Annotated in this window: 35 protein-coding genes (2 of these 35 cut by a window edge); 21 read left to right on the top strand and 14 right to left on the bottom strand. The window is 71.8% G+C overall.

Going from position 1 to position 57,671, the window contains the following annotated elements:
* From ACFWRT_RS22180 to ACFWRT_RS22195, 4 genes are all read left to right on the top strand, one after another.
* On the top strand, positions 1–4,083 hold the 3' end of the coding sequence (locus ACFWRT_RS22180) for a type I polyketide synthase (RefSeq protein WP_380949324.1). The gene continues 4,404 nt to the left of window position 1, outside the view; only the last 4,083 of its 8,487 coding nucleotides appear in the window; its start codon lies beyond the left edge, outside the window; its stop codon occupies positions 4,081–4,083.
* Positions 4,080–5,144, top strand: a complete 1,065-nt coding sequence (locus ACFWRT_RS22185) for a ketoacyl-ACP synthase III family protein (RefSeq protein WP_380949325.1) — start codon at positions 4,080–4,082, stop codon at positions 5,142–5,144. The genes ACFWRT_RS22180 and ACFWRT_RS22185 overlap by 4 nt, the downstream gene beginning before the upstream one ends.
* Positions 5,144–6,475, top strand: coding sequence for an ACP S-malonyltransferase (gene fabD / locus ACFWRT_RS22190; protein WP_380949326.1), 1,332 nt, complete (start codon positions 5,144–5,146; stop codon positions 6,473–6,475). The genes ACFWRT_RS22185 and fabD overlap by 1 nt, the downstream gene beginning before the upstream one ends.
* A 217-nt stretch (positions 6,476–6,692) precedes the next feature.
* The gene (locus tag ACFWRT_RS22195) at positions 6,693–9,572 is read left to right on the top strand and encodes a tetratricopeptide repeat protein (protein ID WP_380949327.1); all 2,880 of its coding nucleotides are present in this window, start codon (positions 6,693–6,695) and stop codon (positions 9,570–9,572) included.
* A 20-nt stretch (positions 9,573–9,592) separates the two neighbouring features.
* Here ACFWRT_RS22195 and ACFWRT_RS22200 read toward each other — a convergent pair whose 3' ends face one another.
* On the bottom strand, positions 9,593–10,531 hold the full coding sequence (locus ACFWRT_RS22200; protein ID WP_380949328.1) for a TIR domain-containing protein: 939 nt from the start codon (positions 10,529–10,531) through the stop codon (positions 9,593–9,595).
* Positions 10,532–10,666: 135 nt separating this feature from the next.
* On the opposite strand from ACFWRT_RS22200, the gene ACFWRT_RS22205 reads away from it, so the two are divergent.
* Positions 10,667–12,781 carry a tetratricopeptide repeat protein gene (locus ACFWRT_RS22205; protein WP_380949329.1) on the top strand — a complete coding sequence of 705 codons (2,115 nt, stop codon included), beginning with the start codon at positions 10,667–10,669 and terminating at the stop codon, positions 12,779–12,781.
* A gap of 57 nt (positions 12,782–12,838) precedes the next feature.
* On the opposite strand, the gene ACFWRT_RS22210 is transcribed toward ACFWRT_RS22205, so the two are convergent.
* On the bottom strand, positions 12,839–17,458 hold the full coding sequence (locus ACFWRT_RS22210; protein ID WP_380949330.1) for an SEFIR domain-containing protein: 4,620 nt from the start codon (positions 17,456–17,458) through the stop codon (positions 12,839–12,841).
* Positions 17,455–18,648 (bottom strand): hypothetical protein, encoded by a 1,194-nt coding sequence (locus ACFWRT_RS22215; RefSeq protein ID WP_380949331.1) that lies wholly within the window; start codon positions 18,646–18,648, stop codon positions 17,455–17,457. Before ACFWRT_RS22215 ends, ACFWRT_RS22210 begins: the two co-directional genes overlap by 4 nt.
* Before the next feature lie 167 nt (positions 18,649–18,815).
* Between ACFWRT_RS22215 and ACFWRT_RS22220 the strand changes: the two genes are divergently transcribed.
* The 3 genes from ACFWRT_RS22220 (at position 18,816) to ACFWRT_RS22230 (ending at position 22,197) form a co-directional block, all read left to right on the top strand.
* Positions 18,816–19,235: a helix-turn-helix transcriptional regulator gene (locus tag ACFWRT_RS22220; RefSeq protein ID WP_380949332.1), complete on the top strand. Its 420-nt coding sequence runs from the start codon at positions 18,816–18,818 to the stop codon at positions 19,233–19,235.
* Positions 19,236–19,245: 10 nt separating this feature from the next.
* A complete protein-coding gene (locus ACFWRT_RS22225) occupies positions 19,246–19,662 on the top strand; it encodes a VOC family protein (RefSeq protein ID WP_073881150.1) in 417 nt (138 codons plus the stop codon).
* Positions 19,663–19,803: 141 nt separating this feature from the next.
* A complete protein-coding gene (locus ACFWRT_RS22230; RefSeq protein ID WP_380949333.1) occupies positions 19,804–22,197 on the top strand; it encodes an ATP-binding cassette domain-containing protein in 2,394 nt (797 codons plus the stop codon).
* A gap of 57 nt (positions 22,198–22,254) precedes the next feature.
* Here the strand turns inward: ACFWRT_RS22230 and ACFWRT_RS22235 are convergent, their stop codons facing one another.
* Positions 22,255–22,716, bottom strand: coding sequence for a hypothetical protein (locus ACFWRT_RS22235; protein WP_380949334.1), 462 nt, complete (start codon positions 22,714–22,716; stop codon positions 22,255–22,257).
* A gap of 236 nt (positions 22,717–22,952) precedes the next feature.
* Here ACFWRT_RS22235 and ACFWRT_RS22240 point away from each other — a divergent pair, with 236 nt between their 5' ends.
* Both ACFWRT_RS22240 and ACFWRT_RS22245 read left to right on the top strand, forming a co-directional pair.
* A complete protein-coding gene (locus ACFWRT_RS22240; RefSeq protein ID WP_380949335.1) occupies positions 22,953–25,232 on the top strand; it encodes a serine/threonine-protein kinase in 2,280 nt (759 codons plus the stop codon).
* Positions 25,233–25,448: 216 nt separating this feature from the next.
* The gene (locus ACFWRT_RS22245; protein WP_380949336.1) at positions 25,449–27,047 is read left to right on the top strand and encodes a phytoene desaturase family protein; all 1,599 of its coding nucleotides are present in this window, start codon (positions 25,449–25,451) and stop codon (positions 27,045–27,047) included.
* Between the two features lie 41 nt (positions 27,048–27,088).
* Here ACFWRT_RS22245 and ACFWRT_RS22250 read toward each other — a convergent pair whose 3' ends face one another.
* Both ACFWRT_RS22250 and ACFWRT_RS22255 read right to left on the bottom strand, forming a co-directional pair.
* Positions 27,089–28,255, bottom strand: coding sequence for an SGNH/GDSL hydrolase family protein (locus ACFWRT_RS22250; protein WP_380949337.1), 1,167 nt, complete (start codon positions 28,253–28,255; stop codon positions 27,089–27,091).
* Positions 28,256–28,535: 280 nt separating this feature from the next.
* Entirely contained in the window at positions 28,536–30,467 is a 1,932-nt protein-coding gene (locus ACFWRT_RS22255) for a serine hydrolase (protein ID WP_380949338.1), read from the bottom strand.
* Positions 30,468–30,691: 224 nt separating this feature from the next.
* On the opposite strand from ACFWRT_RS22255, the gene ACFWRT_RS22260 reads away from it, so the two are divergent.
* Positions 30,692–31,801 (top strand): NAD(P)H-dependent flavin oxidoreductase, encoded by a 1,110-nt coding sequence (locus ACFWRT_RS22260; protein ID WP_380949339.1) that lies wholly within the window; start codon positions 30,692–30,694, stop codon positions 31,799–31,801.
* Positions 31,798–33,348 (top strand): acyl-CoA synthetase, encoded by a 1,551-nt coding sequence (locus tag ACFWRT_RS22265; protein ID WP_380949340.1) that lies wholly within the window; start codon positions 31,798–31,800, stop codon positions 33,346–33,348. Before ACFWRT_RS22260 ends, ACFWRT_RS22265 begins: the two co-directional genes overlap by 4 nt.
* Positions 33,349–33,398: 50 nt before the next feature.
* Here ACFWRT_RS22265 and ACFWRT_RS22270 read toward each other — a convergent pair whose 3' ends face one another.
* The gene (locus ACFWRT_RS22270) at positions 33,399–35,825 is read right to left on the bottom strand and encodes an acylase (protein ID WP_380949341.1); all 2,427 of its coding nucleotides are present in this window, start codon (positions 35,823–35,825) and stop codon (positions 33,399–33,401) included.
* Between the two features lie 251 nt (positions 35,826–36,076).
* On the opposite strand from ACFWRT_RS22270, the gene ACFWRT_RS22275 reads away from it, so the two are divergent.
* On the top strand, positions 36,077–37,576 hold the full coding sequence (locus tag ACFWRT_RS22275) for an acyl-CoA synthetase (RefSeq protein ID WP_380949342.1): 1,500 nt from the start codon (positions 36,077–36,079) through the stop codon (positions 37,574–37,576).
* 105 nt (positions 37,577–37,681) lie between these two features.
* On the opposite strand, the gene ACFWRT_RS22280 is transcribed toward ACFWRT_RS22275, so the two are convergent.
* The 6 genes from ACFWRT_RS22280 to paaK form a co-directional block, all read right to left on the bottom strand.
* Positions 37,682–39,541: a glycosyl hydrolase family 18 protein gene (locus ACFWRT_RS22280; RefSeq protein WP_380949343.1), complete on the bottom strand. Its 1,860-nt coding sequence runs from the start codon at positions 39,539–39,541 to the stop codon at positions 37,682–37,684.
* A 219-nt stretch (positions 39,542–39,760) separates the two neighbouring features.
* Entirely contained in the window at positions 39,761–40,081 is a 321-nt protein-coding gene (locus ACFWRT_RS22285) for an STAS domain-containing protein (RefSeq protein ID WP_380949344.1), read from the bottom strand.
* A 67-nt stretch (positions 40,082–40,148) separates the two neighbouring features.
* Positions 40,149–40,901, bottom strand: coding sequence for an amino acid ABC transporter ATP-binding protein (locus ACFWRT_RS22290; RefSeq protein WP_380949345.1), 753 nt, complete (start codon positions 40,899–40,901; stop codon positions 40,149–40,151).
* On the bottom strand, positions 40,898–41,776 hold the full coding sequence (locus ACFWRT_RS22295) for an amino acid ABC transporter permease (protein ID WP_380949346.1): 879 nt from the start codon (positions 41,774–41,776) through the stop codon (positions 40,898–40,900). The genes ACFWRT_RS22290 and ACFWRT_RS22295 overlap by 4 nt, the downstream gene beginning before the upstream one ends.
* Positions 41,773–42,669: an ABC transporter substrate-binding protein gene (locus tag ACFWRT_RS22300; RefSeq protein WP_380949347.1), complete on the bottom strand. Its 897-nt coding sequence runs from the start codon at positions 42,667–42,669 to the stop codon at positions 41,773–41,775. The genes ACFWRT_RS22295 and ACFWRT_RS22300 overlap by 4 nt, the downstream gene beginning before the upstream one ends.
* A gap of 173 nt (positions 42,670–42,842) precedes the next feature.
* Complete coding sequence (paaK, locus tag ACFWRT_RS22305) at positions 42,843–44,138, bottom strand: phenylacetate--CoA ligase PaaK (RefSeq protein WP_380949348.1); 1,296 nt, start codon at positions 44,136–44,138, stop codon at positions 42,843–42,845.
* 234 nt (positions 44,139–44,372) lie between these two features.
* Here paaK and ACFWRT_RS22310 point away from each other — a divergent pair, with 234 nt between their 5' ends.
* From ACFWRT_RS22310 to sbnA, 6 genes are all read left to right on the top strand, one after another.
* Complete coding sequence (locus tag ACFWRT_RS22310; protein WP_380949349.1) at positions 44,373–45,896, top strand: alpha/beta fold hydrolase; 1,524 nt, start codon at positions 44,373–44,375, stop codon at positions 45,894–45,896.
* Positions 45,897–46,145: 249 nt separating this feature from the next.
* Positions 46,146–48,806, top strand: a complete 2,661-nt coding sequence (locus ACFWRT_RS22315) for a Pls/PosA family non-ribosomal peptide synthetase (RefSeq protein WP_380949350.1) — start codon at positions 46,146–46,148, stop codon at positions 48,804–48,806.
* The gene (locus ACFWRT_RS22320; RefSeq protein ID WP_380949351.1) at positions 48,793–51,306 is read left to right on the top strand and encodes a non-ribosomal peptide synthetase; all 2,514 of its coding nucleotides are present in this window, start codon (positions 48,793–48,795) and stop codon (positions 51,304–51,306) included. Before ACFWRT_RS22315 ends, ACFWRT_RS22320 begins: the two co-directional genes overlap by 14 nt.
* A 24-nt stretch (positions 51,307–51,330) precedes the next feature.
* Complete coding sequence (locus tag ACFWRT_RS22325; RefSeq protein WP_380949352.1) at positions 51,331–52,335, top strand: TauD/TfdA family dioxygenase; 1,005 nt, start codon at positions 51,331–51,333, stop codon at positions 52,333–52,335.
* Entirely contained in the window at positions 52,332–53,411 is a 1,080-nt protein-coding gene (gene sbnB / locus ACFWRT_RS22330) for a 2,3-diaminopropionate biosynthesis protein SbnB (RefSeq protein ID WP_380949353.1), read from the top strand. Before ACFWRT_RS22325 ends, sbnB begins: the two co-directional genes overlap by 4 nt.
* A 56-nt stretch (positions 53,412–53,467) precedes the next feature.
* On the top strand, positions 53,468–54,565 hold the full coding sequence (sbnA, locus tag ACFWRT_RS22335; RefSeq protein WP_380949354.1) for a 2,3-diaminopropionate biosynthesis protein SbnA: 1,098 nt from the start codon (positions 53,468–53,470) through the stop codon (positions 54,563–54,565).
* Positions 54,566–54,577: 12 nt separating this feature from the next.
* On the opposite strand, the gene ACFWRT_RS22340 is transcribed toward sbnA, so the two are convergent.
* Positions 54,578–56,197 (bottom strand): acyl-CoA synthetase, encoded by a 1,620-nt coding sequence (locus ACFWRT_RS22340; protein WP_380949355.1) that lies wholly within the window; start codon positions 56,195–56,197, stop codon positions 54,578–54,580.
* 166 nt (positions 56,198–56,363) lie between these two features.
* Here ACFWRT_RS22340 and ACFWRT_RS22345 point away from each other — a divergent pair, with 166 nt between their 5' ends.
* Positions 56,364–57,209 (top strand): crotonase/enoyl-CoA hydratase family protein, encoded by an 846-nt coding sequence (locus ACFWRT_RS22345; protein ID WP_380949356.1) that lies wholly within the window; start codon positions 56,364–56,366, stop codon positions 57,207–57,209.
* Between the two features lie 23 nt (positions 57,210–57,232).
* Positions 57,233–57,671: the start of a Zn-ribbon domain-containing OB-fold protein gene (locus tag ACFWRT_RS22350; protein WP_380949357.1), read on the top strand. It continues 527 nt past the right edge of the window; 439 of the gene's 966 nt are visible here — the first part of the coding sequence; the start codon lies at positions 57,233–57,235; its stop codon lies off the right edge, out of view.

Raw genomic sequence — 57,671 nt, forward strand, 5'->3', positions numbered from 1 at the left:
GACGATCTCGTCCACCCGCTGGTGATCTCTGGCACCGACGCGGCCGCCCTGCGTGCGCAGGCCCTGCACTGGGCCGAGTGGCTCGACGCGCGGCCCGCCGCGGCGATGCGGGACATCGCCTACACCTCCGCCGTCGGCCGTACGCACTTCGACGCGCGGGCCGTGGTCTTCGCGGGCAACGCCACGGATGGAGCCGAAGCCCTGCGGGCGGTCGAGCCCGGCTCCGGCGGCACGGCGCTGGGGGAGATCGCCTTCGTGTTCCGCGGCCAGGACGCGCAGCCGCCAGGGATGAGCCGTCAACTGTTGCAGCAGAGCGCGGTGTTCCGCGACACCGTGGCGGCGTGCGACGCGGCCCTTACGCCGTTGACCGGCTGGTCCCTGCTGAAGCTGCTGCGCGGCGAGGAGGACGAGAGCGGTCCGGATGTACTGCCGTGCACGCTGTTCGCGACGTACCTCGGACGTGCGGCGCTGTGGCGCAGTTGGGGCGTGGAGCCGACGGCGCTGGTGGTGGGCGACGTGGAGGGCGAGGTCGCCGCCGCCGTGGTGAGCGGGGCGTTGAGCATGGCGGACGGCGCCCGCGTCATCGCCTTTCGGGCTCGCGCGCGCTCGGGGGAGGCGGTCGGCGATGCGATGGCCGGGATCGTCCCTGCCCGGACCTCCCTCCCCGTCTATTCGGGCCTGACGGGCGAGGTCGTGCCGGGCCCGGAGCTCGGCGGCGACTCCTGGCTCCGCGACCTGCACGAGCAAGAGCAAGAGCACGAGCAAGAGCCGGAGCCGGAGCCCTTGGGGCTCGACCGCGCCCTGGAGCGGCTGCGCGGCGCGGGGATCGGAGCGTTCTTCGAGGTCGGCCCATCCTCCGAAGGCGGCTCGGGCGGCGTGGAGCAACTCTGGCGAGCGGCCGCCACGTTGTTCGAGCGGGGCTTCCCTCTGGACTGGGAGCGAATCCTCGGGTCCCGTGGCGCCGGCAAGGTCGACGTCCCGACGTACGCCTTCCAACGCCAACGCTTCTGGCTCGGCGAGGCTCCGGCCGGGCCCGCTGCGGTCACGGGTGGCCGGTCTGCGGCCGGCCACCCGTGGTTCGATGCGGTCACGACGCTCGCCGGCAGCGGCGGATACCTGTTCACCGGCCGCCTGTCGCTCGACGACGGCCCATGGCTGGCCGATCACGTCGTCGGCGGGCAGGTCTACGTGCCGGGCGCGGGGTTGATCGACGCCGCTCTGTTCGCCGCCCGGACCGCAGGTGCCGACGCCGTGGCGGACCTGACGCTCCTGGAGCCGGTCGTCCTCGTTCCGGGACATGCCCTGCGGGTCCAGGCCACCGTCGGCGATCCGGACGCGCACGGACGGCGCCCCTTCGCGTTCCACAGCCAACCCGAGGACACGGATGAGCCGCTGATCTGGCAGCAGCACGTGACCGGAGAGTGCGTGACCCGCACGTCCGCCGACGCCACCGTGCCGCCGGACCTCGACAACTGGCCGGTGCCCGATTCCCGAGCCCTGGACATCGAAGCGTTCTACGGACGCGCCCTCGCGAACGGGCTCGACTACGGCCCGGCTTTCCGGGGACTGCGCGAACTCGCCTGCCGCGACGGCGTCCTCTACGCGCGGGTATCCCTTCCGAGCGCGCTGGATCCGGGCGGCCACGGCCTGCATCCGGCGCTGTTCGACGCGGCACTGCAGGTCGTCGTCGCCGGTCTGATGGAGGCGGATGCGGCTCCCGGGCCGCTCGTCCCGTTCATCTGGTCGGACGTCGAACTGTTCCGTACCGCAGGCAGGGAACTGACCGTGCGCGTGTCGTTCGCGTCCGGCGGGGGCGAGAACCTCGCGCCGGCCACCGTATGGCTGGCCGACCCGGCGGGCCACCCCGTGGCCCGGATCGGCGGGCTGAAGTTCCAGCCCGGTCGACGCCGCGGACACCCGTTCGCCGAGCACCTCTACCGCGTCGGCTTCGAACCCGTACACCCCGAGGCCGCAACCCTCGACCCCGCGGGCACCCTCGTGGTCGGTGACGCGGAGGTGGGCGCGGGGCTCGGCGCCGATGCCGTACCCGACCTGGACGCCCTCGTGAAGCGGCTCGACGGCCGGCCGGATACGCCTCGACGACTGCTGTTCGCGCTGCCTGACTCCGCGTCCGCTCCGTTGTACGACGCCGAACGGAGCGCCGCCGACGTGCTGCGGGCGCTTCAGGTGTGCTTCGGCGACGCCCGGCTCCAGGGCGCGGAGCTCGTCTGGATCACCCGTGACGCGGTGGCGTCGCGCCCTGAGGATCAGGTGGGGAACTGGGCCCATGCCGCCGTGTGGGGCATGGTGCGCACAGCCCGCACGGAACAGCCTGAGCGCGTCCTGCGCCTGATCGATCTCGATCCCGGCACCCCGGACTTCCGGGTCCTGGCGCGCGTGATCGGGACCGGCGGCGAGCCGGAGTGTGTGCTGCGTGGCGCGACCGTCCACGTGCCACGAGCACGGCCGACCGTCGAGGAGGTCGACGCGCTCGTTCTGCCGGACGAAGGCGGCTGGCACCTGCATCAGCGGGAAGACGGCCGGCTGGATTTCATCGCCGCCGCGCACGAGGGCGCGCCGGAGCCGGTCGCGCCGGGGGAGGTCCGCGTCGAGGTGCGCGCCGCCGGGATGAGCCCGGAACAGGCACAGGCCCTGGAGTTCGCAGGGATCGCCGTGGAGATCGGCAGCGGCGTCACCTCCGTACGCGCGGGTGAACGGGTCGTGGTCAGTACGGCAGCCGCGCTCGGCAACCAGCTCCGCGTGGACGGTGCCACCCTCAGGCCGATCCCCGCCGGCCTCACCTTCGCCCAGGCCGCCGCCGGTCCGTCCGCCTCCGCCTCCGCCTCCGATCCGAGGCAGAACAAGGGGTCGTTCACCGCCTTTGACGTACGCGACGCGCCGTACGCCCTGCGCCCCGCGCAGCGGAACGCCGCGCACACGACCGTGCTGACCCTGCCACGCGCCCTCGACCCGGACGGCACGGTGCTGATCACCGGCGGTCTCGGCGAGCTCGGCAGCGCGCTCGCCCTGCACCTGGTCCGCGCGCACGGAGCACGGCGGCTCGTGCTGCTGTCGCGGCGCGGTGGCAACGCCCCCGAAGCCGACGCGTTCGTGCGGGAGCTCGAAGCGGCGGGCGCCGAGCGGGTGGACCTGGTCGCGGGCGACGTCGCGGACCGGGCCGCCGTGGCCGCGGTACTGGACGGGATCCACCCGGGCCATCCCCTGACGGCCGTGTTCCACCTCGCCGGAGTGCTCGACGACGGCCTGGTGGAGGGCTTCACCGCGGAACGGCTGCACAGGGTGATGGCACCCAAGGTCCAAGGCGCGCGCCTGCTGGACGAGTTGACCGAGCGGCTGGACCTGGCCGCGTTCGTCCTCTTCTCCTCGGCGGCGGGAACGCTGGGCACAGCCGGGCAGAGCGGGTACGCCGCGGCGAACGCGACGCTGGACGCCCTGGCGGCGAACCGGCGCAAGCGGGGCCTGGCAGGACTCAGCCTCGTCTTCGGGCTCTGGGAACAGGCCGGAGTGGGCATGACCGCCCACCTCGGCAAGGCCGAGCTGGGACGCCTGCGGCGTCAGGGGATCGGTGCCCTGACCTTGGCCGAGGGCCTGAACGCCCTGGACGTCGCCCTCGCGCGGCCCGAGACCCAGCTGATGTGCGTACGCCTGGAACTGGCATCGCTGCGCCACGCGCTCGGCGACGCGGAAGCGCCTCCCCTGCTGCGCAACCTGATGCGGCGCACAACGGAAGGACGCCGAGCCGAAGTTGCCGGGACCGCCGCATCGCTCGATACGCGGATGGCGGACGCCTCCGAGGCCGAACGGCCGGCCTTGCTGCTGGACCTCGTCCGCAGCGAGGTCGCCGACGTGCTCGGCCTGCCCGGACCCGACAGCGTGCCGGCCGACCGAGCACTGCGTTCTCTCGGGATCGACTCGCTCACCATGGTCCAGTTGCGCAAGCGCCTCGCCAAGCGGCTGGACACCACGCTGCCCGCCACCCTGGTGTTCGACTACCCGACCGCCGAGGCCATCGCCGGGCTCCTGCTCCACGAGGCCACCACCCTGAGAAGGAACGAGAAGTGAAGACAGAGGCCCTGTTCATCGCGGGTACCGCGACCTGCCTGCCCCCGGCGACCAAGGTCGAACAAGCCGTGGCCGACGGCCGGTTCGACGCCCAGGACGCCGAGGACACGCAGCTCGAATCGGTCTGCGAGGCCACGGACGAAGCTCCGCCCGAGATGGCGGTGGCCGCTGCCAGAGATGCCCTGGAACGGTCGGGTCACCGGGCCGAGGACATCGCGCTGCTGCTGCACGCCTGCGTTTACTTCCAGGGCCTTGAGCTCTACCCGACGGCTTCCTACATCCATCGCGAGGTCCTCGGAGACCATTCGGCGCTCGCCTTCGAGGTCAAGAACGCCTCCAACGGCTGCATGACCGCGCTGGACATCGCGGCGCGCTCCCTCAAGGCCACCGACGACGTGGCGGCGCTGGTGACCACCGCCGACAAGGTCAGCCGGCCGGCGATCGACCGCTGGAACAGCGACATCGGCATCGTCCCCGGCGACGGCGCGTCGGCGATGGTGCTCAGCAAGAGGTCCGGGTTCGCCCAGGTGCTGAGCACCTCCACGGTGTCGGATCCCACCCTGGAGCGCCTGCACCGCGGCGACGCGCCCTTCACACCTCACCACGACCCCACGCTCCCCATCGACCTGCGGCTGCGCAAACTGCAGTACCTGGGGGACGTGGAGCTGGACGAGTTCACCCGCCGGTTCCGGGCCGGCCTCAGCGACTGCGTCGACGGAGCCCTGCACGACGCGGACGTACGCCTGGGCGACATCGCCCGGTTCGTCGTCCCGCACTTCGGACGCACCGTCCTCCAGCGCGAGGTCCTCGCCGCACTCGACATCGACCTCGATCTCACGACCTGGTCCTGGGGCCGCACCGTCGGCCACCTCGGCGCGGGCGACCAGATCGCCGGACTCGACCACCTCGTGCGCGAGCGCGCCGTGGCCGTCGGCGACCTCTGCGTGCTGCTCGGCGTCGGCGCCGGCTTCACCTGGACGTGCGCCGTGGTCCGGATCACCGAGCTTCCCGCGTGGCCGACGCGGCCGGCCGGATCCGACCTCGGAGGCGGGCGGAGCTGATGCGCTGCTACGTGTTCCCGGGACAGGGCATCCAGAAGAAGGGGATGGGCCGCAACCTGTTCGGAAGGTTCCCCGACCTCCGTAGCCGCGCCGACGACCTGCTCGGCTACTCGATCGAGGAGCTCTGTCTGGAGAACCCGGACCGACGGCTGTCCGAGACCGTGTACGCGCAGCCCGCGATCTACGTCGTCAACGCGCTGCACTGGTCGGCGGCGCAGGAGTACGAGGATTTGCCACCCGCGGACTTCCTCGCGGGCCACAGTCTCGGGGAGTACAGCGCACTGTTCGCCGCCGGCGCCTTCGACTTCGAAGGCGGCCTGACGCTGGTGCGACGCCGTGCGGAACTGATGAGCCAGGTCGGCGGAGGCGGGATGGCCGCGGTCGTCGGCGCCTCCGAGCAGCTCGTCGAGGAGACCCTGAAGCAGCACGGTGCCACCGGCGTCGTCATCGCCAACTACAACGCGCCCGAACAGATCGTGCTCTCCGGCAGCCACGAGGAACTGGCGCGGATCAAACCGGTCTTCGAGAAGGTGCAGGGTGTCCGGGGCTTCATCCCGGTCCGCGTCAGCGGCCCCTTCCACTCGCCGGCGATGGCCCCGGCCGCCGCGCGCTTCCGCTCCCTGCTGGCCTCGGTCGACCTGGGCGAACTGCGGACACCGGTGATCTCCAACGTGACCGGCCGGCCGTTCGGCCCCGATGCGCAGGAGGTCCGCGAACTGCTCGCCGAGCAGATCGCCCAGCCCGTCCGCTGGACCGACTGCATCCGGTATCTGCGGGACGCGGGGGTGTCGGTCTTCACGGAGCTGAGCGAATCGAAGGTACTCACCTCGCTCATCGAACGGATCACCACCGCGCAGGAGCCCGCGCCCAAGCCCGCGCCCGCGCCCAAGCCCGCGCCCGATCCCCGCCGAGACCTGATCGAGCGCATCAGGCGCGAGATCCTCCAGCCGGAGATCGGCGACGAGGCGCTGAGCTTCGACGAGGACGCCTCGTTCCGGCAGCTCGGCCTGAACTCCATCATCTACGTGCGCCTGGCCCGCCGGGCCGGGACGGTCCTCGGCGTTCCGGTCAAGCCGGACGTCATCTTCCAGCACCGTTCCTGCGCGGCCCTGGCGGACCACCTCCTGACCCGCGACGACATCGCCCCAGCCACCGCCCCGGCCACCGCCTCAGCTACCGGCCAAGCCATCGCCCCAGCCGCAGCGCCCGAGACCCCACCCGCGCCGTTGCGGGAATACCAGGACGAACGGGTGACGGCCCTGCTGCACGACTGCGCGAACGGGACCCTCAGCGTGGACCGGACCATCGAGGCGATCCGCGCCCTGGCCTGACGAGCGCCGGATGGGACCTCCGATGCCGTGAACCCTGCTCGTGCCGCCGTTGCGCCGGATCCGAGGACCGGATGGGTCACATCCCCCTGTGGGGCTAGTGTGTTGAAGGACATCACATGGGGGGGGCGGACCGGCCGCGCCACGGCCGCCACCGGCCGGGTCCGTGCTCCGAGACCCTGTTCGGCTCCGGTCGGGGCGTGATCGAGGTGGGTGGACGATGAGCACGTACGATGTATTCCTCTCGTTCGGCGGCCACGACAGGGCCAGGGCCGAGCGCATCGCCAAGGCTCTGCGGGACAGGAAACTGACCGTCTTCCTCGACGAGGACATCGGCATCGGCCAGGGCGTCACCCAGACCATCCAACAGGCACTGGCCTCGTCCCGGACGCTTCTCGTCCACTACTCGGCGGGCTACCCCAGCCGCTACGCGTGCCAGTACGAGCTGACAGCCGCGCTCCTGGCAGGCCAGCGGGATGCCGACCCGGCCGGTCGTATCGTCGTGATGAACCCGGAGCCGACGGAGGAGCACCTGTTCCCCGTGGAACTGGCCGACGCCTCGTTCGCGCGCCCACCCGGATACGGGGACAAGGCCGCCCTCGCCGATCTGGAAGCCGCGATCCGACAGCGTCTCAGCTCCGTGAGGGGCACCATGGGCGACGCGGGGTTCAGCGAACGGCCGCGCTGGATCGCTGATCGGATGGCCGGCGCATACGGTTTCGTCGGCCGGTACCGCGAACAGTGGCAACTTCATACGCAACTGCGTCAGGGTGCCTACCCGTTGATCCGAGAGAGCACGGCCGGTCCTGTGACGGCGCTGCTCGGCGTGGCCGGTGCCGGCAAGTCCGCTCTCGCCGCCGCTTATGCCTGGCAGTTCGGCGCCGCCTACCCGGGGGGCATTCACTGGCTGAATCTGAGCGGCACCACCCCGTCCGACCTCTCCACCCGGTACGTCCAAGAGCTGCGCAAGGTCGCCCGCACCCTCCGACTCGGACCTGCCGCCGACCGGGCCGGCGCGGCGGAGCTGATCGCGGCCGTGTCCGATCATCTCTGCACCACCGCCCGGCCCGCCCTGTGGGTGGCCGACGATCTCCCGCCCGGTCTCGGCCGCGAGGAGATCGAAAGTCTGCTGCTCCCCGCCGCCCCGCTCGTGCACACCGTCCTGATCAGCCGTCAAGGCCCTTTCGCCGAGTCGATGCCCGTCGTGGAACTCGGCCCGATGAGTGGCGAGGACGCGCACCTCCTGCTGCGCGCACATCGCCCGGTGGGTGACGACGACGAGCGGCGGGCCCTCGACAGCCTGGTCGAGAGACTGGGCGGACACCCTCTGAGCCTGCGATTGGCCGGCCGCCGACTTCGGGACCGCCAGGGACTGAGCTCCCTGATCGACGACGTACGTCGGCTCATCGAGGACCCGACGGTCCTCGATGCCGCCACCAGCCTGGTACGCGGCAGTCTCGATCCGCTCACCGATCAGCAGCGGCTCATTCTGCAGATTGCCACGATGGGCGCGGGGGCACCCCTGCCCGCGCGGCTCGTCGCCGACGCGCTGACCGTCCTGGATCCCGGCGAGGGCGACCCCGGTGACGCGTTGGTGGACTTGCGCGAGCGCATGCTGGCCATCCGGATCGAGGATCGCTGGGAGGTCCACGCCATCGTCCGGGAAGCCGCGCAGCGCTACCTTCCACACGTCGTTCCGGAATCCGATCTCGTGCGGCTCATGGCGTCGGTGCTGCTGCGACGTGCCGATGACGGCATCGAGCCCGACCGGCTCATGCCCTACGCCGCCGGACTCGTCCGCCACCCGGACGTCACGCCGGACGACGGCCGCGCGCTCCACCGCATGCTGAGCGTCTTCCACCAGGACCGCGGCGAGCCGGTCGAAGCAGCCCGGCACTGGGACCAGGCTCTCGCGTCCGGCACCCCGGCGCTCCCTGATCTCCTGGCGGCCGCTCGGGCTCACCTGGACGCGGGCCATTGCGAGCAGGCCGAGGAGTACGCCGACCGCGCGCGGAGAGCGGCAGCCCCCGGCGGCCCGAGCGAGTTGTCCGCCGTGGGTTTGTCGGCCCAGGCCCTTGACGCACTCGGTCGCCCCGAGGCGGCGAACCCCCACTGGGAGACGGTACGGGCCACCTTCGCCTCGTCCGGCGGTACCGCGCGCCCCGGCATGCGCACGGCGGAGAATGCCCCCGGCTTCGACCAGGCCCGGGTCGAACTGCAACTCGGCTACGTGAAGAGCCGTCGGCTCCGCGGCGACATGGGCGTGGCCCTGAAGCATGCCGAGGACCTCGTGGACCTCCTCGGCCGTCGGCCTCCGGAACTCGCGGGGCACCACCTGCAGGCCGCCCGGATCGAGCTGGCCATCCTCCAACTGTCCACGAATGCCCAGCGCGAGGCCCGGCAGACGGCCGAGGCCGTCCAGCGCTGGTATCACGAGCGAGGGCCGCACACCCACATGAACGCCGTGCTGGCCCAAACCGTCCTGGCACAGGCCTGGTTGACCCTGCATCTGCTGGAGCTCCACCCGGATCCGGCGAACTGGCGGGAGGCCGCGGAGACCCTGGGCCGGCTGGCGCATCAGCTGAGCCGAAGTCACGGGCCGCTGAACGAACGCACGCTGAGCACCAGCGTGGAGTACGGCAACGCACTCCTGTGCCTCGGCCGCTCCCGAGAGGCGCAGGAGCACCTGACGGACACGGTCTCCCGGCTCGACCGGCGTCACGGCGACCGGCATCCGCTGGCCCTGCGTGCCCGACTCCTGCTGGCCCGGTCATACGGTCAGCAGGGCGACTACGCCACGGCGAAGGGGCTGAGCGAGCACGCCTACACCGGGCTCGTGGCCACGCTGGGGCCCTGCCACCCCGACACGCTCCACGCTCAGTACGACCTCGGTCTGGCGTTGGTGCTCACCGGGTCACAGGGCCAGGGGCTTCGCCTGCTGTCCGCCGTGCGCCGTACCTCGCCGTCGAGTATGGGACGTAAGAACGACCTGTACGCACAGAGCGTGGTGGCCACGGCCCTGGGGGTGCTGCCCAGCAAGGTGTGGCGGCTCGCCGAGCGCCTGGTTCACGGCCGGTCCCGTTCCGGAGGAACGCCGTAGCGGAGCGGATCGGTGAACATTCAGGAATCGTGCGCGAGTTGTTCCACCTGATCAACGACACGGTCCCACAACGCCTCGAACAGTTCCTCCTTGGAGAAGGACCTGCTGCCAGGGCCGCGTCCGAACACCGACAAGTCGTTCATCTCCAGCCTGGAGGTACCGGTGGTGCGGTCGAAGACCGGTGAGGCGGTGCCGTTGCTCGCGTTGCGGCCCAGCGGCAGGCGGGTGCCGACGACGAAGTTGAGCACGTCGTCCCGCCCCATTCCTCCGAGCTGGATGTCCATCGCGTACAGGATCCTGCCACGCTGCTCGACGCGCACCCGAAGCTCCGATTCGGAGTTGCGAACCGTGCAGACATACCCCGCCTCCGACATTCTCGGGGCCGCCCTCTTGAACCGCTCGGTGAGATGACGAAACGCGGACTCGAGCTGCGCGTAGGTGCTGAAGGACTGAGGGGGCGTCGCGGGAATCCGCAGAACCCCTGCCGCCCCGCCGTTCCGCGACGACGTCCCCGCCTGAGGCATGGGGGCCGTACCGGTGACTCTTTGGTGGAAGGCACCCGCCAGCTCACGCGGGGTGAAGTCCTCCAGCCGGAGAGTTCCGACGGCGGGGGAGAGGAACTCCGGCGGCACGGCCACATCCCCGACCAGCACCGGCAGGATGTAGTCGTCCGGCTTGGCCAGGGCAGGCACCAGCATGGTTCTGAACTCGTCCATCGGATAGGGCTTCGCCAGGTACTCGCGCGACAGGAAAGGCGCGACGTACCGTGCCCGCTCCCCGCCGTAGGCCCTGCGCAATCCCGTGATGAGATTGCGGCCCCACAACTCGATGGAGAGATCGCGGTCGTACAGCACCGACAGGCCCAACTCCGCACAGTGCGCGACGACCTGTTCGACGTAGTCGCGCTGTTCGCCGGCGAACGAGACGGCGAGATCGTAGACATCGTTCGGCTCTCCCATGCGGTGAGTTTATGATGCCCGCGACCGAGGTGTGGTGTGCGTCCGGGAAGGGGAGAAACACTCCGCCGGACGGTGTCCCGGTCTCGCGTTCGACGTCTGATCCCTGTCTGTCGAAGGAGAGAGAAGAACTCATCGATGTCCCGCACCGACAACAGCATCAGCGAGGGGACGTTCCTGGGGCCGGTGATCCAGGCCGGCAGCGTCACCGTGCACCTGCCGCCGGGGCCCGCGCCTCATCTCGGGATCCCTTCCGTGCCGTCGGCCGTCTTCGTCGGCCGCGACCACGAGCTGCGGGTCCTGTCCGACACGCTCGGTCCGGACGGTACGGACCGTTCACGCCCCCGCGTCGCGCTGGTGACCGGCCCCGCGGGGGTCGGCAAGAGCGAACTCCTGCTCCAGGCCGCTGACGTGGCCGTCGGCCGTGGCTGGTATCCCGGCGGCGTGCTCTCGATCGATCTGCAGGGGTATGCGTCGGGTCTGGCGCCGCTCACGGCCGGGGCGGCGCTGGGCCGCCTGCTGCACCGGCTGGGCCTGCCGCTCGACGCGATACCCGAGCATGTGGAGGACCGCGCGGCGGTCTACCGCGAGTGTCTCAGGAACCGCGAGGTGCTCGTCATCCTCGACAACACCCGCGACAGCGCGCAGGTCCACCCGCTTCTGCCGCCCCAGGGCAGCTCGGCCCTGGTCTCCAGTCGCCACCGGCTGCCCGCCCTGGACGACGCCCGTCGGCTGCTGCTCTCCCCCCTGTCGTCGGAAGCCTCCTGCGAGCTTTTCCAGCTGGCGGCTCGACCCCATACCGAGACGGACACCGACAGAACCGCCGCCCGGTCGTACGCGCAGCGGATCGCGGCTCACTGCGGAGGGCTGCCCCTCGCCCTGCGGGTCGCGGCCGCGCGAGTACGGGGAGAAGCGCCCGAACTCCTCGCGGAGCTCGCGGCATGGCTTGACGACGACCGGAAGAGGCTGGTGGAACTGGATGATGGTGAGCGCACCGTCGTCGCCTCGTTCCGGGCCTCGTACGACACTTTGGACGAGGAACAACGGCTGCTGTTCGCCCTGTGCGGTCTGCACCCCGGGCCCCGGGTCAGCTCCCACGCCGTCGCGGCGCTGGCGGACCTGCCCCTGAGCGCCGTCCGGCGCCTGATGCGGTTCCTGTGCAACGCTCACCTGGTCGAGACGGACGGTGCCGGCCATTACAAGCTGCACGATCTCATCCATGTCTACGCCCGCGAACGGGCGCACGAGGACCTGCCCGCGGAGGTCACCCGCGCGGCCCTGGACAGGCTGATCGACTGCTACCTGTACACCGCAGACCACGCGGATCAAGCCGTGGCACCAGGGCGCTACCGCCTGCCCCACACGGTGGACCGGTCACCGCACAGCATCGCCGATGTCGCCGACCAAGCCGCCGCACTCGCCTGGTTCGCCGACGAACTGCCCCAACTCACCGCTCTGCTCCGGACGGCGGCCACCACCTCGAATCCCTCGCGATGCTGGATCATGGCCGATGCGATGCGGGGCTTCTTCTTCCACGTGAAGGCATGGGAGAGCTGGCTGGAGACGCTCCAGGTCTCGCTCGACGCGGCGACGGACGCCGGTGAACTCCGGGTGCAGAGCATCCTCCACAACAGCATGGGGGTCGCGCTCCTCGAACAGGGCCGCTCGCAGGAGGCGGCGCACCACTACGAAGCGGCGAGGTCCGGGTTCGAGTCGGTCGGAGACCCGCACGGTGTGGCCACGGCGGTGGAGAACCGCGCCTGGATTCACCAGTACGCCGGGGACCATCTGGCGGCCCTGGCCGATCACCAGCAGGCACTGGAGGCCTACCTCGGGCTAGGAGCCCGGCGCAACACGGCGATCGTCCAACGGGGCATGGCGACGGCCGAGAGAGAGCTCGGACGGTACGAGGACGCCGCGGCACATCTGACGCAGGCACTCGACGCGTTCATGGAACTCCGCCTGGACCTCGACACCGTCATGGCTCTGAACGGCTTGGGCGAGGTCTATGCCAAGGCCGGGCGGGCCGAGCCGGCCAGGCGTCACTTCCTGGTGGCGTTGAGACGGAGCCGAGCATGCGGCAGCCTCTTCGAGGAGGCCCGAGCGCGCGACGGACTCGCGGGTCTGCTCGCGGCCGACGACCCCCGGCGCGCCGCGCACCACTGGAGGCGTGCGCTGTCGCATTACCAGACCCTGTCTTCTCCGAAAGCCGAGAAGGTCCGCTCCCGGCTCTCAGCACTGGAGCGGTCGTAGCCCGAGGCCGGGCCCCCGTGCCGCGTGGTGTCTCGGTCACCGGTCTGCGCCGACCGCTCAGCCGGCCGGATGCCTGTGGGCGACGATGCTTTCGGTGACGGCGGGCGAACAACCGCGCCCCAACAGGGTGTCGAGGTGCGGGGACGCCGCTCGCCGCACATCGTGACTGATGATCAGTTCGACCATGATCAACTGGTTGTCCGGTATCCACCCGGCACAGTCGTCCATCACCTGGTCGAGCCTGACCGCATCCGCCTCGACCAGGTGCCCGAGCGCTTCCCGCGCCCAGGCCCCCTCGTCCCGGTGCGGATTCACATCGACATGCCGCAAGGTATGGAAGAGCCAACCCGCCGCGCGTGGCCGGAGTCCGTGGCCGCGCAGCGCGCACAGGGTCTTGAGCAGGGCGATCAGTTGACGGACGACCGACTTCCCCACCGACTCGACGTCCTGGGTCGTCCGGTCCAGGAGAGCACTGATCGTGTCTTCCTGCGCCGCTACGGAACCGCCCTCCCCACGGCAGAAGTTGTGCACCAGGTGCAACAGGAGTCCGAGCTCCTCGGGGTTCTTGATCCCTTCGGCAGCCCGTCCGGCAGCCTCCTCGAGCCAGGTGTGCACCACGGCGGAAGCCTGTCGCCGATGCGTGCGGACGAGCGGAGCGACGATGTTCAGCACCCGGTGCCGGATCCATGGATCACGGTGTGAGGCCAGGGGGGTCAGCAACTCCGCGTAGAGCCAGTCCCCGCCTCCGGCCGCCACCCCGTCCAACTGGTGCAGCGCCTGCTCGGCGGCGTTGTGCGAGTCGGCTGTGACGAGCTCCACCAGGCGCTCGCGGGCGGAAGGTACACGGTCGGCGACCAGGCCGCACAAGCGGGCTTCGACCGCGGGCGACAACTGCGGCGTGGCGTCCCCGGCACCGCTTCGCACACCGTCGAGCATGGTCAGGACGATCTCTTCGGCGACCCCGTCGCCCTCCCGCGCCAGATTGGCGATGACCCTCTCCTGCTCCCGTACCGACAGCTCGGCCAGCTTGCCGAGCGCTCCGGGCAGCAGCCCGGGTTCGTCGTGGACCAGCCGGAGGTAGGCGTCCGCGGACTGTTTGGACCAGTCGGTCGTCCGTTTCTCGAACCAGGCGGCCAACGGAATACGGATCGATTTCGGCGACTTCGCGAACGCGGTGAGCACGGCGCAGACCTGTCGGGTTCCAGCTGAACGCCGTGGCAGCGAGGGCGCCGCCCGCAGCGCTTCCGCTACCCATGTGTCGCCGCCCGTATGCACAGCCTGCTGAAGGCAGTGCAGCAGGTGGTGAGCGGCGGCATTGTCGTCCGAGGTGAGGAACGCGCCGGTCAGCAGGGCCGCGATGTGCGGCTTCTCGTTGGCGACCCTGGCGAAGGCGCTGTATCGCACGGGACTGATCTGTCTGCCGCCCGCGGTCAGGAACGCCAGAGGGTCGTCGAGTTCCCGCTTTCCCGTGGTGGAGCCGTAGGCCCACGGGACAACACGCAGTACCAGTTCCTCGTCCACCGGATGCAGATCCCGGTAGGAGCCGCGGCTCAGGACGGCGGTGAGCGCCTGTACCCGCTCGGTGTGGGCCGTACCCGGAAGCAGAAAGGTCCGGGCCAGTTCCCGTACGGCGGGAGCACCGATCCTGCGCGGATGGAGCAAGTGCCGTACCGCGCTGAGAGCCTCGGCGGGCAGCGTGCGGCCGCGCTCGACGTACGGCGCCAGGAGGAACCTCACCACATCGCCGACGAGCGGGAATTCCAGAGCGGAGAACGGGTCGGACATACGGCCCTGCAACTGCTCCAGCAGGGAGACGAGCCAGGGGCCCGCCCTCTCACCGCCGCGCGTCACGAGTCTGGCCGCCGACCGCGCGACGGCACACACCTGACCCGGGGGTACTTCCCTCAGGAGCCGGACCGCGGCCCGCGCCGCCTCCTCCAGCCCGCTGTCCGGGACCGACGGCAGTGCCTCGATCAGTTGCTTGCCGAAGACCTCTCCGGAGTGTCGTACGCGAGCGGTCAGGGACAGGAGCAGGCCTTCGCGATGTTCCTCGACGGCGCCGAACACGACTGCCCGGAAGGCGACGATCTCGTCCAGGTCCAGCCGGTCGAGGAGAGCGCGGACCTCCTCGGCGTCCGCCATCGCGACCAGATGACGGACCATCTGCCAGGCGAACCAGCGATCATGCGGCCGCTCCCGCAGCTCTTCGAGCAGATCGTCGCGTTCGGTGCGGGTCCGATGCAGATGCATCGCGATGAAGTACTCGGTCAGGGCCTGATGGCGGAAACCGACCTGCTCGCCGGAGAGGCTCTCGCGCTGTACGAGGACCGTCTCGCTGAGCAGGTCCTGATAGGCCCGCAATCCGACCCCGTCCAGCGGGAGGGCGATCTCCGGAGTCCAGAGGGAGAGCGTGTCGCGCGAGGCCTTCCACAGCGCGTGGGAGAGGCTGGAGACCAGCCGCTGCTTGGTCAGGGACTCCTCTGTGGTGCGCGGATAGCGCCGACTTGCGGTGACCTTCTCCCGGAAGTACCGGCGCATCAGGCGCGTTGCACTGAGATCCGGCGGAAAACTGTCGGCCCCGGCGAAGAGTTCACAGAACATGAACAGATGGAGGGGGTTCGCGATCAATTCGGTCAGGGCCCTGCGCTCCGGGTCCTCATGAGCCGCGAGGACACGTGCGATGAAGTCGGGCCGGGCGTCCTGGAGATGGTGGCGTTCGAGGTAGCCCTGAACGACGAGGATGACCTCGTCCTTGGTGAGCGGCGGTACGCCGTTGTCCTCCATGGGCACCGCCAGGCGCGAGTAGCCCGGTGCCAGCCAGTTGTCGAAGTCGTGCTGCCGGCAGGTGAAGACCACCAGGATGTTCTGGGCGCGCAGGGTGTGGAGCAGGCCCAGGACCGAGGGGGCGGCCTCGGCGTTCAGCAGGTAGTCGACGGTGTCCAGGACCAGCACGACCTGGCGGCCCCATCGGTCGGCGCAGGCCGCGGTGACCGCGGTCAGCGGGACCGGCCCGCTGACGGCGGGGGCGAGCAGTGCACCGAGGGCCCGGTCGAGATCGGTCTGATCATGTACGGCCGCCACCACGTACTCGCAGTTGACCAGCAGGGCGGTGACATCCTGCTGCTCGTCGAGTGCTCGGAAGATCTGGGCGCTCATCACCGACTTGCCGATGCCCGCCTCGCCGAGCAGGGGAACCGGAAGGACACCGGAGGAGGTGACGCGCCGCCGGATGCGCGGCAGGTGGCGGCTTCTGAGGGCGGCACGGGGAACGATGACCGTGTCGGCCTTGCGCCCGACGTCTTCGTACATCTGCCGGGAGGCCCTGATCGCGGACAGGGGCACGGTCGAGAGGGAAGGGCCTTGCGTGCCCTGTCCGTCCGGCGCGCCGGAGGCCCGTGTGGTGGATGCCACGGGCGAGTGGGGCGGCAGGTCCGGGAGCGGCCCCAGCACGGGGCGTACGTAAGGAGGTTGCCCGGTCAGTGTTCGCAGGAGGTCTTGCGCACCCCGGATGCTGAAGCCGGTGACCAGGTAATGATCGTCGTTTCCGGCCGTGAGGAACAGCGGGATGTCGTTGACGGAGCCGCCGGGGAGTACCACCGGCAGTACTCGGGGCGTCCAGTCTCCGTTGGCGCGGTTGTACAGTTCGCGCAGCAAGCGCAACTCGGACTGCAGACCGCGACGTTCGTGCTGGCCGACCTCACCGTCGCCCACCCGGCGGCACTCCGGTGATGCCACGACGATGACGAAGTCGGTCGTCCGCATCTCGCGGATGGACCACAGGTGCCAGTCGCGTCGCTGGTGCAGTTCCCATTGATCCATCCGCACGTCGATGCCCGACGTGGCGAGGAACTCACAGAAGGCGCGGACATCCTCCTTGTGCCGGTCCGAGTCATGGGCGTAGCTGACGAAGACGCGCGGGGCCGCGGCCGGCTCCGAGGGGTCGGGGGACGGCGATGGTTCCGAGGACGCCGAGGGACCCGTCCGCGTCGGCACCCCCCTTCCGGTGGAGGTGGCCGTCGGCTCGGTCGCGCCCCGGCCGTTGCCCGCCGCGGACAGCAGGACGGGTGGCAGGGGCGGGTCCGAGAGCATCAGGCGGAAGCCGCGTCGGGTGTCCCGGGCACGTACGCGTAGACCGTCCGGCCCCATGACTGCGAGGCGGGCCCGCAGCAGCCGCCCGACCACATCGGCGAACTCCGAGAGGCTGAGCTCGTCGCGTACCTCCGAGGGCAGCAGACGGTGGAGATCCTCCAGCTGATCGGGGTCGCCGCCGGCGGCAGCGGTCAGCCGCGCGTGGATCACGGCATCGGACGGCCGGAGCTCGACCCCTCGGACCTCGAACACCAGCGGCGCCACCGCGCTGACCACGGCGACGGGGATCGTGTCGGCGCCCAGCAACTGGAGCACGCTCGTGGCGATCGCTTCCACCAGCACCGATTTCGCGACCGCCACAGGCAGGTCGATGCGCCAGACATCCGTCCGCATCTCGAACGCCGGCGTATCGCCGCCGTGCTCGCGTACCAGAGAGCGGACGGTGATCGACAACTCCGTCGGATCCATGTCCAGCAGTACCGCCAGCCGCTCCAGCGCGACCGCATCGAGGCAGAGGCGGTCCTCCGCGACGTCGGGGAACAGTGCGTCGAGACCTGCCGGCCACTCCCGGCTGTCCGTGCCGGTCATGACGCCGTGTCCTGGTCGAGGACGAGCTTGAAGCCTGCGGCGTCGTCCTGGAGGAAGGCCCCGTCGATCTCGACGTGCCCGCCGCCCCCGCCGCCGTGACGTCGGCGCAACCGCCTGGTGAGGACGGACACCCCGGCCTTCCCGCCGACGGAGAGGAACCGGAACGCCGACTGCCGGTCGACGGTGAACGCGGCCGTCAGCAGACGTACGACCTGTCGGCCGTCCGCCGTGCGGACCAGGGCCGGCAACGCGATGACCGGTTCCGGTAACTCGGTCCCCTCGGGGAAGTCGAACTGCTTCCGCGCCACCTCGCGGCTCAGCCAGACGCCGCAGACATCTCGGTCACGGTCCTGATCACCCACCACGAAGGCGTCGAGGAACTCCGGCACCTGAGCGCCGTCCACCAGCTCCACGGGCAGCCGTTGCCGCAGCACGATCTTCTGACGGTCGTACTCGAGCCCGTCCTCCAGCACGGGGCGCCGTTCCGTGACCACGTTCAGGCGTTCGGACAGCTCGCCGTCCACCTCAGCTACCGCTGCTTCGAGGGCGTTGCCGACGACTGCCTGCTCCTCCCAGGCCACCGATGGCATCCCCGCGTCCGCGAGGACCGCGCTGACGTACGCGTAACACCGGCGGAGTACCACCTCCTCCTCGAATCGGCGCAGACTGTCCGGTGCCTCGCCATCGGGAAGTCCCCGGCGGTCGGCGTCTCCCCGATCGATACCCCGGTCAGGGTGGTCGAAGACCAGTTCCGACAGGACAGCCTCCCAGCCGCCCGGCCCTCCGGTTGCCTCGAACGCCTCCAGCCGCCGGTCGGGCCGCGCCGTCTCGGGGACATCGGTCCGCCTCACCCGGGCGAACCCCGTCTCCAGGATGTCGCGCACTTCGGCCGGCGCCATCGCGCAACGCAGCACGGCGGCCACTGCCGTCTCCCGGAACCGCCACGGCAGCACGCCGACGCCGGCCGGCCCCGGACCTCGCTCCAGCGACCCCGAGTACATCGTGTTGCCGTCGAGTAGCGACCGGGCCCGCCGCACACCGGCCGGTGACGCCGACAGGGTGGTGGCGAACACCTCGTGCGTCTCCACCATGAGCTGCTCGTCGGCGCTACGAAGATTGCTCAGCGCCGGCGACCACGCGTCGGCGCCGTCGTAGCCACCGAGAAGCCCTTTTCGCGACGTGGCTGCCAATCCGTCCCTTGCGCAGCGGTAAACCACGGAGTCCGGCACGCTGTTCGCTCCTGTCGGTCAGCCACGGCGACGGCCCAAGCTTAATGAGCCGATGAGGAGATGCGTGAGCGGTGGCGGCAGATGCGGTCGAGGGCGGAAGCTTCAGCACCCCGTGGGACAATGACCCCGTGACGCTGGAGGACCTCGTCCGGCTGCGCCGGGCCCGTGACCGGATGGACCGTGACTACGCGGAGCCGCTGGACGTGCCGGCGCTCGCGCGTGGTGCGCTCATGTCGCCGGGGCACTTCTCCCGCAGCTTCCGTTCCGCGTACGGCGAGAGCCCGTACAGCTACCTCATGACCCGCCGGATCGAACGGGCCAAGGCGCTGCTGCGCCGCGGCGACCTGTCGGTGACGGACGTCTGCTTCGCCGTCGGCTGTACCTCGCTCGGGTCGTTCAGCTCCCGCTTCACCGAGCTGGTCGGCGAGAGCCCCAGCGCCTACCGGGCGCGGTCGCACGAAGAAGGTGCCGCCATTCCGGCCTGTGTCGCCAAGATCCACACGCGACCGGTCAGGAATGGAGAAGCGAAAGCACCGCCCCCTCCGTAGCGTGAACCACATGGAAATCAAGCTCGCACAGACCTTCATCGCCGTCGACGACCACGACAAGGCGCTCACCTTCTACCGGGACGTTCTCGGCCTGGAGGTACGCAACGACGTCGGGTTCGAGGGCATGCGCTGGGTGACGGTCGGCTCCCCGGCACAGCCGGACGTGGAGATCGTCCTCGAACCGCCGCTCGCCGACCCCAACGCCCCCGCCGCCGACCGGCAGGCCATGGCCGAGCTGCTGGCCAAGGGCCTGCTGCGCGGCGTGATCTTCTCCACCGACGACGTCGACGCCACCTTCGAACGCATCCGCGCCGCGGGCGGCGAGGTGCTCCAGGAGCCGATCGACCAGCCGTACGGTGTCCGCGACTGCGCCTTCCGCGACCCCGCCGGCAACATGCTGCGCTTCAACCAGCCGCGCAAGGGCTGAAACCCGCCGACGTACCGGTTCCGCTGCGGTGCGGAGCCGGAGCGGCAAGAATAGAACAAGCTGTTCGAATAGAGTGAGACCGAGCCGGGGCCGCGGCAGGCGTGTGCGGAGCGGCGGCCCCGCGCGACAGATGGAGAGACGATGAGCAAGGCCGAGAGAGCCGGATCGCGGTCGCCCGCGCAGCCGGTCGCCGACAGCCACGAAGTGATCCGTGTGCACGGGGCGCGCGAGAACAACCTCAAGGATGTCGACATCGAGATCCCGAAGCGCCGGCTGACGGTGTTCACCGGGGTCTCCGGCTCCGGCAAGAGTTCTCTGGTGTTCAACACGATCGCCGCGGAGTCGCAGCGGCTGATCAACGAGACCTACAGCGCCTTCGTCCAGGGCTTCATGCCGACGCAGGCGCGGCCCGAGGTCGACGTACTCGAAGGGCTCACGACGGCGATCATCGTCGACCAGCAGCGGCTGGGCGCCGACCCCCGTTCCACCGTCGGCACCGCCACCGACGCCAACGCGATGCTGCGCATCCTCTTCAGCCGGCTCGGCAAGCCCCACATCGGCTCGCCCAACGCGTTCTCCTTCAACGTGGCCTCGGTCAAGGCCAGCGGCGCGATCACGGTGGAGCGGGGCGCCGGCACGAAGACGGAGAAGCAGACCTACACCCGTACCGGCGGCATGTGCGTCCGCTGCGAGGGCCGGGGCACGGTCTCCGACATCGACCTCACCCAGCTGTACGACGACACCAAGTCGATCGCCGAGGGCGCCTTCACCATCCCCGGCTGGAAGTCGGACAGCTGGTGGACCGTGCGGACCTACGCCGAGTCGGGCTTCCTCGACCCGGACAAGCCGATCCGCGAGTTCACCAAGAAGGAGATGCAGGACTTCCTCCACCGGGAGCCCACCAAGGTCAAGGTCGAAGGCGCCAACCTCACCTTCGAGGGACTCATCCCCAAGATCCAGAAGTCCTTCCTCTCCAAGGACAAGGAGGCGATGCAGCCGCACATCCGCGCCTTCGTGGAGCGCGCGGTCACCTTCACCACCTGTCCCGAGTGCGAGGGCACCCGGCTCAGCGAGGGCGCCCGGTCCTCGAAGATCAAGAAGATCTCCATCGCCGACGCCTGCGCGATGCAGATCAGCGACCTGGCCGACTGGGTGCGCAAGCTGGACGAGCCCTCGGTGGCGCCGCTGCTCACCGCGCTGCTCGGGACCCTCGAATCGTTCGTGGAGATCGGCCTCGGCTACCTCTCGCTCGACCGGCCCTCGGGCACGCTGTCGGGCGGTGAGGCGCAGCGCGTCAAGATGATCCGCCACCTCGGGTCCAGCCTGACGGATGTGACGTACGTCTTCGACGAGCCGACCATCGGCCTGCACCCGCACGACATCCAGCGGATGAACGACCTGCTGCTGCGGCTGCGGGACAAGGGCAACACCGTGCTCGTCGTGGAGCACAAGCCGGAGGCGATCGCCATCGCCGACCACGTCGTCGACCTCGGCCCCGGGGCCGGCAGCGCGGGCGGCACCGTCTGCTTCGAGGGCACGGTGGAAGGGCTGCGGGCCGGCGGGACCCTCACCGGCCGCCACCTGGACGACCGGGCCGTCCTCAAGGAGAAGGTCCGTACGCCCTCCGGCACGCTGGAGATCCGCGGCGCGTCCGCGCACAACCTCCAGAGTGTCGACGTCGACATCCCGCTCGGGGTGCTCTGCGTGGTCACCGGGGTCGCCGGCTCCGGCAAGAGCTCCCTTATCCACGGGTCGATCCCGGCCGGCGAGGACGTGGTCTCGATCGACCAGACCGCGATCCGCGGTTCGCGCCGCAGCAACCCGGCCACGTACACCGGGCTCCTCGAACCCATCCGCAAGGCGTTCGCCAAGGCCAACGGCGTGAAGCCCGCCCTGTTCAGCGCCAACTCCGAGGGCGCCTGCCCCACCTGCAAGGGCGCCGGGGTCATCTACACCGACCTGGCGATGATGGCGGGCATCGCCACCGTCTGCGAGGAGTGCGAGGGCAAGCGGTTCGAGGCCTCCGTGCTCGACCACCACCTCGGCGGCCGCGACATCAGCGAGGTGCTCGCGATGTCGGTGGACGAGGCGGAGACGTTCTTCGCCGAGGGCGAGGCCCGCGTCCCCGCCGCACACAAGATCCTCACCCGGCTCTCGGACGTCGGGCTCGGCTACCTCCGCCTCGGCCAGCCGCTCACCACGCTCTCCGGCGGTGAGCGCCAGCGGCTGAAGCTCGCCACCCACATGGGCGAGAAGGGCGGCGTGTACGTCCTCGACGAGCCCACCACCGGTCTGCACCTGGCCGATGTGGAGCAACTGCTCGGACTGCTCGACCGGTTGGTGGAGTCCGGCAAGTCGGTGATCGTCATCGAGCACCACCAGGCGGTCATGGCCCACGCCGACTGGATCGTCGACCTGGGCCCCGGCGCCGGGCACGACGGCGGCCGGATCGTTTTCGAGGGCACCCCGGCCGACCTGGTCGCCGACCGCTCCACCCTCACGGGCGAGCACCTCGCGGCGTACGTCGGAGGCTGACGGGAGCGCTTTACGGGGCTGGGGGACGCCCTCCGGCCCCGAACCGGCCCCCGCGGCTCAGGACGGCCGGTCGCGGTGGAGCCACGACGGGACCTCGGGAACATCCGCGTCCCACGTCCGCGGCTGTGCAGGCTCGGGCTCCGGGTCCGGCTGCGGCCGCGGCTTCGGTGGTGGCGGAGGCGGGATCGCCGGCTCAGGCTCCGGCTCCGGTTCGGGGACGGCCGGAGGTACGGGCTTCGGCGCCGCGCTGTCGTACAGCTCCTCGATCACCGTGAACCGGCAGTGGAAGCTCTGCCAGGCCCCGTCCAGGACCAGCACGAAACCGTCGCGTTCCCGGTAGAGCCTCCGGCGCTTCGGGCTGGCCGGATGCGCCGGCCGGTACGTCTCGGCCCGCTGCCGCAGGACCTCCAGCGCCTCCTCGCGCGTACCGTCCACATGGTCCATGACCCCGGCCGACCAGATCCGGCGCTGGCCGCCGAGCCCGAGGTTCTGCTCCACCAGCAGCCCCCACCTGGGCATGATTCCCCCGCTCGTCGATCGTTCCGCCGTGCCGCGACGGCTCTCCGTCCCTGGAGGCCCCGCGTCGTACCATTGTTCCTGATCTTGTTACGCGTCCTGGCACCGCCCGTACGCCCAGGAGTCGTCCGGCAGCGCCGCCCCGCCGCATACCGGCTCCGCCGGGAGGCCGCCATACTGGACGGGCCGGGGAGGGCGCGCGGGCAGTGGCGGGGAACGACGGGGGCGAGAAACGGGAGATGGCGGACACCAGGCTGATCCAGAGCCGGTACCGGCTGCTCGATCTGATCGGGCGCGGCGGCATGGGCGAGGTGTGGCGGGCGCGCGACGAGTCGCTGGGCCGCCTGGTCGCCGTCAAGTGCCTCAAGCCCATGGTCCCCCAGCACGACCAGGCCTCCACCCGCATCCTGCGCGAACGCTTCCGCCGCGAGGCCCGGGTCGCCGCCTCCCTCCAGCACCGGGGCGTCACCGTCGTCCACGACTTCGGCGAGCACGACGGCGTCCTCTATCTCGTCATGGAGCTGCTGGAGGGGCACAACCTGAGCCAGCTCCTGGAGGAGAACCAGCAACGCCCGCTCCCCGTCGACCATGTCGTCGACATCGCCGAACAGGTCGCCGACGCGCTCGGCTACACCCACCGGCAGGGCATCGTCCACCGTGACCTGAAGCCCGCCAACATCATGCGGCTGACCGACGGCACGGTGAAGATCTGCGACTTCGGCATAGCGCGCCTCGGCCACGACATCAACGTCACCTCCCGCCTCACCACCACTGGCATCGCCATGGGCACCCCCCACTACATGTCGCCCGAGCAGATCGGCGGGAAGGAGGTCGACCACCGCAGCGACCTCTACTCGCTGGGCTGCGTGCTGTACGAGATCGCCACCGGCGTACCGCCGTTCGACCTGGACGACGCCTGGGCCGTACTCGTCGGCCACCGCGACACCCAGCCCGAGCCGCTGCGCACCCACCGCGCCGAACTCCCCGGCTTCTTCGACCGCGTCGTCCTCGACCTGCTGGCCAAGGCCCCCGACGAGCGGCCCCCCGACGCGAGCGACCTGCGCCGCCGCATCACGCTCGGCCGCAGCGGCGAGCACGAGGCCCTGGGGCCCGCCGCGTTGCCGGCGGCCCTCACCGGCGCGTACCGGACACCGGAACCCGCCGTCCATCGTCCGGCCCCCGAACTGCCCGCCTGGACCCGGAACATGACCTCCGGACACCCGGCGACCGGCTCCCTGAAGCGGGGGCCCGGCGTCCCCGACCCCGCCGCCGGACTGACCGGCCGGTGGACCACCGCGCGTGCCGCCACCGCCGCACCCCCCGGCACCGACCGTTCCACCGGTGTGCCGCCCGCCCGCCCCGCCGCCACCCCCGAGCTGCTCGCCGCGCTCGCCGGCCGCCACAGCTCGGGCATCGACCTGGGGCGCCTGGGCCGCTGGGAGGAGGCGGGCGACGTGCACCGCGCGGTCGCCGCCCAGCGCGAGAGCGTCCTCGGCCCCGACCATCCCGACACTCTCGCCAGCCGCCACGAGATCGGCCTCACCCTCAGCCGCACCGGCCGGGCCGCCGACGCGCTGCGCGAGTTCGGCCAGGTCGCCGCCGGCCGCGAACGCGCCCTGGGCCCCGACCACCCGCAGACCCTCGCCGCCCGGCAGGAGACCGCCCACGTCCTCGGGCAGCTCGGGCGCCACTTCGAGAGCCATCAGGTGTACGCGGCGGTCCTCGCCGCCCGGGAACGGTCCATGGGCCCCGACCACCCGGAGACCCTGCGCTGCCGCCACCACCTCGCGCTCACCCTCAGCCGCCTCGGCCGGCCCGAGGAGTCGTGGCAACTGGCCCGCCAGGTGGCCGACGACCGGGCCCGGCTGCTCGGCACGACCCACCCCGACACCCTCGCCACCCGGTACGAGGTCGCCTACACCCTCGGCCGGCTGGGGCGCTGGGCGGAAGCCCTGGAGACCTACCAGGACGTCGCCCGGGTCCGCGCCGCCACCCTCGGTCCCGACCACCCCGGCACCCTCGCCGCCCGCTACGAGGCGGGCATCAGCCTCGGCCGGCTCGGCCGCAGCGCGGAGGCCCTGGAGCTCTTCCGGACCCTGGTCGCCGACCGTACGCGGGTGGGCGGCCCGTCCGACGCCGAGACCCTGCGCGCCCGCCACGGTCTGGGCGTCAACCTGGGCCGGCTGGGCCAGTGGGAGGAGGCGGTCACCGAGGCGCGCGAGGTGTGCGCGATCCGCGAGAGCACCCTCGGACCCGACCACCCGGACACCGTCGTCAGCCGCCGTGAGGTCGCCGTCGCCCTGGGCTGGCTCGGCCGGTGGGCCGAGGCCCTCGTCGCGTACCGGCAGGTCTCCGAGGCACGCGGCCGGGGCCTCGGCCCGGACCACCCGGAGACCCTGGCCGCCCGTCACGACGAGGCGCACTGCCTGGACCGGCTCGGGCGGAAGGAGGAGTCCGCCGAGCTGTTCCGCACGCTGGCCGCCCACCGCGCCCAGAACGCGCTGCCGCCGCCCCCCTGACCCCGTCCCGGCCGCGCGCCCCGGCCCGCCTGACCACCGCCTCGGCCTGCGTGACCTCGACCTCGGCCTGCCTGACCACCGCCCCGGCCTGCCTGACCACCGCCCCGGCCCGCCTGACCACCGCCCCGGCCTGCGGCGATGGGCCCGGGGCCCCCGGCCGGGCGCGGCCGTGCGGTCCCTCTGGCCGGGACGCGGCTCCCCGTGTTACGAAGGTGCATGCCCGCACCTGAGCCGTCCTCCGCACCCCAGCCGTCCGCTCACCGCCGGCCGCCCGCGCCCGCCCGGGACCGCTACGACGCCGTGATCGTGGGCGGTGGCCACAACGGTCTGGTCGCCGCCGCCTACCTCGCCCGCGCCGGACAGTCCGTCCTCGTCCTGGAACGCCTGGACACCACCGGGGGAGCGGCCGTCTCGACCCGCCCCTTCGCCGGCGTCGACGCCCGCCTCTCGCGCTACTCCTACCTGGTCTCCCTGCTGCCGCGGAAGATCGTCCGCGATCTCGGCCTCGACTTCGCCGTACGCAAGCGGACCGTGTCCTCCTACACCCCGGCGGTGCGCGGCGGACGTCCCACCGGACTCCTCGTCGGCGGCGACCGGACGCGGGAGTCGTTCGCCGCGCTGACCGGGGGAGAGCGGGAGTACGAGGCGTGGCAGCGCTTCTACGCCATGACGCAGCGGGTCGCCGAACGGGTCTTCCCGACCCTCACCGAACCGCTGCCCGCACGGGAGGCGCTGCGGGCCCGGATCGACGACACCGAAGCCTGGCGGACCCTGTTCGAGGAGCCCATCGGGGTGGCCGTCGAGCGGAACTTCACCGACGACCTGGTGCGGGGCGTGGTGCTGACCGACGCCCTGATCGGCACCTTCGCCGACGCCCACGACGCCTCACTGCTCCAGAACCGGTGCTTCCTCTACCACGTGATCGGCGGCGGAACCGGTGACTGGGACGTCCCCGTCGGCGGCATGGGCGCCCTCACCGACGCCCTCGCGGCGGCCGCCCGTGCGGCGGGCGCCGAGATCCGCGTACGGCACGAGGCGACCCGGATCGAGACCGACGGCACCCACGCCGAGGTCACCGTCCGCACCCCCGACGGCGAACAGGTGATCGCCGCCCGCCGGGTGCTGGTCAACGCCTCCCCGCAGGCGCTCGCCGCCCTCCTCGGTCGGACCCCGCCGGAGCCCGCCGAGGGCGCCCAGCTCAAGGTGAACATGCTGCTCACCCGGCTCCCTCGCCTCCGCGACCGGTCCGTCGACCCCCGGCAGGCCTTCGCCGGCACGTTCCATATTGCCGAGGGGTACGGGCAGTTGGCCGACGCCTACCGGGACGCGGCGGCCGGCCGGCTGCCCGCGGCACCGCCGTCCGAGATCTACTGCCACTCGCTGACCGACCCCTCGATCCTCGGCCCCGACCTCGCCGAGCGCGGCTACCAGACCCTCACCCTCTTCGGCCTCCACACTCCGGCCCGGCTCTTCGCCGCCGACAACGACGCCGCCCGCGCCGCCCTGCTGAAGGCCACCCTCGCCGAACTGGACGCCCACCTGGAGGAGCCGATCACCGACTGCCTGGCCCTCGACGGAAACGGGGAACCCTGCATCGAGGCCAAGACCCCTCTCGACCTCGAACGCGATCTGCGGCTGCCCGGCGGCCACATCTTCCACCGCGACCTCTCCTTCCCGTACGAGAGCGAGACCACCGGCCCGTGGGGCGTCGAGACCGCCCACGCCAACGTCCTGCTCTGCGGGGCGGGCGCGGTGCGCGGCGGCGGGGTCAGCGGGGTCCCCGGCCACAACGCGGCGATGGCGGCTCTGGGCTAGCCCTTACCCGTAACGCGGCCGTGGCGGCTCTGGGTTGGCCGCTACCGCAGATGCCGACGTTCGACGGCGGCGGCGATGGCGGTGTGCCCCGCCGGCCCGGGGTGCAGGCCGTCGCCGCTGTCGTACGCCGGCCGCAGCCGGGAGGGGCGGTCCGGATCGCGGAGCGCGGCGTCGGTGTCCACGACGGCGTCGAAGATCCGCCCGGTGCGCACGGCCTCGTTGACCTGTCGGCGCACCGCGTCCTGCTCCGGCGTCCAGCGCGTCCACCCCTCGAACGGGGCGATGGTGGCGCCCACCACCCGCAGTCCGGCGGACCGGGCGCGCAGGGCCAGTTGGCGGTACGCGGCCACCATCCGCGACGGGTCGCGCTCGGCGGGCACATGGAAGAGGTCGTTGACGCCCAGGTGGACCAGGACCGTCCGCAGCCCCGGCAGCGACAGCACGTCCCGGTCGAAGCGGGCCTGGCCGCCGGGGCCGTACCGGTCGCTGCCGAGCAGCAGCCGGTTGCCGCTGATGCCGAGGTTGGCGACGGCGGAGCCGGGCAGCCTGCGGGCCAGTTGGTCGGGCCAGCGGAGGTCGGCGTCGTCGGGGGTGCCGGAGCCCTCCGCGATGGAGTCGCCCAGCACGGCGAGGACCGGGCCGCGCGCCCCGGTCGTCTCGACCCCCGTCAGGAGGAGGACGGACCGGGTGCGGATGCCGTCGACGGTGTGCCAGGCATGGGTGTTGCGGTGGAAGGACAGCGGCCCGGTGGGGCCCGGGAGCCGCGTCTCGACCGTCAGCAGGGACCCGTCCTCCACCCGGAGCCCCGCCACCGGGTCGCTGGTGAGGGAGGCGCCCGCCGCCAGCCACTCCTGCGGCCGCCCGCCGAAGGTGACCGGCCGCCCGTCGGCGGTCACCGGGCCGACCAGCACCGGCGCGGTCCCGAAGGCGTGTGCGTACCGGAGTCTGACCTGCCCGCCTGCCGAGAGCCGCAGCCGCGTGGTGCAGAGCCCGTCGGTGAGCCCGGCGGCCGCGAGCGGGTCGGCCGCCGTGGGCGCGGTCTGCGCGGTGGCCCAGGAGGTGGTCCAGGGGGAGGTCCGGGGCGTGGCCGAGGGGGCGCGGCCGGGCGTGGCCGCCCGGGCGTCCGGGGCGGTGAGGGCTGTGGTGACCCCGGCCGCCGCCGCGTACAGCAGACCCCGCCGCGCCGGTACGGGAACCCGGCCGTTCACCGGGAGGCCGGCCGGGGAGAGGGGGCGGTGCCCGCCGGGACGCTGCTCATGGGTGTGCCTCCTGGGGTCGGCCCTGGGAGGCGCGCACGTCGGGCGGCACGCGGGCCGCGCCCCGGACGGGGACCCGATGACGTCCATCAGCCCCTGGGCGGAACGGTGCTGCCATTCTGTCGGCAGCCGGCAGCGCGCGTCAGCCCACCACGCCCATGACGCCCACCACGCCCATGACGTCCACCACGCCCACTACGTCCACCACGCGCACCGCCGTCCGCCCCGCCGCTCAGTCGGCCGACAGCACCCAGCCCGCCGCCGCGATCCGCCCCGCGTCCCGGGGCCGGCCGGAGTCGAAGACCGTGGCGTGTCCGTCCCGCACCCGCAGGGAGTCCACGTACGCGCCGCGCCCCACGTACAGCTGGTCCGTGGTGTACCGCCACCGCAGTTGGACGCCCTTGCCGCGCCAGGGCGACAGGTCCGCCTCCAGCCGGTGCCACACCCGCCCCGACCAGCCGGAGACCCAGCCCTCCGGGTGCGGTCGCGGGTCCGGGCGGTGGTGGCCGGGGCCCGGGCCCACGGTGGTGAACGGCACCGGCTGCCACTCCCCGCCCGCCGATACCTCCAGCACCAGCCGGTCGGCGCCGGGTTCGGTGTCCCACCACAGGGCGCACTCCAGCCGGGAGCGTGCGGAGGCCAGGCGCAGGACGGGCAGGGTGAGCGTGGCGGTCGACGCGCTCGCCATCCCGGAGAACCAGGCCGACCGCCCCCGCTCCGGCCGGACCGGGACGGCCCGGGCCAGTTGGTTGGCGGTCGCCACCCGGGGTGCGCTGCCCGAGCGCCAGCTCCGTACGGGATGGACCGAGTTGCCCAGCACGATCAGGAACGTGTCGGTCGACGGGTCGAGCACCAGGCTGGTCCCGGTGAACCCGGTGTGGCCCGCCGTGCGCGGGGTGGCCATCGCGCCCATGTACCAGTGCTGGTAGAGCTCGAAGCCGAGGCCGTGCTCGTCGCCGGGGAACGCGGTGTTGAAGTCGGTGAAGAGCAGGTCGACGGAGTCCTCGGACAGGATGCGGGAGCGGCCGTAGACGCCCCCGTTGAGCAGTGTGCGGGCGAGGACCGCCAGGTCCCAGGCGCAGGAGAACACCCCGGCGTGACCGGCCACCCCGTCGAAGCTGTAGGCGTTCTCGTCGTGCACCTCGCCCCAGACCAGGCCGCGCTCCAGGCCGGACCACGGCAGCCGGGCGTCCTCGGTGGCCGCGATCTTCTGTTTCCAGGAGGCGGGCGGGTTGTAGCGCGTGCGGTGCATCGAAAGCGGAGCGGTGATCTCGTCGCGGAGCAGGGCATCCAGAGTGCGGCCGGTGATCCGCTCCAGGATCAGTTGCAGCGAGATCAGGTTGAGGTCGGAGTAGAGATAGGCGCTGCCGGGGGCGCTCGCCGGGACCTCGTTCCAGAGCATCCGGAGCTTCCCCTCCCGGGTCGGCTCCTGGTAGAGCGGGATCCAGGACCGGAAACCCGAGGTGTGCGTGAGGAGCTGACGGACCGTGACGGCCTGCTTGCCGCCGCCCGCGAAGTCCGGGAGGTACGAGGCCACGGTGGCCTCCAGCTCCAGCGCGCCGCGCTCGATCTGCTGCACCGCCAGGATCGAGGTGAACAGCTTGGAGATCGAGGCCAGGTCGAAGACGGTGTCCTCGGCCATCGCGATCTGCTGCTCCGCCGGGAACTCCACCCCGGTGTCCGTGCTCTCGTCGTACGCCGCGTAGCGCACCGCCCGGCCGATCGGCCGGTGCAGGGCCACCGTGCCGCCCCGCCCGGCGAGCAGCACCGCGCCCGCGTACCAGGGGTGCTTGGGGGAGTCGGCGAGATACGCCTCCGCCTCCCTGACCAACTGGTCCAGCGGCTCCTGGAGCAGCCCGGCGCCGGCCGCGCTGCCGCGCCGCAGGGTGGGCCGGTGCTCGGGGCGTCCCGCCTCCGGTCCCATGCTCGCTCCCGTCTGCGCCGCCGTACCCCGTGCGCCCCGCTCGTCGGCCCTGGCCAGGGGGATCGGCGCCAGGGCGAGTGCGCCGCCCAGCGCCAGTATCCCGCCGCCGAGGCGCCGGCGGCCGATGCCGTGGCCCGTGGCGCCGCCCGCGCCGCTGCCCGTGGCGCCGCCTTTCGGGAGCCCGCCTTCCGGCTCCCCGCCGCCCGCCGTGTCCCCGTTCCCCGCCGCGTACCCGGTCATCCGCAACCCCTTCCCGTGCCCGGGGCCGCTGCGGAGGGCTGAGCCCGCGAGCGTGCCCCGGCGCGAAAGTAACTTTCGAAATCTCGCCGAGCAGTGAAAGTTCCTGCCGCCGCAGAGATTACTGTCGCCCCCGCCCTCCCGTACGCCTCCGGGCCCGCAAAGAATCTGACACTGCATCAGAAAATCTCTTCCCTCGTCCGTCCGGCTGCGGCATCCTGCCGCCCATGGAGACGGAGCTGAGCAGAGAACTGGGCATCGAGCACGCCATCTTCGGCTTCACGCCGTTCCCCGCCGTCGCGGCGGCCATCAGCAGAGCCGGCGGGTTCGGGGTGCTCGGCGCGGTCCGCTACACCGACCCGCAGGAGCTGGCCCGCGATCTGGACCGGCTGGACAAGCTCGCCGACGGCAAACCGTACGGCCTCGATGTCGTCATGCCGGCCAAGAAGGTGGAAGGGGTCACCGAGGCGGATGTCGAGGCGATGATCCCGGCCGCGCACCGGGGATTCGTCCAGGAGCTGCTCACCCGCCACGGCGTGCCGGAACTTCCCGAAGGCGAGGTGTCCGGCTGGCGCATCACCGGCTGGATGGAGGAGGTCGCCCGGGGCCAGCTCGACGTGGCCTTCGATTACCCGATCAAGCTTCTCGCCAACGCCCTCGGCTCCCCGCCCGCCGACGTCATCGAGCGCGCCCACGCCCACGGGGTCCTCGTCGCCGCCCTCGCCGGCAGCGCCGAACACGCCCGCCGGCACGCGGCGGCGGGTATCGACGTCGTCGTCGCCCAGGGGTACGAGGCGGGCGGCCACACCGGCGAGATCGGCTCGATGGTGCTCGTCCCCGAAGTCGTCGAGGCCGTCGCCCCGCTGCCCGTGCTCGCCGCCGGAGGCATCGGCAGCGGCGAACAGGCCGCCGCCGGGCTCGCCCTCGGCGCCCAGGGAGTCTGGCTCGGCTCCCTCTGGCTCACCACCGAGGAGGCCGACCTCCACTCGGCCGCCCTCACCCGCAAGCTCCTCGCGGCGGGCTCCGGCGACACCGTCCGCTCCCGCGCCCTCACCGGGAAACCCGCACGCCAGCTCCGTACCGCATGGACCGACGCCTGGGACGACCCGGCCGGACCCGGCACCCTGCCCATGCCCCTCCAGGGCCTGCTGGTCGCGGAAGCCGTCTCCCGGATCCAGAGGTACGAGGTCGGGGAGCTGCTCGGCACCCCCGTCGGGCAGATCGTCGGCCGGATGACCAGCGAACGCAGCGTCCAGGCGGTCGTCGACGACCTCACGCGCGGCTTCGAACGGGCCGTCACCCGCATCAACCGCATCGCCGGAAGGAGCGCCACGTGAACCAGCCGCCCAACGGCTTCTGGGCCCAGGCCGCCGCCGACCCCGACCGCACCGTCCTCGTCGCGCCCGGCGGCGAGGAGTGGAGCGCGGGGAGGCTGCACGCCGACGTCAACCGCATGGTCCACGGGCTGCGCGCGGCCGGGATGAGCGAGGGCGACGCGTTCGCCGTCGTCCTGCCCAACGGCACCGAGCTGCTCACCGCCCACCTCGCCGCCTCGCAGGCCGGCTTCTACCTGGTGCCGGTCAACCACCACCTTGTCGGCCCCGAGATCGCCTGGATCGTCGCCGACTCGGGTGCCCGGGTCCTCATCACCCACGAACGCTTCGCGACGGCCGCGACCGCCGCCGCCGACGAGGCCGGACTCCCGGAGAGCCACCGCTACGCCGTGGGCACCGTCCCCGGCTGCCGCCCGTACGCCGACCTGCTCGACGGCCACCCCGCCACCCCGCCCGAGGACCGCACCCTCGGCTGGGTCATGAACTACACCTCGGGCACCACCGGCCGCCCGCGCGGCATCCGCCGTCCCCTCCCCGGCAAGCTCCCGGAGGAGACATACCTCGGGGGCTTCCTCGGCATCTTCGGCATCCGGCCGTTCGACGACAACGTGCACCTGGTCTGCTCGCCGCTCTACCACACGGCAGTGCTCCAATTCGCGAGCGCCGCTCTCCACATAGGACACCCGCTCGTCCTGATGGACGGCTGGGCGCCCGAGGAGATGCTCCGCCTCATCGACACCCACGGCTGCACCCACACGCACATGGTCCCGACGCAGTTCCACCGGCTGCTCGCGCTGCCCGACGAGGTGAAGGCCCGTTACGACGTCTCCTCGATGCGCCACGCCATCCACGGGGCCGCGCCCTGCCCCGACCATGTGAAACGCGCCATGATCGACTGGTGGGGGAGCTGCGTGGAGGAGTACTACGCGGCCAGCGAGGGCGGCGGCGCCTTCGCCACCGCCGAGGACTGGCTCAAGAAGCCCGGCACCGTCGGCAAGGCCTGGCCGATCAGCGAACTCGCCGTCTTCGACGACGACGGCAACCGGCTGCCGGCAGGTCAACTCGGCACGGTCTACATGAAGATGAGCACCGGCGGCTTCAGCTACCACAAGGACGAGACCAAGACCCGGAAGAACCGCATCGGCGACTTCTTCACCGTCGGCGACCTCGGGGTGCTGGACGCGGACGGCTATCTCTTCCTCCGCGACCGCAAGATCGACATGATCATCGCGGGTGGCGTGAACATCTACCCCGCCGAGATCGAGTCCGCCCTCCTCACCCATCCCGCCGTCGCGGACGCCGCCGCCTTCGGCATCCCGCACGCCGACCGGGGCGAGGAGGTCAAGGCGGTCGTCGAACCGGCCGAGGGGTACGAGCCCGGGGACGCGCTCGCCGCCGAGATCCTCGCCCACTGCGAGGAGCGGCTCGCCGGCTACAAACGCCCCCGTACCGTCGACTTCATCACCGCGATGCCCCGCGACCCCAACGGCAAGCTCTACAAGCGGCGGCTGAGGGAACCCTACTGGGAGGGGCACCCACGCCCCCTGTAGAGCGCCGGGTCCGCGAGCGACACCCCCTCGCGGACCCGGCTCACCACTGCTTATCGTCGCTCGTGCACCCGCACCACCCTCAGCTGCGGCGAGCGGGCGATGTCCTTCTCGCAGAACCGGGACGTCACCCAGCGCTCACCCGAGAACAGCCGCGTCTGGTCGCTGTAGTGCGGCGAGTCCGGGTTCGAGGACTGGGAGTACGTGAGCAGCGTCCGGGCCACCGGGCACCGGCTGCCGTCCCAGCCGACCGCCTGGATGTAGCTGGAACCGGCCGACACCCCGGCGTAGCCGCCCGCCGCAGGGTTCCACACCGGCTCGATCTTGTTCCAGATGCCGAGCGACTCCGTACCGCCGCCGACCGGGATGCGCTTCCCGTTCCGTACGACGAACTGGTGCTTGCCCAAAGGCGCGTCCAGCGCGATGCCCGCCGCCCGCAGCTCCGTCACCGCGTCGGCCAGGGCCTTGGACAGACCCGGCGCGGCGGTGTTCAGCCCGCGCGGGGTACGGACCGGATCGGCCGCGTCGAACGGTACCTTCCACAGCTCCGCCCCCGGCACCGAGGAAGCCGCCTTGCGCCAGAACCGGTCGAAGAGCAGTGCGCCCCTGCTGTCGCTGTCCACGCTCCGGTCCCACCGCCGCAGCACCGGGCAGGCCGCCGACACGTCGACCGCCGTACCGTCGCCGCCCACGGCGGTCCCGCCGGGCAGGGCGGCGCACCACTGCGCCAGGTCGGCCGCGACCAGATCCCCGGCCGGCGCCCGGTTCGCGAACTGCTGGCGCTCCAGGTCCGTGACGCGCAGCCGTCCCCGCTCCGCCATCGCCGTGACGTCCTCGATCGCACCCCGGGTCCGGATCGACCGCTGGGTGGCGGTCGTGCCGAAGACCCGCTCGTAGCCGGTCAGCGGCCGCTCGGCGTTGGTCAGCCAGGCGCTGTCGTTGGAGTTCTCCACGTACGGAGCGTTCTTCAGCGTCGGCATCCGGCCCGGCCCGAAGATCCCGGCCTGCACCGCGTCCCGGTCCCTCCCGAGCGCGCACGCCGACTGCGACCCGTCGAGCACCGCGAGCCCGGCCGACGGGTAGGTGGCCCGGCCCAGCGGGGTCGAGCAGCGGGCCGCCAGCTCGTCCGTGATCCTCGGCAGCACCTGCGACTGGGAGAAGAAGGAGTTCCCCGACCGGTCGGCGGCGATCGTGTTCACCCAGGGCAGCCCCTGGGAACGGTGGAGCGCCCGCTGGATCCCGGCGGTGGAGCGCGCCTTGCTGAAGCCGAGCGAGGTGTCGGCGCTGCGCAGGTTCACCGCGTTCGGGTCGTTCAGCGCGTACGCGGTGCTCGCCGTCCAGGGCAGCGGCAGCGCGGCCCCCAGCGAGGTGACCACCGGGCCGTACCGGGTCCACCACTGGGTCCGGGTCACCGGGGCCGCGTCCTTCACCGGCACGGTGACCGTGCGCTGCGTCATCCGCTGCGGCTTCCCGTCCACCAGGTAGACCGTGGGGTCGGCCGGATCCAGGGTCAGCTGATGGAGATTGAGCGTGACGCCGGTCGCCACCGTGTGGCTCCACGCCACGTCCGCGTTGTGCCCGATCGAGACCGTCGTCGAGCCGAGCAGGGATCCGCCCGCCACGTTCAGCTCGCCCGGGATCGTCTGCTGCGACTGCCAGAAGCGGCGGCCGCCGTCCCACGGGTAGTGCGGGTTGCCGAGGAGCAGCCCGCGCCCGTTCGCCGTCGTGGAACCCCGGAAGGCGACCGCGTTGGAGCCCATGTCGGCGTGTCGAGTGGAAAGGAGGCGCTGGGCCGCCGCTGCCGCCTCCTTGGGGGTGACCCCGGCGGCGGGCGGTGCGGCCGTCGTCGGGGGCTGGGCGGCGGTGATGCCGTCGATGCCGCGCCCCTGGCCGCCGAGCACGGCCAGGGCGAAGCCCCGTACCGCCACGTCCAGCGCGGTGACCGGCCGCACCCAGGAGGCGCCCCGGCAGACGGGATCGGTGATGCGGTCACGGTTCTGCCGGAGCCAGGCGTTGTACCCGGCGGCGAACCCGCGCATCGACTCCTTGGCGTCCCGGCTCGGACCCGCCGGAGCCGGGACCTTCAGCAGCTTCTCCACGGTGCCGCTGTCCCGGACGCCACGGAAGTACAGATCGCTGGAGAGGTTCTTCGCCGCCGAGGAGAGGGAGAAGTCCGGAGCGGCGTCCGGGCCGAAGAACTTCGACCGCTCGCCGCGTACCGTGACGAACCCGTCCGCCAGCGTGCACACCTGGTCGGCGGCCTGCGCCCAGCCGGTGCCGAAGCCCAGGTTCGCGTAGTCCTTCGCCACGATGTGCGGAATGCCGTACTCCGTGTACCGGACGGTGGCGGAGAGGCCGCCGCCCGACGGATGCCGGGCCTCCGGCGCTCCGGAGGCGGCGGCCGGCGGCAGCGACGCCGACACGGTGAACAGGGCGAGACCGGAGACCGCGAACAGTCTGAGGCGGTTACGGAAGGTCAAGGGTGTTCCTCCCAACAAGGCGGGTGACCACGGAGGTTGCCCGAACCCGCCGGGCAGCCACGCGCCACTCAGCCAGGGCACCGCGCCCGCTGTCAACCGTCTGGTCGGTATCCAGCCGCCCCGACACTCCTCGATACTCCCCGGCACTCCCCGGCACTCCCCGATACTCCCCGGCACTCCCCGACGCCCCTTGACCCGCCGGGCCTGGGCGCACCCTTGACCTGCCGGGCCCGGCCGCACAGGATCACGCCATGACCGGTGTACGCAGCAGCACAGTCGACGGCGTCCTCACCCGCAGCGCCCGCCGCACCCCGGAACGGACCGCCGTCCGGTACGGCGACCGGGCCTGGACCTACGGTGCACTCGACGCGGCTGTCTCCACCGCGGCCGCCGTCCTGACCGGCGAACACGCGCTGCACCCCGGCGACCGGGTGGCCTCGTACGCCCACAACTCCGACGTCTACCTGATCGCCTTCCTCGCCTGCGCCCGGGCCGGCCTCGTCCATGTCCCCGTCAATCAGAACCTGACCGACGACGACCTGGTGTACCTCCTGGACCAGTCCGGTTCCGCCCTCGTCCTCACCGACCCGGACCTCGCGGACCGCGTCCCCGCGGGCCGTCCGGTACGCGCCCTGCGCGACGCGCCCGGCTCGCTCCTCGACGCCCTGGACACCGTGCGGCCCTTCACCCCGGAGCGCGCGCCCGGCTCCGGCGACCTGGTGCAACTCCTCTACACCTCCGGTACCACCGCCCTCCCCAAGGGCGCGATGATGACGCACGGGGCCCTGGTCCACGAGTACGTCAGCGCGATCACCGCCCTCGGCCTGGCGGCCGGTGACCTGCCCGTGCACTCGCTGCCGCTTTACCACTCGGCCCAGATGCATGTGTTCCTGCTGCCGTATCTGGCGGTCGGCGCGGAGAACATCATCCTGGACGGGCCGGACGCGGGCCGGATCTTCGACCTGGTCGAAGCGGGCCTGGCCGACAGCCTGTTCGCCCCGCCCACCGTCTGGATCGCCCTCGCCAACCACCCGGATTTTCCTTCCCGCGACCTCTCCGCGCTCCGCAAGGCGTACTACGGCGCGTCGATCATGCCCGTACCCGTCCTGGAACGGCTGCGCGCCCGCCTGCCGCACCTGGCCTTCTACAACTGCTTCGGCCAGAGCGAGATCGGCCCGCTCGCCACCGTCCTCGGCCCCGACGAGCACGCGGGCCGGATGGAGTCCTGCGGCCGGCCCGTCCTCTTCGTGGAGGCCCGTGTGGTCGACGAGGAGGGCCGTGAGGTCCCGGACGGCACCCCGGGCGAGGTGGTCTACCGCTCACCCCAACTCTGCACCGGCTACTGGGACAAGCCCGAGGAGACGGCGGACGCCTTCCGCGACGGCTGGTTCCGCTCCGGCGACCTCGCGGTCCGCGACACCGAGGGCTACTTCACCGTGGTCGACCGGGTGAAGGACGTCATCAACTCCGGCGGTGTCCTGGTCGCCTCGCGCCAGGTGGAGGACGCCCTCTACACCCACCCCGCCGTCGCCGAGACAGCGGTCATCGGCCTGCCCGACGAGCGCTGGATCGAGGCCGTCACCGCCGTCGTGGTCCTGCGCGAGGAGGCGAGCGACACCGAACTCATGGACCACGCCCGCGAGAAGCTCGCCCATTTCAAGGCGCCGAAGCGGGTCGTCTTCGTGGACGAGCTTCCGCGTAACGCCAGCGGGAAGATCCTCAAGCGGGAGTTGCGGGACCGGCTGGTCTGACGGGCCGCGCCCCCGCCTGGTCCTCGGAGCAGACGTGAGCCCGCCCTCCCCATGTGCGGGGAGGGCGGGCTCTGTGCCGTACCGGGCTCTATGCCCTACCGGTGTCTACTTCAGACCGTTGCTGATCGCGGTCACGAGTTCGCCGTTGGCGGTGTCGCCGTTGAACTCCCAGAAGAACGCGCCACCCAGGCCCTGGCTCTTCGCCCAGGCCATCTTGGTGCCGACGGTCGCCGGGGTGTCGTAGCTCCACCAGTCGTTGCCGCAGTGGGCGTACGCCGTGCCGCCGACCGTGCCGGTGGCCGGGCAGGTGGTCTTCAGGACCTTGTAGTACTGGTTGCCGGGCTCGACGCCGGCCGCCGGGCCGGTGGCGGTGCCGCCGGGGGCGGACTGGGTGACGCCGGTCCAGCCGCGGCCGTAGAAGCCGATGCCGAGCAGCAGCTTGGAGGCCGGGACACCCTTGGCCTTCAGCTTGGCGATCGCGTCCGCCGAGTTGAAGCCCTGAGCCGGGATACCGGGGTACGAGGTCAGCGGGGAGTGCGGGGCCGTCGGACCCTGCGCGGCCCAGCTGCCGAAGTAGTCGTACGTCATCACGTCGTACCAGTCGATGTACTGCGCGGCGCCGCCGTAGTCGGCCGCGTCGAGCTTGCCGCCGTTGGAGCCGTCCGCGGTGATGGCCGCGGTGAGCAGGTTGTTCGGGCCGAACTTGGCACGCATGGCCTGCATCATGTTCTTGATCGACGCCGGGCCGCTGCTGTCACAGGTCAGACCGCAGGCGTTGGGGTACTCCCAGTCCAGGTCGATGCCGTCGAAGACATCGGCCCAGCGCGGGTCCTCGACCAGGTCGTAGCAGGACTGCGCGAACGCGTTCGGGTTCTGGACGGCCTGGCCGAAGCCGCCGGACCAGGTCCAGCCGCCGAACGACCAGAGGATCTTGATGTGCGGGTACTGCGCCTTCAGCTTGCGGAGCTGGTTGAAGTGGCCGCGCAGCGGCTGGTCCCAGACGTCGGCCTTGCCGTCGACGGAGTTGGCGGCGGTGTAGGACTTCTCGTAGTCCTCGTACGCGTCGCCGATGGTGCACTTGCCGTTCTGCACGTTGCCGAAGGCGTAGTTGATGTGCGTGATCTTCTCGGCGGAGCCGGAGGTCACGAGGTTCTTCACCGTGTAGGAGCCCCAGTTGGTGAAGTAGCCCAGGTTGATCTTCCCGCCGCCGGGGTTCTCGCCGCCGCCGCCGGTGGTGCGGACCGACGTGGCGGCCGAGGCCGGACCGGTCTGGTCGGCGGTGTCACGGGCGACCACGGTGTAGCTGTAGTCGGTGCCGGCGGTCAGACCGGTGTTCGTGTAGCTGGTGCCGGTGACCGTGGCGACGGTGGCGCCGTCGCGCTTGACGTCGTAGTTCTTGACGCCCTTGTCGTCCGTGGCGGCCGCCCAGGACAGCTTCACCGAGGTGTTGGTGATGTCGCTCGCGGTGGGCTTGCCCGGGGCGGAGGGGGCGTTGTCACCGGGGACGGTGGGGCCGCCGTCACAGGGGTTGCCGTTGAGCTTGCAGCCGGAGGGCGCGCCGTTGCCGGAGCCGTTGAAGCCGAAGGAGACGGAGGCGCCGGGGGACAGGGTGCCGTTCCAGCCGAGGTTCTTCGCCGTCCAGTGGTTCGCGGAGTTGGTGACCGTCGCGTCCCAGGCGGAGGTGACCTTGGTGTTCGCGGGGAAGTCCCACTCGACGGTCCAGGAGGTGAGCGTGGTGGTGCCGGTGTTCTTCACCGTCCACCTGCCCTCGAAGCCGGAGCCCCAGTCGGAGGCCTTGGCGTAGGTGGCGGTGGCCGAGGCCGCGGCCTCGGCGGGGGAGGCGAGGCCGACCATGGCGGCCAGCGGGAGGAGCAGTGCGGTGGCGCCGGCGAGGACCTTGGACCGCTTGTTCGGGGTGATGCCCCGCGTCGATCTGGTGCGGCGCCATCGTGACTCAGTGCTCAAGGGGGGCTCCTCGGGGGACGTCCGGAGGGCAGGGGTGGGTCCCTGGCCTGACAAACAAACCCTGCGTGGCCTTGAGCACGTGGTGTCTCTCGTGGGGGCTCCCGCAGTGTCTCCGCGACCCTAAGAAGGCCTAGACCAATCGTCAAGAGGTCTGGACCAAAAGATCGTTGAGGGGATCCCACCAGGAGCAGGCGCGTTCCGTTTCGTCATGGTCCGCCGTCAGACGGTGCGGGCGGTCTCCAGGGTCGGGTAGATCCGCAGGTAGGTGTCGACGCCCGCGAGGTCGAACAGCCGGGCCACCCGCCTGGAGGGGGCCGCGATGCGCAGATCGGTGCGCTGGTGGGTGTTGAGGATCATCCGCAGGAAGGAGGAGTCTGCGAACGTGATCAGGCTGGCGTCCAGCACCACTCCGCCGTGGACGGCGGCCATCGTCTCGATCTCCGCTCCGAGCGAGGTGGTGTTGTCCATGTCGAACTCTCCGCGCGGGGAGATCACGGGCAGCGGCGAGGGTCTGGAGCCCTCCGGGTCGGCAATCGTCACCGGGTGATGCTATCGCCAGGCGTTCGGCGTACCGACGACGTGGTGCTCGCCGTCGAGCGCGGCGCTCTCACAGCCGCCCCGCCTCCACGATCCGCCGCAGGAACCTCTGCGTACGCTCCTCCCGGGGCGCACCGAACACCTCTGCCGGTGTCCCGCGTTCCAGCACCACCCCCGCGTCCAGGAAGCAGACCTGGTCGGCGACCTCGCGGGCGAAGGCCATCTCGTGGGTGGCGATCACCATCGTCATGCCCTCGTCCTTCACCTCGCGGACCAGGCCCAGCACCTCGCCCACCAGCTCCGGGTCCAGGGCGGCGGTGATCTCGTCCAGGAGCAGCAGCCGGGGCCGTACCGCCAGCGCCCGGACGATCGCCGTACGCTGCTGCTGACCGCCGCTGAGCCGGTCCGGGTACTCGTCCGCCTTCGCGCCGAGCCCGAGCCGCTCCAGGAGCTCGCGCGCCCGCCCCTCGGCCTCGGCGCGGGAGAGGCCGTGGACGCGCTGCGGGGCAAGGGTGATGTTCTGCAGGACGGTCAGGTGCGGGAAGAGGTTGTACGCCTGGAAGACCACCCCGATCCGCCGGCGCACCGCGTCCGCGTCGGTCCGGGGGTCGGTGATCTCCTCGCCCTCCAGCCAGATCGCCCCGTCGTCGATCTCCTCCAGGAGGTTGGCGCACCGCAGGAGCGTCGACTTCCCGGAGCCGGAGGCGCCGATCAGGGCGGTCACGGTGTGCGGGGTGACCTCCAGGTCCACGTCGCGCAGCACCAGCGACGTACCGAACGACTTGCGGACCGCCTCCATCCGCAGCACGGGCGTGGTGCTCATACCAGTCCTCCCTGGGCCCGCCGCCGGTCCATCCGGGCCGTCACCCAGTCGGTGAGCCGGGTCATCGGGATGGTCAGCGCGACGAAGACCAGGCCCGCCACGACGTACGGGGTGTAGTTGAAGTCCTTGCTGGCGATGATCTGCGCCGCGTAGACGGCGTCCACGGCTCCGGCGATCGAGACGAGTCCGGTGTCCTTCTGGAGGGAGACCAGGTCGTTGAGGAGCGGCGGCACCACCCGGCGTACCGCCTGGGGCAGGACGACGAAGCGCAGCGTCCTGCCGCTGCTGAGCCCCAGCGACCGGGCGGCGGCCCGCTGCGAGGGGTGTACGGATTCGATGCCCGCCCGGAAGACCTCCGCGACGTACGCCGAGTACGTCAGCACGAGGGCGGCGCCGCCCAGCAGTACCGGATCGGTGGTCACGCCCTCCAGGCGCAGCGCCGGCACGCCGAAAACCACCATCAACAGGCAGATGATCAGCGGCAGTCCGCGGAAGAAGTCCGTGTACGCGGCTGCCAGCGCCCGCACGGGGAAGAACACCGGCCCGCGCAGCGTACGCGCCACGGCCAGCAGCAGGCCGAACGCCAGCACGGCGCTGCCGCACACCGCCAGCAGCCGCAGGTTGAGCCACAGGCCCTCCAGGACCTGCGGCAGGGCGATACGGGCGTAGTGCGGGCTGAAGAACGTCTCCTGCGTACGGTCCCAGCCGGGCGAGCCCGTGATCAGCAGGAACAGCGCCACGCCCACCACCAGCGTGCTGGTCGCGGCGATCGCCGTCGCCCGCCGGGTACGGGCCCGCCGGTGGCGTTCGCGGGCGACCCGGCGCTCGGAGGGGACGTAGCTGCCCTCGCCGGGCAGCGTCTTGTGCAGCGTCACTTGAGCACCGGCGCGTCGACGGCGTCGGAGAGCCACTCCTTCTCCAGGGCGGCGAGCGTGCCGTCCTTGCGCAGGGCGTCCACCGCGCCGCTCACGCAGGAGGTGAGCGTGGACTCCTTGTCCAGGACCAGGCCGAACTGCTCCGGCGTGTCGGTGGAGTTGGGGAACTGGCCGACGACCTTCGCCTCCGGCACCTCGGCCCCGGTGATGTAGAAGGCGGTCGGCAGGTCCACCACGATGGCGTCCACCTGGCCGGTCTTGAGGGCCGACTTGGCGAAGTCGTTGCGCTGGTAGACGGCGGGCCTCGTATCCGGCTTCACCAGGTCGTCGATGAACTCCAGGCTGGTGGTGCCCACTTGGGCGCCCAGCTTGACGTCCTTCAGATCGGCCACACTCTTCGCCCCGGCCGCCTTGGACGACTTGAGCGCGACGACCGCCTGGCGTACGTCGTAGTAGCCGGAGGAGAACGCCACGGCCTTCTTCCGGGACTCGCTGATGGAGACCTGGTTGATGTCGAAGTCGAACTTCTTGGCGCCGGGCGCGAACGCACTGTTGAACGGTACGTGCTGCCAGACCACCGCATCGCGGCCGTAACCGAGCTGCTTCGCCACGGCGTATGCTACCGCCGACTCGAACCCCTTGCCGTTGGACGGCTCGTCGTCGGAGAACCAGGGGGCGTACGCGGGCTTGTCCGTGCCGATGGTCAGCTTGCCCTCGACCTCGGTCGCGAGCCCGCCCGGCGCGCACGCCCCGGTCTCCGTGCCGGCCTGGCCCGAGGCCTTCGTCTCCTTCTCCTCGGCTTGCGGGGCGCAGCCGGTCAGGGCGGCGCAGAGGGCGAAGGCGGAGCAGACGGCGGTGACCGTGGTGACCAGGGAACGGTTGGCGAGATGCATAGCGGGAGACTGGCAGTGGCCGGGCCTCCCTGTCGAGATTTTCGAGCAGGTGTCCGCATAGTGGGAACGGGTGTTGCGGTGGTGTGAACACGCCGGTCAACAGCGCTGCTTACCTCGCCGTGAACACGCGCCGTGAACACGCGCCGTGAACATGCGCCGGTCACCCGCGCCGGTCACCCCGTGCCGGACTCCCGTAGATCCACGATCCGCCGGATCTTGCCCACCGAGCGCTCCAGCGACTCCGGGTCCACGATCTCGACCCCCACCGACACCCCGACCCCGTCCTTCACCGCCGCCGCGATCGCCGACGCCGCCTTCTCCCGGTCCGCCGCCGTCGCGTCCGCCCGCGCCTCCGCCCGTACCGTCAGCGCGTCCAATCGGCCCTGCCGGGTCAGCCGGAGCTGGAAGTGCGGGGCGACGGCGGGCGTACGCAGCACGATCTCCTCGATCTGCGTCGGGAACAGGTTCACCCCGCGCAGGATCACCATGTCGTCGCTGCGCCCGGTCACCTTCTCCATCCGGCGGAAGTTCCGGGCCGTCCCCGGCAGCAGCCGCGTCAGGTCCCGGGTGCGGTAGCGGATCACCGGCATCGCCTCCTTGGTGAGCGAGGTGAAGACCAGCTCGCCCTCCTCCCCGTCCGGCAGCACCTCACCGGTGAACGGATCCACGACCTCCGGATAGAAGTGGTCCTCCCAGACGTGCAGCCCGTCCTTCGTCTCCACGCACTCCTGTGCCACCCCGGGGCCCATCACCTCGGAGAGCCCGTATATGTCGACGGCGTCGATGGCGAACCGGTCCTCGATCTCCCGGCGCATCGCCTCGGTCCACGGTTCCGCGCCGAAGATCCCCACCTTGAGGGAGGTCGTGCGCGGGTCGACGCCCTGCCGCTCGAACTCGTCCAGCAGCGTCAGCATGTACGACGGCGTGATCATGATGATCTCGGGCCGGAAGTCCTGGATGAGCTGCACCTGGCGCGCCGTCATCCCGCCCGACGCCGGGATCACCGTGCAGCCGAGCCGCTCGGCCCCGTAGTGCGCGCCGAGGCCGCCGGTGAACAGCCCGTACCCGTAAGCCACATGGACCTTGTGGCCGGGCCGGCCACCTGCCGCGCGGATCGACCGGGCGACCACGTCGGCCCAGGTGTCCAGGTCGCGTTCGGTGTACCCGACGACGGTCGGCCGCCCGGTCGTGCCGCTGGAGGCGTGGATGCGCCGGACGTCCGCCTCCGGCACGGCGAACATGCCGAACGGGTAATTGTCGCGCAGGTCGGTCTTGGCCGTGAACGGGAAGCGGGAGAGGTCGGCGAGCGTACGGCAGTCCTCGGGCCGCAGCCCGGCCGCGTCGAACGCCGCACGGTAGAACGGCACGTTCTCGTAGGCGTGGCGGAGCGTGGTGCGGAGGCGTTCGAGCTGGAGGGCCTCCAGCTCGCCGCGGCTCAGCTGTTCCGCCGCGTCCAGCATGGCTTTCATCAGAACCCTTCCTCTCCCGAACCGGACGACCGAAACCGGGCGACCGAAACCGGGCGACCGAAACCAGGCGACCGATCATTCGGTCGATCTTCCTGGGAGCAGTAATTCAGGAGGCCGGGGGCGCTGGCAAGAGGGGCGCACGGACCCGTTCCCGATCGGTTCGCGGTGAATCCCGGATCGGCCGGCAGCGAAGCCCGGTGCCCTCGGCCACACGTTCCTGTTTGGATGGAGGACATGCCGACCTTCTCCGCGTACGACACCACCCCGCTCGCCTACCACCTGGTGGGGGAGGGCGAGCCGCTGATCTGCCTGCCCGGCGGACCGATGCGGGCGAGCGCGTACCTGGGCGACCTCGGCGGGCTCTCCGCCGTGCGTCAGTTGGTCCTGCTGGACCTGCGCGGGACGGGGGAGTCCGCCGCGCCCGAGGACCCCTCGACCTACCGCTGCGACCGGCTCGTCGCCGATGTGGAGGCGCTGCGCGAGCACCTCGGCCTGGACCGCATCGACCTGCTGGCCCACTCGGCGGGCGCGAGCCTGGCCCTGCTGTACGCCGCCCGGCACCCGGAGCGGCTGCGCACCCTGACCCTCATCACGCCCTCCCCCCGGGCCGCCGGCATCGAGGTGACCGACCAGGACCTGCGCGAGGCCGCCGCTCTGCGCAGCGCCGAACCCTGGTACGCCGAGGCCCGGGCCGCCCAGGAGGCGCTGCTCGCCGGCGGGCCCTTCGCCGAGCTGTGGCCCGCCGTCCGGCCGCTCACCTACGGCCGCTGGGACGCGGCCGCGCAGGCCCACGCCGCCGCCTCCGCCGGGCAGACCAACCCCGAGGCGCGCGCCCGCTACGACGGTGACGGTGCGTACGACCCCGCCGCCACGCTCCCCGCTCTGCGCGAGCTGCCCGTGCCGGTGCTCGTCCTCGCGGGGGAGTACGACGGCCACCCGAGCCCGGACCGGGCGACGGAGCTGGCCGCGCTCTTCCCGTACGGCGAGTTCACCGTCCAGCGGGGCGCGGGGCACTTCCCGTGGCTCGACGACCCGGGCGCCTTCTCCCGTACGGTGGCGGCCTTCCTCGACCCGGACGTCCTCACCGTGCAGGCGGGCGGCGTGCGGCTCGCGTACCGGGTGTGGGGCGTGCCCTCCGCCCCGCCGGTCGTCCTCCTCCACGGCCGGGCCGGCTCCTCCCTCACCTGGACCCGGATCGCCGGGGAGCTCGCCGCCGCACACCGTGTGTACGCCCCCGACTTCCGGGGCCACGGGCTCAGCGACTGGCCCGGCCGCTACTCCTTCGAGCTGTTCCGCGACGACCTCCACGCCTTCCTGGAGGCCCGCAACCTGGCCGGTGCCACCGTGATCGGCCACTCCATGGGCGGGGTGGCCGCCTACCTCCTCGCCCAGCGGGAGCCCGGGCTGATCGGGCGGCTGGTCATCGAGGACGCCCCACCGCTCCTCCCGCTCGACCCGCCCCGGCCACCGGCCGAACGCCCGGAAGGCGAGCTGGACTTCGACTGGTCCGTCGTCCCGGACATCGACGCCCAGCTGAACGACCCCGACCCGACGGGCCGCGAACGGCTGGCGGAGATCACCGCCCCGACCCTGATCATCGGTGGCGGCCCCACCAGCCACATCGACCAGAAACAGCTGACCCACATGGCCGACACCATCCCCGGAGCCGCGTTCACCACCATCGAGGCGGGCCACCTCGTCCACACCACCCGGCCGGAGGCGTTCCTCGCGGCGCTGCGGTCGTTCCGGCTGAGCTGAGGCGCGTACGCGTTCGCAGACGACCAGTAGGGGATTTCTCGCCCTTTGGGACGATCTGCCCGATAGGAGAGATGAGGGAGAAAAGGCCCAATCCACTTCCCGTCCGGTGCCGAATCACGGGCATGATGTCCGACCGCCGCCCGCACGCGCTCCCCGGCCCGCCCCCGCGGACCGGCCGCGAGCCGGGTGGGCGGGTCCGGTGCCCGGTGCGACGGACCCTCGCGGCCGGAGCCCACCTGGGGAGCCCGCATGGTGGCAGAACCCGCAGAAGCCCTGGCCCCGCATCGCCCCCGACCCGCCCCCGGCGAGGACCACCGGGCGCCGAGTAACCGGGACCGCATCCGTGACCGCGACCGCGACGGCGCCGAACCGATCCTGGCCGACGTGCTGGCCGACGTCCTGCACGTCGACCGCGTGGAGCCCGACAGCGACTTCTTCGCCGACCTCGGCGCCGACTCCCTCGTGATGGCGCGGTTCTGCGCGCGGCTCCGCAAGCGCGGGGACATGCCGCCGGTCTCGATGAAGGACATCTACCGGCACCCGTCGATCGGCGCGCTGACCGCCTCACTCGTCGTACCCACGCCCGAGGCCCCAGCGACGCCCGAAACTCCCGCGGCCCCCACTACCTCCGAGGCCCCCGCCGCCTCCGAGGCCCCCGCCACGTCTCCGGAACCGGCGTCCGCGGTGCCGCTCGCCGGGCCGGTGCCATCGGTGGCTGCTCCGACCGGCGGCCGGTCCCGCTACGTCCTGTGCGCGGTGCTGCAGCTCCTGGCGTTCCTCGGCTACTCCCTCGTCGTCGCGTCGGCCGCCACCTGGGGCTACGGCTGGATCTCCGCGGGCGAGGGGCTCCTCGCCGTGTACGTGCGCTCGGTGCTCTTCGGCGGCGCCGCGTTCCTGGCCCTGTGCGGGCTGCCCATCGTGGCGAAGTGGACCCTGATCGGCCGGTGGAAGCCCGTCCGGATCTGCGTCTGGAGCATGGCCTATGTGCGCTTCTGGCTCGTCAAATCCCTGGTGCGGGCCGACCCGCTGGTCCTCTTCGCCGGCTCCCCCCTCTACACGGGCTACCTCCGCCTCCTCGGAGCGAGGATCGGCAGGGGTGTCACGGTCTTCTCCCGCACCGTGCCCGTCTGCACCGACCTGCTCACCATCGGTGCCGGATCCGTCGTCCGCAAGGACGCCTACCTCTCCTGCTACCGCGCCCACGACGGCCTCATCGAGACCGGGCCCGTGACGCTGGGGAGGAACGCGACCGTCAGCGCCGCCACCGTGCTCGACATCGACACCTCGCTGGGCGACGGCGCCCTGCTCGGCCATGCCTCCTCGCTGCACCGGGGCCAGTCCGTACCGGACGGGGAGCACTGGCACGGATCACCCGCGCAGCGCGCGGACTCCGCGTACCCGGGTGTCGACGCCGTCCCCTTCGGTCCCCTCAGGCGGCCGCTGCACAGCGTCCTGCAACTGCTCACCGCGCTGCTGCTGTACCTGCCCCTGGCCTTCGGCGGGATCGGCCTGCTCATCGCCCTGGTCCCGCAGCTCGCCGCCTTCGCCCGCCCCGGGCCCACCGCACTCACCACCTGGGTGTTCTACGCCGAGGCGCTCGCCGCCTCCGTCCTGCTGTTCTTCGGCGCCATCCCGCTGGGGCTGCTCCTGGTGACCACCGTCCCGCGGCTCCTCGGCCGGACGCTCACCCCGGGCCGGACCTACCCCCTGTTCGGCCTGCACCACGGGGTGCACCGGACGATCGAGCTGCTCAGCAACCGCAAGTTCCTGAACCGGCTGTTCGGCGACAGCTCCTGCGTCGTCCACTACCTGCGCCACATCGGCTACGACCTCTCCCGGGTCCGGCAGACCGGGTCGAACTTCGGCACCGAGGTCAAGCACGAGGTGCCCTCGCTCTGCGCCGTCGGCAGCGGAACGATGGTGGCCGACGGGCTCTCCCTCATCAACACCGACTACTCCAGCACCTCGTTCCGCGTCTCCCGGACGTCGATCGGCCCGCGCAACTTCCTCGGGAACCGCATCGCCTACCCGCCCCAGGGCCGCACCGGCGACAACTGCCTCCTCGCCACCAAGGTGATGGTCCCCGTCGACGGCCCACCGCGCGAAGGCGTGGGGCTCCTCGGCTCCCCGAGCTTCGAGATCCCGCGAACGGTGCTGCGGGACAGTTCGTTCGACCGTCTCAAGGAAGCCGATGAACTGCGCCGGCTGCTGCCGGCGAAGAACCGGCACAACGCCGCGACCATGGGCTGGTATCTGCTGGTGCGGTGGCTGCACTTCTTCCTGATCACCCTCCTGGTCGCGGTCGCCGCCGAACTCCACGGCTCCTGGGGCGCGGGGGCACTCGCGCTGGCCAACGTACTCGTCGTCATCTTCACCGCCGGATACTTCGTGCTGGTCGAGCGGGCGTTCACCGCGCGCACCCCGCTGGCCCCGCTCTTCTGCTCGATCTACGACGTGCGCTTCTGGCGCCACGAGCGGTACTGGAAGGCGCCCTCGGAGACGTATCTGCGGATCTTCAACGGCACCCCCTACAAGAACGTGATCTGGCGGCTCCTGGGCGTCCGGATCGGGCGCCGGGTCTTCGACGACGGCTGCTTCCTCACCGAGCGGGCCATGGCCGCCATCGGCGACCACTGCACGCTCAACAACGGGACGGTCGTGCAGTGCCACTCGCAGGAGGACGGCACCTTCAAGTCCGACCGCAGCACCATCGGTTCCGGCTGCACGCTCGGCGTCGGCGCCTTCGTGCACTACGGCGTCACCGTCGGCGACGGCGCACAACTCGCCCCCGACTCCTTCCTGATGAAGGGAGAAGTGGTGCCGGACCACGCGCGCTGGGGCGGAAACCCGGCCCGGCCGATGGAACCGGGCGACCCCGCAGAAGGAGGCGGCCACGATGGAACCGACTGACCGGTACGGTGCCGAGGCCCCGCGCGACGCCCCCGACGCCCGCACCACCCTGCCCCGATGGACCCGGAACCCGGTGCCCGGCACCGCGGAGCACCGCTCGACGGTCCCCGCCGACGTGCTGGCCGTGCTCGGCACGCTGGGGGAGCGGACGGGCATGCCCCCCGGGACCCCGTTGCTCGCCGCGCACGCCAAGGTCCTCGCCGCCCTGACGGGCCAGGACGAGGTCACCACCGGATACGTCAGCGCCCCCGGCGCCCCGCCGGCCCCGCTCCTGCTGACCGCCGGGCCCGGTAGCTGGCGGACCCTGCTGAGGGACGCCCACCGAGCGGCCTCCGCTCCTCCCGCGGCCACGGCCGGGGACGCCACCGGAGCGGCCCGGCCGCCGACCGACGGCCCCCGGCCGGAGACCGTGGTCGGCCCGAGCGACGGCGAAGCCCCGGACGAAAACACCGTACTGAGGGTCTCCCTCGCCCCGTCCTCCGGCGTGCTCCGGCTGCGCTACCGGACCGACGCCCTGGACGCACCGTCCACCGCGCGCATCGCCGGCTACTACCGCACCGCGCTCACCCTGATCGCCGCCGACCCCGACGCCCCGCACCACCGGGCGAGCCTGCTGTCGGAACCGGAACGCCGCTGCCAGCTCGACGGGCTGTCCGGGCCCCGCCGGCCCCTGCCCGACCGGCGGGTCCACGAACTGTTCGCCGACCGGGTACGCCGGCACCCGGACGCCGTCGCCGCCGAACACGACGGGCACCGGTGGAGCTACCGCGAACTCGACGTCCGGGCCAACCGCGTCGCCCATGCGCTCCTGGCGCGCGGCCTGCGCCGCGAGGACGTCGTCGCCGTCGCCGGTGAGCGCGGCCTGACCTGGATGGCCGCCGTCCTCGGGGTGCTCAAGGCCGGAGGCGCCTACCTGCCCGTCGAACCGCACTTCCCGGCCGACCGGATCGCCACCATGCTCACCCGCGCCTCCTGCACGCTCGCCCTCACCGGAACGGGCACCACCGCCACCCTCGACCGGGCCCTGGCCGCCGCTCCCGGGACCCGGACCCTCTCGGTCGGGACGGCCTGGGCCGAGCGGTCCGGTGACCACGATCCGGGCATCGCGACGCCACCGGACGCGCTGGCCTACGTGTTCTTCACCTCCGGTTCCACCGGCGAACCCAAGGGCGCCATGTGCGAGCACGCGGGCCTGCTCAACCACCTGCTCGCCAAGACCGAGGACCTCGGGATCGGCCCGGACGACGTGATCGCCCAGATCGCACCCCCGAGCTTCGACATCTCACTGTGGCAACTGCTCGCCGGGCCGCTCACCGGCGGGCGCACCCTGATCGTCGGCCAGGAAGCGGTGCTGGACGCCGGGCGCTTCCTCGACACGATCGCCGACGGCCGGGTCACCGTGCTCCAGGTCGTGCCGTCCTACCTCGACGCCGTCCTCTCCCTGCTGGAACGCCACCCCCGCGAGCTGCCCGCCCTGCGCTGCGTATCAGTCACCGGCGAGGCACTCAAACCCGGCCTCGTCCGCCGCTGGTTCGCGGCCCGGCCCGCCACCCCCCTCGTCAACGCCTACGGGCTGACCGAGACCTCCGACGACACCCACCATGCCGTCATGGAACGGGAGCCCGAGGGCGACCGCGTACCGCTCGGGCGCCCGGTCCGCAACGTCCGCGCCTACATCGTCGACGAACAGCTCTCACCGGTGCCGCTCGGCGCCCCAGGCGAGATCGCCCTCTCCGGGGTCTGCGTCGGCCGTGGCTACGTGGGCGACCCCGGGCGCACCCGCTCGGTGTTCCTGCCCGATCCGCACCACCCGGGCGAACGGCTCTACCGCAGCGGCGACTTCGGCCGCTGGCTGCCGGACGGCACCATGGAGTTCCTCGGCCGCCGGGACAGCCAGGTCAAGATCCGCGGGTTCCGCATCGAGACCGGCGAGATCGAACAGACGCTGCTGCGGATCCCCGGCGTCCACGATGCCGCGGTGGTGGTCACCCGCCCGACCGGGGCGCCCCCGGCCCTGGCCGCCTTCTGCACCGGCCCCGACCCCCTCCCCGCTGCCCTGCTCCACGACCGGCTGAGCGCCGCACTGCCCGCCCACATGGTCCCCGCCTCCTTCCACTGGCCCGGACACCTGCCCCTGACGCCGAACGGCAAGACCGACCGCGACGCACTGCGCGCGCTCGCCACGACGGCCGCCGACACCCCGGCCGCCCAGGGCCACCGGCCGCCCGGCACGCCGACGGAGCGGCGGCTCGCGACGGCCTGGTCCACCGCCCTCGGCATCCCCCAGGACGCGATCGGCGGCGACGACCACTTCTTCGACCTCGGCGGAACCTCCCTCACCGCCGTCAAGGCGGCGATCCTCCTGGACCGGGCGATCACCCCCAAGGACCTCGCCCACCACCCGGTACTCGCCGACCTGGCCGGCCTCGTCGACGGGCGCCGGCCCGAGCCGGACCCCCAGGACGCGCCGCCCCCCGCCGAACACCCGGCTCGCACCTGAGCCGTCCTCCGGAAGGAGAACACCATGCCGTCCACGTGCACCGCCCCGCTGCCCGACCTGGAGCAGCTCCCCGGCCGACCGCCCCTGCTGCCCGCCGACGCCGGCGGCGACGCCCCCGGCTGGGTCACCGACCACCGCCACGCCCTGCGCGCCGCGGTCACCGAGCACGGCTCCGTCCTGGTGCGCGGGCTGGGGCTCCACGACGCGTCCGGCACTGCGGCGGTCCGCGACGCCCTGGGCGTCGCACCGACGCCCGAGCGCGAGACCTTCGCCGCCCGGCACGCGTACGGCGACGGTGTCCTCTCCGCCACCCCCTGGCCGCCGAACCAGCCGATGTGCATGCACCACGAGCAGAGCTACGCCCCGGAGTTCCCGGGCCTGATGCTGTTCGCGTGCCTCACCGCACCGGACCGGGGCGGGGCCACCGCGGTGGCCGATGCCGGGGCCGTCCTGGACGCCCTGCCCGCCGCCCTCACGGACCGCTTCGCGCGCGAGGGATGGCTCCTCACCCGCAGCTTCAACGGGGAGATCGGAGCCGGACCCGCCGAGGCGTTCGGCACCGGGGACCGTGCCGCGATCGAGGCGTACTGCGACGCCCACGCCATCCGGTTCCGCTGGTCGCCCGACGGCGAACTGCGCACCACGCAGCTCCGCGACGCCGTGACCCGCCACCCTGCCGACGGACGACGCTGCTGGTTCAACCAGATCGCCTTCCTCAACGAGTGGACGCTCGCCCCCGAGATCCGGGAGTACCTGGTCGAGGAGTACGGGAGCGAGGGGCTTCCCTTCAACACCCGCTACGGCAACGGCGAACCGCTCACCGAGGACGTGGTCCGGCTGATCAACGACGTGTACGAGGCCCACACCGTCCGCAGCCCCTGGGAGAGCGGCGATCTCCTGATCGTCGACAACATCCGCTCCGCCCACAGCCGGGAGCCGTACGAAGGGCCGCGCGACGTCGTCGTCGCCCCCGCGGCTCCCGTGCGTACCGCCGGGCGGTCCACCGTCATCGAGGGGACCCCGTCATGACCCCCGCCCGTACCACCGCGCCCGTCCCGGCCGGAGCCGGCACGCTCCGGGAGCCCGTCGTGCCCCCGTTCGCGGTCATCACCGGGGAACAGGTCCAGAACGCTCTGCGGGGCCGCGAGAAGGACATCGTGGCCGTGATCGAGAACGCCTACCGGCTCCACGGGGCCGGGGCGTCGGTCAACCCCCCGTCGTCCTTCCTCCGGTTCCCCGACCGCCCCTCCAGCCGGATCATCGCGCTGCCCGCCTCGCTCGGCGGGGACGTCCAGGTGGACGGGGTGAAGTGGATCTCCAGTTTCCCGGAGAACGTGGCGGCGAGCATCCCCCGCGCCTCCGCCGTGCTGATCCTCAACGACCACGCCACCGGCTACCCCTTCGCCTGCCTCGAAAGCTCCATCATCAGCGCGACCAGAACGGCCGCGTCCGCGGCGGCGGCGGCCGACCGGCTCAGCCGGGAGCGTCCGCGGCCGCTCCGCGTAGGGTTCTTCGGTGCCGGGCTCATCGCCCGCTACATCCACACGTTCCTGGAGGGGACCGGCTGGTCCTTCGAGGACATCGGCGTGCACGACCTGTCCCCGAGCAGCTCCGCCGGATTCCGCCTCTACCTCGAACAGGCGGGCGCCACCGGGCGCGTGACCGTCCACGACACCGCCGAGGAGCTGATCCGGCGCAGCGATCTCGTGGTCTTCGCCACCGTCGCCGCGGAACCCCACGTCCTCGACCCCTCGTGGTTCGCCCACCATCCGCTGGTGCTCCACGTGTCCCTGCGCGATCTGGCCCCGCAGATCCTGCTGACCGCGACCAACATCGTCGACGACGTCGGCCACTGCCTGCGCGCCGCCACCTCACCGCACCTCACCGAGCAGCTCACCGGCAACCGGGACTTCGTGCACGGCACGCTGGACGACGTGATGGCGGGCCGGGTCACCGTTCCCGCCGACCGGACGGCGGTCTTCTCGCCCTTCGGCCTCGGCGTGCTCGACCTCGCCGTCGGCATGTACGTGTACGACGAGGTGGCCCGCTCCGGAGAGCTGCGCACCGTCGACGGCTTCTTCCACGAACTGCGCCGGTACGGGTGAGCCCGCGCGCCCCACGGCTCACCGCGGTCGGACCGTTCCCACCCAAGGAGGGCATCGTGCCTGTCATATCCGTTCCCCAGGCCTTCAACGAGGAGGACCTGTACGTCGATCTCCGGCCGATGCTCGGACGGGCGCTCTTCCTCAAGTGCGAAGGGTTCAACTTCGCCGGTTCGATCAAGCTGAAGGCGGCAGCCGAGATGGTGGCCGCCGCCGAACGGGAGGGCGTGCTGACTCCGCACTCCGTGCTGGTCGAGTCCTCGTCGGGCAATCTCGGAGTGGCGCTCAGCATGATCGCGGCGAGCAAGGGCTACCGGTTCATCTGTGTCACGGACGCCCGGTGCAACCTGGCGACCCGGCTCATGATGGAGGCGCTGGGCAGCCAGGTGCACCTGGTGGCAGGCCGGGAGTCCAACGGCGGCTTCCTCGGCGCCCGCCTCGACTACGTCCGTGACCTCTGCGCCACCGACGACCGCTGCGTGTGGTTGAGCCAGTACACCAACCCGGCCAACTGGCGGGCGCACTACCGCACCACGGCCCCCGCCATCGCCGGGTCCTTCCCCGGCCTGGACGTCCTGTTCATCGGGGCGGGCACCACGGGCACCCTCATGGGGTGCGCCCGCTATTTCCGCGGGTGGCACCGCCCGGTGCGGATCGTCGCCGTGGACAGCGTGGGTTCGGTGAGCTTCGGCGGTGCCCCGGCCCGCCGGATGATCCCGGGCCTCGGCATGAGCGTGCGGCCGCCCCTGCTGGACGACTCCTATGTCGACGAGGCCGTGCTCGTCGAGGAGGCGGACACCATCGGTACCTGCCACCGGCTGGCCTCCCGGGGCTTCCTCTTCGGCGGCTCGACCGGCACGGTGGTCAGCGGCGCCACGGCCTGGCTGGAGCGGCACGGCCGCCCCGGGCTGACCTCGGTCGCCATCGCCCCGGACCTGGGCGAGCGCTACCTCGACACGGTGTACCAGTCCACCTGGGTCAGCGACCTGTACGGCGACGACACGGCGACCCGGGACAACACCTGCCGCCGGCCCCGGCCCGACAGCGCCCGGCCCACCCCCGCGGGCTCCCGCGCCGCCGCCCCTGCCGAGCCTGCGGCACTGCCGGGCAGGCCGCCCGCTCGCCCCGGAAGGCACGGGCCGGACCGCGGCACCTAGGGAGTGTCCGGATCAGCCCCCGGCCCCCTTCGCCGCCACCGCCTTCGCCCACCGGTAGTCCGCCTTGCCGCTCGGTGAGCGCTGGATCCGGTCGGTGAGGACCAGGGCGCGCGGGATCTTGTACCCGGCGAGCCGGGTCCGGCAGTGGGCCTGCACCGCGTCGAGGTCCAACGCCGCTGCTCCCTCCCGCAGTTCGATGACGGCCGCGACCCTGCTGCCCCAGCGCTCGTCGGGGACGCCCGCGACGAGCGCGTCGTACACGTCCGGGTGGGACTTGAGCGCCTGCTCCACCTCCTCCGGATAGACCTTCTCCCCACCGGTGTTGATGCACTGCGAGCCCCGGCCGAGCACGGTGACGATGCCCTCCGCGTCGACGGTCGCCATGTCGCCCAGCAGCACCCACCGCTCATCGCCCTTGCGGAAGAAGGTGTCGGCGGTCTTGGCCGGGTCGTTGTAGTAGCCGAGCGGCACATGGCCACGCTGGGCGATGCGGCCCACCTCGCCGGGGACCACCGGCTCGTACGTCGCCGGATCGACCACCGCCGTACGGGCGTTGACCTGGACCCGGAAGCCGCGCTCGGGGCCCGCGTCGGCGGTGGCCGTGCCGTTGAAGCCGGACTCGGACGAGCCGAAGTTGTTGAGCAGCATCACGGTCGGCACGAGCGCCTGGAACTCCGCCCGCACCGAATCCGACATGATCGCCCCGGAGCTGGAGACGGAGAACAGTGACGAACAGTCCGTCCCGCGCAGCGGCCCGTTGAGGGCGTCGATCAGCGGACGCAGCATCGCGTCACCCACCAGCGACACGCTGGTGACCTTCTCCTTCTCGATCGTCCGTAGAACCTCCTCGGGGGCGAACTTGCGGTGAACGAGCACCCGTTGACCGAAGTTGAACCCGATGAACGCGGTCAGGGTGGAGGTGCCGTGCATCAGCGGGGGAGTGGGGAAGAAGGTGATGCCGTCGCCGCCCGCCGCCACCCGCTCGGCCAGCTCCTGCGGGCTCTTCACCGGTTCGCCGGTCGGCGCGCCGCCGCCCAGGCCGGAGAAGAACAGGTCCTCCTGACGCCACATCACCCCCTTCGGCATCCCGGTCGTGCCGCCGGTGTAGATGATGAACTGGTCGTCGGCGGAACGCGGTTCGAAGCCGCGCAGGGGCGAGCCGGACGCCTCGGCCTCGGTGAAGGGGACGGCCTCCAGGCCCGGGGGCGTGGCTGCGGACCCCACCCGGACCAGGTGGCGCAGGGCCGGGGCCTGTGCCGACGCCGCCGCGACCCGCTCGTCGAACTCGCCGTCGAAGACCAGCGCCGCCAGGTCCGCGTCCCGGTAGAGGTAGACCAGCTCCTCCTCCACGTAGCGGTAGTTGACGTTCACCGGCACCAGGCGCGCCTTCAGCGCTCCCAGTACCGTCTGGAGGTACTCGATGCCGTTGTAGAGGTGCAGTCCCAGATGTTCGCCCGGGCGGAGGCCCGCACCGATGAGGTGGTGGGCGATGCGGTTGGCGGCGGCGTCGAGTCCGGCGTACGTGAGGCGCCGTTCGGCGCCCGTACCGGGATGGTCCACGTACAGGAGCGCCTCGCGGTCGGGGACCACGTCGACGACCGACTCGAACAGGTCGGCAAGGTTGTACTCCACCGTTCCTCCTGACCCCGGATGACTGGTGACTCGGCCGTCATTAGAGCGCCGGTCGGCACAAGTGGGAAGGGGCGGCGGCGAAAGAATCTGACGAGCTGTCAGAAAACTATTGAACTGCGACCCCGCCTACTGCAACCTGTTCCAGGTCTGCAGACGGGAGTGCGTCATGGGCGGTACGGAAGACGTCGGTACGGAACACGTCAGTACGGAACACCTCGGTACGGAGCACCTCACCGTGGAGCGCCGAGGTGCCACGCTGGTGCTCACCTTGAACAGGCCGCAGGCCAGGAACGCGCTGTCGCTGCCGATGCTCGTCGGCCTGTACGACGGATGGCTCGCGGCCGACGCCGACGACGAGGTCCGCTCGGTCGTCCTGACCGGCGCGGGCGGCGCGTTCTGCTCCGGCATGGACCTCAAGGCGCTCGCGGGCGGCGGGATGGAGGGTGAGGAGTACCGGGAGCGGATGATCGCCGACCCGGACCTGCACTGGAAGGCGATGCTGCGCCACCACCGGCCGCGCAAACCGGTGATCGCCGCCGTGGAAGGGCCCTGTGTCGCCGGCGGCACCGAGATCCTCCAGGGAACGGACATCCGCATCGCCGGGGCGGGCGCCACCTTCGGGCTGTTCGAGGTTCGGCGCGGCCTCTTCCCGATCGGCGGCTCCACCGTCCGGCTGCCCCGCCAGATCCCCCGCACCCACGCCCTCGAAATGCTCCTCACCGGCCGCCCGTACACCGCCGACGAGGCGGCCGCCATCGGGCTCATCGGCCGCGTCGTGCCCGACGGCACCGCCCTGACGGAGGCCCTCGCCGTCGCCGAGCGGATCAACGCCTGTGGGCCCCTCGCCGTCGAGGCGGTCAAGGCCTCGGTCTACGAGGGTGCCGAACTGACCGAGAGCGAGGCGCTGGCCGCCGAACTCAAGCGCGGCTGGCCCGTGTTCGCCACCGAGGACGCCAAGGAGGGCGCCCGCGCCTTCGCCGAGAAGCGCCCGCCCGTCTACCGGCGCGCCTGAGCCCTCAGCCTACGGAGAGAGCCATGACCGACATCCTCAGCGCCCCGCTGGTGGTCGAATTTCCCTTCACCCGATCTCTCGGCCCCGTCCAGAGCGCCTTCCTCACCGGACTCCGCGAACGCACCGTCCTCGGCGTCCGCACGGACGACGGCACGGTCCTCGTGCCACCCGTCGAGTACGACCCCGTCACCGCGAACGAGCTCCGAGAACTCGTCGAGGTCGCCGCCGCCGGCACCGTCACCACCTGGGCCTGGAACCCGTCCCCGCGCCGCAACCAGCCGCTGGGAACCCCGTTCGCCTGGGTCCTCGTCCGCCTCGACGGCGCCGCCACCGCGCTCCTGCACGCCCTGGACGCCCCCGGACCCGACGCCGTGCACACCGGGATGCGGGTCCGGATCCGCTGGGCCGCGACCCGTACCGGCGCCATCACCGACATCGCCTGCTTCGAGCCGTACGACGATG

Source organism: Streptomyces cyaneofuscatus (assembly GCF_042718795.1).
Lineage (GTDB): Bacteria > Actinomycetota > Actinomycetes > Streptomycetales > Streptomycetaceae > Streptomyces > Streptomyces cyaneofuscatus_A.

Bases quoted from the DNA above. Each gene is read 5' to 3' on its own strand.
- ACFWRT_RS22210 (WP_380949330.1), bottom strand. From the start codon at position 17,458: ATGACCGGCACGGACAGCCGGGAGTGGCCGGCAGGTCTCGACGCACTG.
- ACFWRT_RS22275 (WP_380949342.1), top strand. From the start codon at position 36,077: ATGACCGGTGTACGCAGCAGCACAGTCGACGGCGTCCTCACCCGCAGC.
- ACFWRT_RS22200 (WP_380949328.1), bottom strand. From the start codon at position 10,531: ATGGGAGAGCCGAACGATGTCTACGATCTCGCCGTCTCGTTCGCCGGC.
- ACFWRT_RS22225 (WP_073881150.1), top strand. From the start codon at position 19,246: ATGGAAATCAAGCTCGCACAGACCTTCATCGCCGTCGACGACCACGAC.
- ACFWRT_RS22255 (WP_380949338.1), bottom strand. From the start codon at position 30,467: ATGACCGGGTACGCGGCGGGGAACGGGGACACGGCGGGCGGCGGGGAG.
- ACFWRT_RS22300 (WP_380949347.1), bottom strand. From the start codon at position 42,669: ATGCATCTCGCCAACCGTTCCCTGGTCACCACGGTCACCGCCGTCTGC.
- ACFWRT_RS22235 (WP_380949334.1), bottom strand. From the start codon at position 22,716: ATGCCCAGGTGGGGGCTGCTGGTGGAGCAGAACCTCGGGCTCGGCGGC.
- ACFWRT_RS22205 (WP_380949329.1), top strand. From the start codon at position 10,667: ATGTCCCGCACCGACAACAGCATCAGCGAGGGGACGTTCCTGGGGCCG.
- paaK (WP_380949348.1), bottom strand. From the start codon at position 44,138: ATGAAAGCCATGCTGGACGCGGCGGAACAGCTGAGCCGCGGCGAGCTG.
- ACFWRT_RS22195 (WP_380949327.1), top strand. From the start codon at position 6,693: ATGAGCACGTACGATGTATTCCTCTCGTTCGGCGGCCACGACAGGGCC.
- ACFWRT_RS22230 (WP_380949333.1), top strand. From the start codon at position 19,804: ATGAGCAAGGCCGAGAGAGCCGGATCGCGGTCGCCCGCGCAGCCGGTC.
- ACFWRT_RS22320 (WP_380949351.1), top strand. From the start codon at position 48,793: ATGGAACCGACTGACCGGTACGGTGCCGAGGCCCCGCGCGACGCCCCC.
- ACFWRT_RS22245 (WP_380949336.1), top strand. From the start codon at position 25,449: ATGCCCGCACCTGAGCCGTCCTCCGCACCCCAGCCGTCCGCTCACCGC.
- ACFWRT_RS22315 (WP_380949350.1), top strand. From the start codon at position 46,146: ATGGTGGCAGAACCCGCAGAAGCCCTGGCCCCGCATCGCCCCCGACCC.
- ACFWRT_RS22290 (WP_380949345.1), bottom strand. From the start codon at position 40,901: ATGAGCACCACGCCCGTGCTGCGGATGGAGGCGGTCCGCAAGTCGTTC.
- fabD (WP_380949326.1), top strand. From the start codon at position 5,144: ATGCGCTGCTACGTGTTCCCGGGACAGGGCATCCAGAAGAAGGGGATG.
- ACFWRT_RS22325 (WP_380949352.1), top strand. From the start codon at position 51,331: ATGCCGTCCACGTGCACCGCCCCGCTGCCCGACCTGGAGCAGCTCCCC.
- sbnB (WP_380949353.1), top strand. From the start codon at position 52,332: ATGACCCCCGCCCGTACCACCGCGCCCGTCCCGGCCGGAGCCGGCACG.
- ACFWRT_RS22240 (WP_380949335.1), top strand. From the start codon at position 22,953: ATGGCGGACACCAGGCTGATCCAGAGCCGGTACCGGCTGCTCGATCTG.
- ACFWRT_RS22260 (WP_380949339.1), top strand. From the start codon at position 30,692: ATGGAGACGGAGCTGAGCAGAGAACTGGGCATCGAGCACGCCATCTTC.
- ACFWRT_RS22345 (WP_380949356.1), top strand. From the start codon at position 56,364: ATGGGCGGTACGGAAGACGTCGGTACGGAACACGTCAGTACGGAACAC.
- ACFWRT_RS22310 (WP_380949349.1), top strand. From the start codon at position 44,373: ATGCCGACCTTCTCCGCGTACGACACCACCCCGCTCGCCTACCACCTG.